This window comes from Streptomyces sp. NPDC020299 (genome assembly GCF_044387825.1).
GTDB lineage: Bacteria > Actinomycetota > Actinomycetes > Streptomycetales > Streptomycetaceae > Streptomyces.
This window is the reverse complement of the sequence record NZ_JBIRWL010000007.1, coordinates 188,797-244,902: the sequence shown is the minus strand read 5'-3', so window position 1 is coordinate 244,902 and position 56,106 is coordinate 188,797. Positions and strand designations below refer to the sequence as shown.

General features: G+C 69.8%; 53 protein-coding genes and 2 tRNA genes (2 of these 55 cut by a window edge). 27 read left to right on the top strand and 28 right to left on the bottom strand.

The window, feature by feature from the left end:
• Positions 1-381, top strand: partial view of a helix-turn-helix transcriptional regulator gene (locus ACH45E_RS20105; protein ID WP_361443276.1) — the final stretch only. The gene continues 909 nt to the left of window position 1, outside the view; the window shows 381 of its 1,290 coding nt (coding positions 910-1,290); its start codon lies off the left edge, out of view; it ends in the stop codon at positions 379-381.
• Here ACH45E_RS20105 and ACH45E_RS20100 read toward each other — a convergent pair.
• Positions 378-629: a hypothetical protein gene (locus ACH45E_RS20100; protein ID WP_361443273.1), complete on the bottom strand. Its 252-nt coding sequence runs from the start codon at positions 627-629 to the stop codon at positions 378-380. The genes ACH45E_RS20105 and ACH45E_RS20100 overlap by 4 nt on opposite strands.
• Positions 630-1,064: 435 nt before the next feature.
• On the opposite strand from ACH45E_RS20100, the gene ACH45E_RS20095 reads away from it, so the two are divergent.
• The 3 genes from ACH45E_RS20095 to ACH45E_RS20085 are packed head-to-tail and all read left to right on the top strand — an operon-like array spanning position 1,065 to position 2,044.
• The gene (locus ACH45E_RS20095) at positions 1,065-1,364 is read left to right on the top strand and encodes a GntR family transcriptional regulator (protein WP_361443270.1); all 300 of its coding nucleotides are present in this window, start codon (positions 1,065-1,067) and stop codon (positions 1,362-1,364) included.
• 57 nt (positions 1,365-1,421) lie between these two features.
• Positions 1,422-1,643, top strand: coding sequence for a type II toxin-antitoxin system VapB family antitoxin (locus tag ACH45E_RS20090; protein WP_361443267.1), 222 nt, complete (start codon positions 1,422-1,424; stop codon positions 1,641-1,643).
• Positions 1,640-2,044: a hypothetical protein gene (locus ACH45E_RS20085; protein WP_361443264.1), complete on the top strand. Its 405-nt coding sequence runs from the start codon at positions 1,640-1,642 to the stop codon at positions 2,042-2,044. Before ACH45E_RS20090 ends, ACH45E_RS20085 begins: the two co-directional genes overlap by 4 nt.
• A gap of 118 nt (positions 2,045-2,162) precedes the next feature.
• Here the strand turns inward: ACH45E_RS20085 and ACH45E_RS20080 are convergent.
• The 7 genes from ACH45E_RS20080 to galU form a co-directional block, all read right to left on the bottom strand.
• A tRNA-Ala gene (locus tag ACH45E_RS20080) sits at positions 2,163-2,236 on the bottom strand.
• 76 nt (positions 2,237-2,312) lie between these two features.
• Positions 2,313-3,551, bottom strand: coding sequence for a gephyrin-like molybdotransferase receptor GlpR (gene glpR, locus ACH45E_RS20075; protein ID WP_361443261.1), 1,239 nt, complete (start codon positions 3,549-3,551; stop codon positions 2,313-2,315).
• 157 nt (positions 3,552-3,708) lie between these two features.
• The gene (locus ACH45E_RS20070; protein WP_361443258.1) at positions 3,709-4,311 is read right to left on the bottom strand and encodes a GNAT family protein; all 603 of its coding nucleotides are present in this window, start codon (positions 4,309-4,311) and stop codon (positions 3,709-3,711) included.
• 20 nt (positions 4,312-4,331) lie between these two features.
• Positions 4,332-4,838, bottom strand: a complete 507-nt coding sequence (locus ACH45E_RS20065; RefSeq protein WP_361443255.1) for a molybdenum cofactor synthesis domain-containing protein — start codon at positions 4,836-4,838, stop codon at positions 4,332-4,334.
• Positions 4,835-5,314: a cyclic pyranopterin monophosphate synthase MoaC gene (gene moaC, locus ACH45E_RS20060; RefSeq protein WP_361443252.1), complete on the bottom strand. Its 480-nt coding sequence runs from the start codon at positions 5,312-5,314 to the stop codon at positions 4,835-4,837. Before moaC ends, ACH45E_RS20065 begins: the two co-directional genes overlap by 4 nt.
• 80 nt (positions 5,315-5,394) lie before the next feature.
• Positions 5,395-6,717 (bottom strand): gephyrin-like molybdotransferase Glp, encoded by a 1,323-nt coding sequence (gene glp / locus ACH45E_RS20055; RefSeq protein ID WP_361443249.1) that lies wholly within the window; start codon positions 6,715-6,717, stop codon positions 5,395-5,397.
• Positions 6,714-7,625 carry a UTP--glucose-1-phosphate uridylyltransferase GalU gene (galU, locus tag ACH45E_RS20050; RefSeq protein ID WP_361443246.1) on the bottom strand — a complete coding sequence of 304 codons (912 nt, stop codon included), beginning with the start codon at positions 7,623-7,625 and terminating at the stop codon, positions 6,714-6,716. The genes glp and galU overlap by 4 nt, the downstream gene beginning before the upstream one ends.
• Positions 7,626-7,759: 134 nt before the next feature.
• Here galU and ACH45E_RS20045 point away from each other — a divergent pair, with 134 nt between their 5' ends.
• Positions 7,760-8,356 (top strand): 5-formyltetrahydrofolate cyclo-ligase, encoded by a 597-nt coding sequence (locus ACH45E_RS20045; protein WP_361443243.1) that lies wholly within the window; start codon positions 7,760-7,762, stop codon positions 8,354-8,356.
• A gap of 70 nt (positions 8,357-8,426) precedes the next feature.
• Here the strand turns inward: ACH45E_RS20045 and ACH45E_RS20040 are convergent, their stop codons facing one another.
• The gene (locus ACH45E_RS20040; protein ID WP_361443240.1) at positions 8,427-11,243 is read right to left on the bottom strand and encodes a penicillin acylase family protein; all 2,817 of its coding nucleotides are present in this window, start codon (positions 11,241-11,243) and stop codon (positions 8,427-8,429) included.
• A gap of 232 nt (positions 11,244-11,475) precedes the next feature.
• Here ACH45E_RS20040 and ACH45E_RS20035 point away from each other — a divergent pair, with 232 nt between their 5' ends.
• The 6 genes from ACH45E_RS20035 (at position 11,476) to mscL (ending at position 17,155) form a co-directional block, all read left to right on the top strand.
• The gene (locus ACH45E_RS20035) at positions 11,476-13,011 is read left to right on the top strand and encodes a potassium/proton antiporter (RefSeq protein WP_361443836.1); all 1,536 of its coding nucleotides are present in this window, start codon (positions 11,476-11,478) and stop codon (positions 13,009-13,011) included.
• 237 nt (positions 13,012-13,248) lie between these two features.
• A complete protein-coding gene (locus tag ACH45E_RS20030) occupies positions 13,249-14,517 on the top strand; it encodes an MFS transporter (protein WP_361443237.1) in 1,269 nt (422 codons plus the stop codon).
• A gap of 67 nt (positions 14,518-14,584) precedes the next feature.
• The gene (locus tag ACH45E_RS20025) at positions 14,585-14,929 is read left to right on the top strand and encodes an FmdB family zinc ribbon protein (protein WP_361443234.1); all 345 of its coding nucleotides are present in this window, start codon (positions 14,585-14,587) and stop codon (positions 14,927-14,929) included.
• A gap of 76 nt (positions 14,930-15,005) precedes the next feature.
• Entirely contained in the window at positions 15,006-15,857 is an 852-nt protein-coding gene (locus tag ACH45E_RS20020) for an S-methyl-5'-thioadenosine phosphorylase (protein WP_361443231.1), read from the top strand.
• A 149-nt stretch (positions 15,858-16,006) separates the two neighbouring features.
• On the top strand, positions 16,007-16,594 hold the full coding sequence (locus ACH45E_RS20015) for a hypothetical protein (RefSeq protein WP_361443833.1): 588 nt from the start codon (positions 16,007-16,009) through the stop codon (positions 16,592-16,594).
• Positions 16,595-16,696: 102 nt separating this feature from the next.
• Positions 16,697-17,155: a large conductance mechanosensitive channel protein MscL gene (mscL, locus tag ACH45E_RS20010; RefSeq protein WP_361443228.1), complete on the top strand. Its 459-nt coding sequence runs from the start codon at positions 16,697-16,699 to the stop codon at positions 17,153-17,155.
• A gap of 33 nt (positions 17,156-17,188) precedes the next feature.
• On the opposite strand, the gene ACH45E_RS20005 is transcribed toward mscL, so the two are convergent.
• Positions 17,189-17,365 carry a hypothetical protein gene (locus tag ACH45E_RS20005; RefSeq protein ID WP_361443225.1) on the bottom strand — a complete coding sequence of 59 codons (177 nt, stop codon included), beginning with the start codon at positions 17,363-17,365 and terminating at the stop codon, positions 17,189-17,191.
• Between the two features lie 53 nt (positions 17,366-17,418).
• Between ACH45E_RS20005 and ACH45E_RS20000 the strand changes: the two genes are divergently transcribed.
• The 3 genes from ACH45E_RS20000 to ACH45E_RS19990 all read left to right on the top strand — a co-directional run bounded on the left by ACH45E_RS20000 (position 17,419) and on the right by ACH45E_RS19990 (position 20,740).
• The gene (locus ACH45E_RS20000; protein WP_361443222.1) at positions 17,419-18,465 is read left to right on the top strand and encodes a P1 family peptidase; all 1,047 of its coding nucleotides are present in this window, start codon (positions 17,419-17,421) and stop codon (positions 18,463-18,465) included.
• A 141-nt stretch (positions 18,466-18,606) separates the two neighbouring features.
• Positions 18,607-19,836 (top strand): Ig-like domain-containing protein, encoded by a 1,230-nt coding sequence (locus tag ACH45E_RS19995; protein ID WP_361443219.1) that lies wholly within the window; start codon positions 18,607-18,609, stop codon positions 19,834-19,836.
• A gap of 157 nt (positions 19,837-19,993) precedes the next feature.
• Positions 19,994-20,740 carry a DUF6227 family protein gene (locus ACH45E_RS19990; protein ID WP_361443216.1) on the top strand — a complete coding sequence of 249 codons (747 nt, stop codon included), beginning with the start codon at positions 19,994-19,996 and terminating at the stop codon, positions 20,738-20,740.
• A 25-nt stretch (positions 20,741-20,765) separates the two neighbouring features.
• Here ACH45E_RS19990 and ACH45E_RS19985 read toward each other — a convergent pair whose 3' ends face one another.
• The 5 genes from ACH45E_RS19985 to ACH45E_RS19965 form a co-directional block, all read right to left on the bottom strand.
• A complete protein-coding gene (locus ACH45E_RS19985) occupies positions 20,766-21,035 on the bottom strand; it encodes a hypothetical protein (RefSeq protein WP_361443213.1) in 270 nt (89 codons plus the stop codon).
• 124 nt (positions 21,036-21,159) lie between these two features.
• Positions 21,160-23,262: a fructose-specific PTS transporter subunit EIIC gene (locus ACH45E_RS19980; protein ID WP_361443210.1), complete on the bottom strand. Its 2,103-nt coding sequence runs from the start codon at positions 23,260-23,262 to the stop codon at positions 21,160-21,162.
• Between the two features lie 295 nt (positions 23,263-23,557).
• A complete protein-coding gene (pfkB, locus tag ACH45E_RS19975) occupies positions 23,558-24,505 on the bottom strand; it encodes a 1-phosphofructokinase (RefSeq protein WP_361443207.1) in 948 nt (315 codons plus the stop codon).
• A complete protein-coding gene (locus ACH45E_RS19970; RefSeq protein ID WP_361443204.1) occupies positions 24,502-25,263 on the bottom strand; it encodes a DeoR/GlpR family DNA-binding transcription regulator in 762 nt (253 codons plus the stop codon). Before ACH45E_RS19970 ends, pfkB begins: the two co-directional genes overlap by 4 nt.
• Before the next feature lie 222 nt (positions 25,264-25,485).
• Positions 25,486-27,036 carry an MFS transporter gene (locus ACH45E_RS19965; RefSeq protein WP_361443201.1) on the bottom strand — a complete coding sequence of 517 codons (1,551 nt, stop codon included), beginning with the start codon at positions 27,034-27,036 and terminating at the stop codon, positions 25,486-25,488.
• A gap of 62 nt (positions 27,037-27,098) precedes the next feature.
• On the opposite strand from ACH45E_RS19965, the gene ACH45E_RS19960 reads away from it, so the two are divergent.
• The gene (locus ACH45E_RS19960) at positions 27,099-28,061 is read left to right on the top strand and encodes a WYL domain-containing protein (protein ID WP_361443198.1); all 963 of its coding nucleotides are present in this window, start codon (positions 27,099-27,101) and stop codon (positions 28,059-28,061) included.
• A gap of 127 nt (positions 28,062-28,188) precedes the next feature.
• On the opposite strand, the gene ACH45E_RS19955 is transcribed toward ACH45E_RS19960, so the two are convergent.
• Complete coding sequence (locus ACH45E_RS19955) at positions 28,189-28,791, bottom strand: TetR family transcriptional regulator (RefSeq protein WP_361443195.1); 603 nt, start codon at positions 28,789-28,791, stop codon at positions 28,189-28,191.
• A 487-nt stretch (positions 28,792-29,278) separates the two neighbouring features.
• Positions 29,279-30,277 carry a sigma-70 family RNA polymerase sigma factor gene (locus ACH45E_RS19950; RefSeq protein WP_361443192.1) on the bottom strand — a complete coding sequence of 333 codons (999 nt, stop codon included), beginning with the start codon at positions 30,275-30,277 and terminating at the stop codon, positions 29,279-29,281.
• 195 nt (positions 30,278-30,472) lie between these two features.
• Between ACH45E_RS19950 and ACH45E_RS19945 the strand changes: the two genes are divergently transcribed.
• Positions 30,473-30,991, top strand: coding sequence for an N-acetyltransferase family protein (locus tag ACH45E_RS19945; protein ID WP_361443189.1), 519 nt, complete (start codon positions 30,473-30,475; stop codon positions 30,989-30,991).
• Between the two features lie 38 nt (positions 30,992-31,029).
• Here ACH45E_RS19945 and ACH45E_RS19940 read toward each other — a convergent pair whose 3' ends face one another.
• Positions 31,030-31,821: a class III extradiol ring-cleavage dioxygenase gene (locus ACH45E_RS19940; protein WP_361443186.1), complete on the bottom strand. Its 792-nt coding sequence runs from the start codon at positions 31,819-31,821 to the stop codon at positions 31,030-31,032.
• Between the two features lie 100 nt (positions 31,822-31,921).
• Here ACH45E_RS19940 and ACH45E_RS19935 point away from each other — a divergent pair, with 100 nt between their 5' ends.
• Complete coding sequence (locus tag ACH45E_RS19935; RefSeq protein WP_361443183.1) at positions 31,922-32,482, top strand: MarR family transcriptional regulator; 561 nt, start codon at positions 31,922-31,924, stop codon at positions 32,480-32,482.
• 21 nt (positions 32,483-32,503) lie between these two features.
• Here the strand turns inward: ACH45E_RS19935 and ACH45E_RS19930 are convergent, their stop codons facing one another.
• Both ACH45E_RS19930 and ACH45E_RS19925 read right to left on the bottom strand, forming a co-directional pair.
• Positions 32,504-34,030, bottom strand: coding sequence for an MFS transporter (locus ACH45E_RS19930; RefSeq protein ID WP_361443180.1), 1,527 nt, complete (start codon positions 34,028-34,030; stop codon positions 32,504-32,506).
• Between the two features lie 181 nt (positions 34,031-34,211).
• Positions 34,212-34,856 (bottom strand): helix-turn-helix domain-containing protein, encoded by a 645-nt coding sequence (locus ACH45E_RS19925; protein ID WP_361443177.1) that lies wholly within the window; start codon positions 34,854-34,856, stop codon positions 34,212-34,214.
• 317 nt (positions 34,857-35,173) lie between these two features.
• On the opposite strand from ACH45E_RS19925, the gene ACH45E_RS19920 reads away from it, so the two are divergent.
• The 3 genes from ACH45E_RS19920 to ACH45E_RS19910 all read left to right on the top strand — a co-directional run bounded on the left by ACH45E_RS19920 (position 35,174) and on the right by ACH45E_RS19910 (position 38,322).
• Positions 35,174-36,481 carry a M6 family metalloprotease domain-containing protein gene (locus tag ACH45E_RS19920; RefSeq protein ID WP_361443175.1) on the top strand — a complete coding sequence of 436 codons (1,308 nt, stop codon included), beginning with the start codon at positions 35,174-35,176 and terminating at the stop codon, positions 36,479-36,481.
• A gap of 98 nt (positions 36,482-36,579) precedes the next feature.
• The gene (locus tag ACH45E_RS19915; RefSeq protein ID WP_361443173.1) at positions 36,580-38,187 is read left to right on the top strand and encodes an IclR family transcriptional regulator C-terminal domain-containing protein; all 1,608 of its coding nucleotides are present in this window, start codon (positions 36,580-36,582) and stop codon (positions 38,185-38,187) included.
• A 62-nt stretch (positions 38,188-38,249) separates the two neighbouring features.
• Positions 38,250-38,322, top strand: a tRNA-Arg gene (locus ACH45E_RS19910).
• A gap of 107 nt (positions 38,323-38,429) precedes the next feature.
• On the opposite strand, the gene ACH45E_RS19905 is transcribed toward ACH45E_RS19910, so the two are convergent.
• From ACH45E_RS19905 to ACH45E_RS19895, 3 genes are all read right to left on the bottom strand, one after another.
• Entirely contained in the window at positions 38,430-39,092 is a 663-nt protein-coding gene (locus tag ACH45E_RS19905) for a tyrosine-type recombinase/integrase (protein ID WP_399041096.1), read from the bottom strand.
• Positions 39,093-39,193: 101 nt separating this feature from the next.
• Entirely contained in the window at positions 39,194-42,568 is a 3,375-nt protein-coding gene (locus ACH45E_RS19900; RefSeq protein ID WP_361443170.1) for a hypothetical protein, read from the bottom strand.
• Entirely contained in the window at positions 42,565-42,942 is a 378-nt protein-coding gene (locus tag ACH45E_RS19895) for a hypothetical protein (RefSeq protein ID WP_361443167.1), read from the bottom strand. The genes ACH45E_RS19900 and ACH45E_RS19895 overlap by 4 nt, the downstream gene beginning before the upstream one ends.
• A gap of 695 nt (positions 42,943-43,637) precedes the next feature.
• On the opposite strand from ACH45E_RS19895, the gene ACH45E_RS19890 reads away from it, so the two are divergent.
• Both ACH45E_RS19890 and ACH45E_RS19885 read left to right on the top strand, forming a co-directional pair.
• On the top strand, positions 43,638-43,946 hold the full coding sequence (locus ACH45E_RS19890) for a hypothetical protein (protein ID WP_361443164.1): 309 nt from the start codon (positions 43,638-43,640) through the stop codon (positions 43,944-43,946).
• 247 nt (positions 43,947-44,193) lie between these two features.
• On the top strand, positions 44,194-44,730 hold the full coding sequence (locus tag ACH45E_RS19885; protein ID WP_361443162.1) for a hypothetical protein: 537 nt from the start codon (positions 44,194-44,196) through the stop codon (positions 44,728-44,730).
• A 562-nt stretch (positions 44,731-45,292) separates the two neighbouring features.
• Here ACH45E_RS19885 and ACH45E_RS19880 read toward each other — a convergent pair.
• Both ACH45E_RS19880 and ACH45E_RS19875 read right to left on the bottom strand, forming a co-directional pair.
• Positions 45,293-45,721 carry a type II toxin-antitoxin system VapC family toxin gene (locus ACH45E_RS19880; protein ID WP_361443159.1) on the bottom strand — a complete coding sequence of 143 codons (429 nt, stop codon included), beginning with the start codon at positions 45,719-45,721 and terminating at the stop codon, positions 45,293-45,295.
• Positions 45,718-45,990, bottom strand: a complete 273-nt coding sequence (locus tag ACH45E_RS19875; protein ID WP_361443156.1) for a hypothetical protein — start codon at positions 45,988-45,990, stop codon at positions 45,718-45,720. Before ACH45E_RS19875 ends, ACH45E_RS19880 begins: the two co-directional genes overlap by 4 nt.
• 372 nt (positions 45,991-46,362) lie before the next feature.
• Here ACH45E_RS19875 and ACH45E_RS19870 point away from each other — a divergent pair, with 372 nt between their 5' ends.
• The 4 genes from ACH45E_RS19870 to ACH45E_RS19855 all read left to right on the top strand — a co-directional run bounded on the left by ACH45E_RS19870 (position 46,363) and on the right by ACH45E_RS19855 (position 48,689).
• On the top strand, positions 46,363-46,629 hold the full coding sequence (locus ACH45E_RS19870; RefSeq protein ID WP_361443153.1) for a hypothetical protein: 267 nt from the start codon (positions 46,363-46,365) through the stop codon (positions 46,627-46,629).
• A complete protein-coding gene (locus ACH45E_RS19865) occupies positions 46,626-47,072 on the top strand; it encodes a hypothetical protein (RefSeq protein WP_361443150.1) in 447 nt (148 codons plus the stop codon). Before ACH45E_RS19870 ends, ACH45E_RS19865 begins: the two co-directional genes overlap by 4 nt.
• A gap of 674 nt (positions 47,073-47,746) precedes the next feature.
• Positions 47,747-48,232 (top strand): hypothetical protein, encoded by a 486-nt coding sequence (locus ACH45E_RS19860; protein WP_361443147.1) that lies wholly within the window; start codon positions 47,747-47,749, stop codon positions 48,230-48,232.
• Positions 48,233-48,281: 49 nt separating this feature from the next.
• Positions 48,282-48,689 (top strand): NUDIX domain-containing protein, encoded by a 408-nt coding sequence (locus tag ACH45E_RS19855; protein ID WP_361443144.1) that lies wholly within the window; start codon positions 48,282-48,284, stop codon positions 48,687-48,689.
• Between the two features lie 450 nt (positions 48,690-49,139).
• Here the strand turns inward: ACH45E_RS19855 and ACH45E_RS19850 are convergent, their stop codons facing one another.
• The 3 genes from ACH45E_RS19850 to ACH45E_RS19840 all read right to left on the bottom strand — a co-directional run bounded on the left by ACH45E_RS19850 (position 49,140) and on the right by ACH45E_RS19840 (position 55,039).
• Complete coding sequence (locus ACH45E_RS19850; RefSeq protein ID WP_361443141.1) at positions 49,140-52,508, bottom strand: AAA family ATPase; 3,369 nt, start codon at positions 52,506-52,508, stop codon at positions 49,140-49,142.
• 128 nt (positions 52,509-52,636) lie between these two features.
• A complete protein-coding gene (locus ACH45E_RS19845; protein ID WP_361443138.1) occupies positions 52,637-54,304 on the bottom strand; it encodes a hypothetical protein in 1,668 nt (555 codons plus the stop codon).
• 135 nt (positions 54,305-54,439) lie between these two features.
• Positions 54,440-55,039: a hypothetical protein gene (locus tag ACH45E_RS19840; protein ID WP_361443135.1), complete on the bottom strand. Its 600-nt coding sequence runs from the start codon at positions 55,037-55,039 to the stop codon at positions 54,440-54,442.
• 279 nt (positions 55,040-55,318) lie between these two features.
• Here ACH45E_RS19840 and ACH45E_RS19835 point away from each other — a divergent pair, with 279 nt between their 5' ends.
• A protein-coding gene (locus ACH45E_RS19835) for an N-6 DNA methylase (RefSeq protein ID WP_361443830.1) crosses the window boundary here: on the top strand, positions 55,319-56,106 show its 5' end (the start). The gene runs 1,432 nt beyond the window's last position; only the first 788 of its 2,220 coding nucleotides appear in the window; it begins with the start codon at positions 55,319-55,321; the stop codon falls past the right edge of the window.

Here is a 56,106-nt window from a genome sequence, read left to right as displayed (position 1 = left end):
GCGTACTCCATGGCCCAGGGCTGCGGCGGTGACCTCACGCCCCGCAGCTTCACAGTGAACCTCGACGCCGACCGCCCCATCGCCCGCCCGAAGGACGGCGCCGACGCCGCCGACACCGAACACACCATCCCGGCCGTGCACTTCCCGTACCGCGTCTCCGCCGAGGACCCCGAAGTGCTGCTGGTCGACGCGACGACCCAGACCTACGACGCCCGCTGGTACCTGGAGCTCGACTGGTCCTCCCAGGGCCGCACCGGCACGATCCGCATCGACGACCACGGCCGCCCCTTCCACACGACCAGCACCAAGGGAATGCCCCGCTACTGGTACGGCTCGAACGACTCCGGCGAACGCCAGTGGGTCCACCCCTACGGCAGCTAGTCCTCGGCGGTGTCCGGGTGGGGCGTCGGCAGTCGTCGGCCGCGGGACTCCGCCACGCGCAGTACGTCGGCGAGGCACTCGGACAGCCGGATCGCGGTGTAGCGCACCTCGACGTTCGGCGACAGCGGATCGCCCAGCAGCCGCCGGGCCTCGACGAGCGTCTCCAGGCCCTCGGCCAGTTGCAGGACCTCCGTGTCGTCGGCCAGTCGCGAGAGGTATCCACCTCGCTGCCATTGGCAAGGAAGCAAGGCTTGCCGTCTGGCGAGAGCCACGGCAGCAGCCGGAGTGCGGGGAGGGAGTGCATCAGGCCGCCGCCTTTTCGTGGGCGGTGAGGTAGGGACGTGCGAGGAGGCTTTCGTTGCCGTCGAGGGGGAGGTGACGGCTGTACGGGGAGCAGTGCAGAGGGAGGCACAGGGTGCCGACGGTAAGGCCCGGGGGGCGGAGATCGCCTGCACGGCGGGACCCGGTGCCGGGACCGAAGAGAAGACTGAGCCATTGGACGAGGCGGCGGATAAGGTCATGCATGTCGACGCTCCTGGTTAGCGTTGGCCGTGCCCCGGGAGGTCTGATCCACCTCGCCGGGGCCTTTGCATGCCCGAAGGACACCGCGATGTATCCCTCTATATACAAGTACAGAGGGATCCATCCGAACGTGCACGTGCTGCCATGCCTACGTTGGACGCATGAGCGATACCGAGGAGACCAATCCAGCCCTCGACCCGATGAGCGCGAAACCGCTCTACGTTCAACTGGCCGACGTCATCACAAGGCAGATCAAGGCAGGGAAGCTGGCTCCGGACCGGCCGATCCCTTCGGAGAACCACCTCGCCGACGAATACGGGGTGGCCCGGCTCACCGCCCGACGAGCCGCGCAGGAGCTCCGCGAACGCGGACTCGTCGTCACCGTGCGCGGTAAGGGCTCCTTCGTCGTGGAGCAGCCGCCGACCGACACACCTGAGAACAGGGACGGGACCACCGACTGACGGTCTTGTCCCGATGTCGTCGCCTGCGGACGTCGAATTGAGATAGAAGAGTCCAGCATGAGCGAGACGACGATCGACCTCGATGACGACGCGCTGGAGGAGGCCCTGCGTGTCACCGGCGGTGGCACCAAGGAGGACTTAATCAACGCCGCCCTCCGCGAATACACCGAACGCCACGAGCGTGCCGCACTCGTGACCAAGTACTTCCGCGCCGCCCAGCAGTGGGACTACAGCGGCTGGCAGCGACACCGCGCCGAGGGCAAGCAGGGCGACGCGTGAAGAACAAGCAGACGCTTGCCCGGCTCCAGGAATCGCCGAGACCGCTCCTGCACCGCAGAGACGGCGAGGATCTGGTCCTCAGCACCGCGGCGCGGGCCGAGCAGGACCAGACCGTGGTGTCGGCAGCCACTCGCATGCTGGCCGCGATGGCATGCCAGGAGCCCGGCAGCATGGAACTGCTCCTCGACATACTGCCGGACGCCTTCCCCTGGGGCCGCTTCCTGCCCGAGCCCGACCTCCACGCCTTCGCCGCCGAACTGGTCGACACCATGCGCGCCGCCGGCTCCATCGGCAACAGCGCCTCCGTCGCCCAACTGCTCATCGCCTGGCAGCACACCGCCGAGGTCCACTCCGACCCCGAACTGCTGGCCGCACTGACCCAGGATCACGGCGAAGGCTAGGCCAAGGGCTGGGAGCCTTGCCCAACAGGCCCCGGGAAACGACAAAGATCCCGACCGATCAAGAAGATCGGCGGGATCTCGTCAACTGCCCCTGAGTGACCTCAAGTACAGCGATGCGTGGACCTGAGGGGATTCGAACCCCTGGCCCCCTCGATGCGAACGAGGTGCGCTACCGGACTGCGCCACAGGCCCTTGCAACGAGTGAAACTTTAGCATCCCCATCGGGGTGCTTGGAAATCCGTTCCCTGACTGGTCAGGGCCGCGGGCTTCACTCGTTGGCCGCGCGGGGGCGGTCGCCTTCCTCGTACTGGTCGAAGAGGGGGGTGCGGCCGCGCTCGCGGGCACGGCGGGCGGAGGCGGCGCGGCGGGCGTCGGTGCGGCCGTCGTCGGCCGGGCGGTCGTCGTCGGCGGCGGACTCCGGGGCGCCCGGCTCGGGCTCGCGCTCGGCGGCGGCCTGCGCCTCGTGTTCCGGGGTCACCGGGCCGGACCGGGCGGAGCTCCAGGTGTCGGGGGCTCCCAGGTCCACGTCGGAGGTGGCCCGGGGTGCGACCGGCGCGGTCACGTACGTCGGGAGCGGCACCGGCACCGGGTCCCAGCTGTCCCCGTGCCCGGGCCGGCGCCGGCGCTCGCGCTGCTGGTCGACCCACTCGGCGTGGTCGGTCTGCTCGACGAGGGCGCGGCGGTCCGCGGCGAGCGCTGACGTCCCGGGGTCGGTCTCCGACTCGGGGCCGTCGTCCGGCTCAGGGACACCCGTGTCCCCGGCCAGGGGCGCGCGCCGGCGGGGCTGCTCGCGCAGCCGCTGGGCGGCGACCTCGGCCCGGCGCCGGTCCATGTGGTAGGCGAAGCGGCGGCGTTCCTGGGTACGCAGGTAGACGATGTACGCGCTGAGCATGACGGCGGGCACAGCGGGAGCCCACAGGAACGCCAGTCCCCCGACGGCGGCGACGATCGCACCGAGGGTGAAGGCCAGGAAGAGCAGCACGGTGGTGCGCCGACGACGCGCGAGCACCTTTGTACGCCGGGCGCGCGCCGCGGCCGACGACTCGCCGGCGGGCGCCCGCCGTGCGGCCGGTACCCGCTTGGACGCGGACGCGGGGCCGGGGGCGGAGGCCGGGGCGGGGATCGACACGGAGGCGGGGGGCGACTTGCGCGCGGGCGCGACCGTCTTGGCGCGCGCCGGTTCCGGACGCTCCGTGGCCTCCGGCTCGGCCTCCACCCGCGCCTGCCGGCGGGACGGAGGTACGGCGAAGGCCCGGACGTCCACCGAGTCGGTGGCGACGCCCGGAGCGTCGGTGGCCTGCTCCCCCTCCTCGGCGGAGCGCGACCGCAGGTCCCTGGCGTACCGACGCTCCATGCCCGCCCGTCCGGACAACAGCCGGATGGCGGTGCTGAAGCGTTCCGTCGGACGGGCCTCGTTCAGCTCGTCCTGCCTACGGAGCCACATCGGCACCAAGTAGGCGGCCCAGGCCCCGACGATGACTGCGTAGATGAGGCCGCTGCTGCTCACTCTCACACCGTAGAGGGGTTTGCACGAGGGCATCCGCCAATTGGGCCGGTGTGTCGCACGATCTGGCTGATATTTCCAGCATTTTTTGCGCTCGATGCGATCAACCGATCAATTTCGAACGCTCATTCGATTAGAAGCCGGCGGATTGCGGCCCTATTCAATTGGACGCGTTCTGCGAGCGTGCGCGCCGCCAGCGGGCCAGCAGGCCGTCCGGTACCTCTTCGGCGGTGAGCGCGAAGACGAGGTGATCGCGCCAGGCTCCGTCGATGTGGAGATAACGCGGCCGCAGGCCCTCCTCACGGAATCCGAGTTTCTCCACGACCCGGCGGCTGGGCCCGTTCTCGGGACGAATGCAGACCTCGATGCGGTGCAGTCCGACGGTGCGGAAACAGTGGTCGACGACGAGCGCCACGGCCGTCGGCATCACCCCGCGCCCGGCCACCGCCCGGTCCACCCAGTAGCCGACGTGCCCCGAGCACATCGAACCCCAGGTGATCCCGGCGACCGTCAACTGGCCCACCAGCTGTCCCTGGTACTCGATGACGAACGGCAGCATCCGGCCCGCGTTCGCCTCCGACCTGAGGTGGCGGACCATCTGCCGGTAGGTCGGCCGGTGGGCGACCGGACCGGTGGGCGTGGGCGGCGGAATGGTCGCCTCCCAGGGGCGCAGCCAGTCCCGGTTGCGCCGGTTCACGTCGCGCCACGCCTTCTGGTCGCGCAGCCTTATCGGCCTCAGGACGATGTCGCCGTCCACCAGCACGGCGGGCCAGGATGGGCTGTTCAGCTCGCACCCCCACTGCCGGCGCCGGGTCTGGGGTGGTCGCCGCCGCGGATCTGGTCGACGGCGTGCGCCAGGAGGGGCTCCAGGACGGCCAGTCCGTCCTTCACCCCGCCCGTGGAACCCGGCAGATTGACGATCAGCGTGCCGCCCGCGACTCCCGCGAGACCCCGCGAGAGCGCCGCGGTGGGCACCTTGTCCCGGCCGAACGCCCGGATGGCCTCCGCGATGCCCGGCACCTCGTACTCGATCACCCTGCGGGTCGCCTCGGGCGTGCGGTCGGTGGGCGAGACGCCGGTGCCGCCGGTGGTCACGACGACCTCGTACCCGGCGTCGACGGCGGCGCGCAGAGCGGCCTCCACGGGGTCGCCGTCCGGGACGACCTGCGGCCCTTCCACGGCGAACCCGAAGCTCCTGAGGCCGTCCGCGACCAGCGGGCCGCCCCTGTCCTCGTAGACCCCGGCGGCGGCCCGGTTGGAGGCCGTGACCACGAGAGCCCGGTAGGTCATGCCCGGCTCCAGTCGCCCGACTTGCCGCCCGTCTTCTCCTCCACCCGTACGTCCGTGATGACCGCTCCCTTGTCGACCGCCTTAACCATGTCGATCACGGTGAGCGCGGCGACCGACACCGCGGTGAGGGCCTCCATCTCGACACCCGTACGGTCCGTCGTCTTCACGGTGGCCTGGATCTCGACGGCGTCGTCCGCGACCGACAAGTCCAGTTTCACACCCGACACCGACAACGGATGGCACAGCGGAATCAGATCCGGGGTGCGCTTGGCCCCCATGATCCCCGCGATGCGTGCGGTGGCGAGGGCGTCGCCCTTGGGGACCCCCTCGCCACGCAACAACTCGACCACGCGCGCGGAGACGAGGACGCGGCCGCTGGCACGGGCGGTGCGGGCGGTCACGTCCTTGTCCGACACGTCCACCATGCGGGCCGCGCCCGCGTCGTCGATGTGCGTCAGTCGGTCCTGCGTACTCATAACTGTGCGGTGCTCCCGGTCCCGGCCTGTTGTGCGCGACGGCCTGTTGTGCGCGACACGGTACCGCCATCCGGCGCCGCTCAGCCGAGCAGGACCACCTCGACCTCGGTGCCGGGCTCGACGCTCACCACGTCCTCGGGGACGACGATCAGCGCGTCGGCCTGCGCCAGGGCCGCGACCAGGTGCGATCCGGAGCCGCCCACGGGCGTCACCTCGCCGTCGGCGTACGCCCCGCGCAGGAACTGGCGGCGCCCCTTGGGCGAGCTCAGCGTCTCGTCCGACTTCAGGACCGCCCTGGTCGTGGGCCGGTGCACATCCGCCAGCCCCATCAGCGTGCGGATGGCGGGCCGCACGAACAGCTCGAAGGAGACGTACGACGACACCGGGTTGCCCGGCAGGGCCAGCAGCGGTGTGTGGTCGGGGCCGATGGAACCGAAGCCCTGGGGCTTGCCGGGCTGCATGGCGAGCTTGCGGAAGTCCACCCCGCTGCCCGGTTCCTCCGCGTCACCGACGTGCGACAGCGCCTCCTTGACCACGTCGTACGCCCCGACGCTCACCCCGCCCGTGGTGACCAGCAGGTCGGCGCGGATGAGCTGGTCCTCGATGGTGGTCCGCAGGGTCTCGGCGTCGTCGACCACGGCACCCACCCGGTAGGCGATGGCGCCCGCGTCCCGGGCGGCCGCGGTGAGGGCGAAGCTGTTGGAGTCGAAGATCTGGCCGCTGCCCAGTTCCTCGCCGGGCTGGACGAGTTCGCTGCCGGTGGACATCACCACCACGCGCGGGCGCGGGCGCACCCGGACCGTGCCGCGGCCGATCGCGGCGAGCAGCGCGAGCTGCGGCGGGCCGAGGACGGTGCCGGCGTCCAGGGCGCGGTCCCCGGCCTGCACGTCGCTGCCCGCGGCCCGCACGTGCGCGCGTGCCTCCGCGGGGCGGTACACGCGCACCTGGCCGGTGGCGCCCTCGGGGGCCAGACTGCTCGCGCGCATCCCGCCGACCGGGCCCTCGCCGAGCCCGCCGTCGGTCCACTCCACGGGGACGACGGTCTCGGCGCCCGGCGGCAGCGGCGCGCCGGTCATGATGCGGGCGGCCTGTCCCGGACCGACGGGGGTGAGATGGGCCGCGCCCGCCGCGACGTCCCCGACGACGTCCAGGACGGCCGGGAACTCCTCGCTCGCGCCCGCCACGTCCGCGACCCGCACCGCGTACCCGTCCATGGAGCTGTTGTCGAACGGCGGCAGCGAGACCGGCACCGTGACGTCGTCGACCAGGACACAGCCCTGGGCGTCGAGCAGTTGCAGCTCGATGGGGTCGAGGGGGCGGACGGTGGCGAGGATGTCCTCCAGGTGCTCCTCGACCGACCACAGGTGGTCCGGGCCGGCGGGGCTGGTCGCGGCGCTGCTCAACTCTGCTGCATCTCCTCGGCTACGTAACTGCGAAGCCAGGTCCGGAACTCCGGGCCCAGGTCTTCACGTTCGCACGCGAGCCTGACAATGGCACGCAGATAGTCGCCGCGGTCGCCGGTGTCATAGCGGCGGCCCTTGAAGACGACGCCGTGCACCGGGCCGCCGGCCTTCTCGTCATCGGCCATCTGCTGGAGGGCGTCGGTCAGCTGGATCTCGCCGCCGCGGCCCGGCTCGGTCTTGCGCAGGATCTCGAAGACGTGCGGGTCGAGGACGTACCGGCCGATGACCGCGTAGTTCGAGGGGGCGTCCGCCGTGTCCGGCTTCTCCACCAGGCCGGTCACCTTCACGACGTCACCGTCGTCGGTGGCCTCGACGGCCGCGCACCCGTAGAGGTGGATCTGCTCGGGCGCGACCTCCATCAGCGCGATCACGCTGCCGCCGTGCACCTCCTGGACCTCGATCATGCGCTGCAGGAGCGGGTCGCGCGGGTCGATCAGGTCGTCGCCGAGCAGGACGGCGAAGGGCTCGTGCCCGACGTGCGGGGCGGCGCACAGGACCGCGTGGCCGAGGCCCTTGGGGTCGCCCTGGCGCACGTAGTGCATCGTGGCGAGGTCGCTGGACTCCTGGACCTTGGCGAGCCGGCCGGCGTCGCCCTTCTTCTGCAGAGCCGATTCCAGCTCGTAGTTCCGGTCGAAGTGGTCCTCCAGGGGACGCTTGTTGCGTCCGGTGATCATGAGGACGTCGTCGAGCCCCGCCGACACGGCCTCCTCGACCACGTACTGGATCGCGGGCTTGTCCACGACCGGCAGCATCTCCTTGGGAGTGGCTTTGGTGGCCGGCAGGAACCGGGTGCCGAGGCCTGCTGCGGGAATGACAGCCTTGCTGATCCTGGGGTGCGACTGAGTCATGCCCGCAACCTTATCCGGTGCCTTTGTGGGCAAACTGTGGCTCCGGTTTGGTTGTCTCTCATTTGAGCCTATTGAGGAAAGTGCGGGTACGGCCGGTGGACCGGACAGGACGCGAGGGCGAGCCTGACAAGCGAATGTTGCGGCGGGAGTTCCTCACGGTGAGGGGCAGGTTGACGCCCGATGACGTGCGGGAGGCGGCGACCGCGCTGGCCGGGCGCGCCCTGGAGCTGCCGGAGCTGGCACACGCGCGCGTGGTGGCCGCGTACGTCTCCGTGGGGAGTGAGCCCGGCACGCTCGCGCTGCTCGACGCGTTGCGCGCGCGGGGCGTACGCGTGCTGCTGCCCGTGCTCCTGCCGGACAACGACCTGGACTGGGGCGTGTACGCCGGTGAGGGCTCTCTCGCGCGCGTGCAACACGGCGGGAAGATGGCGCTGTTGGAGCCCTCCGGTCAGCGGCTCGGCCCGGACGCCGTGACGGCCGCCGACGCCGTCCTGCTGCCCGGCCTCGCGGTGGACACGCGCGGGATGCGGCTGGGGCGCGGCGGAGGCTCGTACGACCGGGTGCTGGCCCGGCTGGAGCGCGCGGGCGCGGATCCCGCGCTGGTGGTGCTGCTGTACGACGCGGAGGTGGTCGAGCGCGTCCCCGAGGAGCCGCACGACCGGCCGGTGCACGCGGTGGTGACGCCGTCGGGCGTACGGCGCTTCCGGGATACCCAGCGGGGAGCCGAATGAGAAATGGCCCTCCACGCGTGCGTGGAGGGCCATTTCACGTACTCACGGATTCAGCCTCACGGCTTCAGTCTCACGGCTTCAGTACGAGGGTGTCGCTGGTGCTGCCGTCGACCGCCTTGCTGGAGAACGACCAGGGCAGCAGCTCGCCCTTGGCCCACTTGCCGGTCTGGTCGGTGTAGTGGGCGCTGAAGGCGTGTCCTGAGGCACCGCTGAGGTTGATCCACTTCGACTTGTCGAGGTCGTCGAGGTTGACCACCATCCGCATCGACGGCACCCAGACCACGCCGTAGCCGCCGGCCGCGTTCCAGCCGGTCGCGTTGACCGTCGCCTCGCCGCCGCTGAGCTTCCAGGGGCCGCGGTTGAGGATGTACTTCAGGAAGCCGGGGCCGTCGGTGCCCAAGGTCTGGTTCTTCAGGAACAGGCGGTGCAGCCGGCCCCAGCTCCAGGTGTCGATGTCCTTGCCGAGCTTGGCGGTCAGCTCCCAGCGGGCGTCGATCATGGCGCGCTTGAACAGCTCGTCGCGGTTGTCGGCCTTGTTGCGGTCGCCCACTCCGGCCGGTGTCTTCCACCAGTCGCTGTTCGGCTTGTCCATGAGGGTGCGCACGACCTCGAACCAGCGGTCGCCGCCGTCCGGCTGCGCCTGGTCGGCGTCGCGCTCGCCGCACTCGCGCACCTTGGCGTCGTCGTCCACCGGGCCGGTGGAGTCCATCTTGTCCACCCACAGGCACTGGCCCTTGACCCGCAGTTCCTTGGGCATCTTGTTGCCGAAGGCCAGCTTGAGGATGTTGCGCCAGACCGCGTTGAAGTAGGCGGCCGCCGCCGAGTCGGCGTCCTGGGTGTAGTCCCAGCCCTCCAGGAGCTTCTGGGCGTCGCGGACGTCCTTGTCCTTGAGGTTGATCTTCAGCAGCTTGGGCACCAGCAGCTTGGCGATCTCACTGCTGTTGTCCAGCTGCATCTGGCGCATGTCGTCGGTCGAGATCTTGCCGCCGCCCTTGATCTTCGACTCGATCAGGTCGGCGATCCGCTGGCTGCGGGTGCCATAGCCCCAGTCCGTGGTGAGCGTGTAGGGGTACTTGTCGTCGACGACGGCCTGGTTGGCGGTGACGATGTAGCCGCGCTTGGGGTCGAACTCGTAGGGCAGCTCGTCCTGCTTGATGTAGCCGGTCCACTTGTACTTGGAGTTCCAGCCCGGCGCCGGGATGGAGCCGTCGTCGCCCTTCGCGCGCGTGGGGATCTTGCCGGGCAGGGTGTAGCCGATGTGGTTCTTGGTGTCGGCGTAGACCAGGTTCTGCGAGGGCACGTCGAACAACGCGGCAGCCGAACGGAAGTCGTTCCAGTTCGCGGCCTTGTCCATGGCGAAGACGGCGTCCATGGAGGTGCCCGGCTGCAGGGCGGTCCACTTCAGGGCGATGCCGTAGCCGTCGCCGCGGTCGGGGGCCGCCGTGTCGACGGTGGCCTTTCTGCCGACGTTGACGAGTTCGTCGTCGCGGTCGGAGAGCAGGGGCATCCCGTCGTTGGTCTGCCGGACGACGATCTTCTTGGACGAGCCGCCGGCGACCTTGATGGTCTCCTCACGGCTCGTGAAGGGCCGGACCTTGCCGTCGTACAGGTAGCCCTCGCCGCTGAGCTTCTCCAGATAGAGGTCGGTGACGTCGACGCCGGAGTTGGTCATACCCCATGCGATGTCGGCGTTGTGGCCGATTATCACGCCCGGCATGCCCGCGAAGGTGTAGCCGGTGACGTCGTACTGGCACTTGCTGGAGACCGCGCGGCAGTGCAGGCCCATCTGGTACCAGACGGAGGGCAGCGAGGCCGACAGGTGCGGGTCGTTGGCCAGCAGCGGCTTGCCGCTGATGGTGTGCTTCCCGGCGACCACCCAGGAGTTGGAGCCGATGCCCTGACCGTTCACGCCGACGGCCGCGGGAACGTTGTCGAGGACCTTGTAGAGGCCCCCCAGCTGGCTGGTGACGCCCGAACCGGAGGTCCCGGCGTTGCCCGCCGTGCCGCCCGTGCCCGTCGTGCCGCCCGTGCCCGTCGCGCTGCCCGTACCGCCCGTGCCCGTCGTACCGCTCGCGCCCGTGGTGCCCGACGTACCGCTACCCTGCTCGAACGTCTTGGTCAGCGCGTTGTACTGACCCTCCTGGACGATCGCCTTGTTGCGGCTGTACGGGTAGTCCGGGTACAGGTCCGCGATCTGCTGGGGGCCGAGGCGGCTGGTCATCAGGGCGCGGTCGATCTCGTCCTGCATGTTGCCGCGCAGGTCCCAGGCCATCGCCTTCAGCCAGGAGACCGAGTCGACCGGGGTCCACTTCGCCGGCGCGTAGTCGTTGGTGAAGCCCAGGGCCGCGTACTCCAGGGAGATGTCCTTGCTGTCCTTGCCCTGGAGATAGGCGTTGACTCCCTTGGCGTACGCCTGGAGGTACTTCTTCGTCTCCGGCGACAGCTTGGTGTCGTACTCCTTCTGGGCCACGCGGTCCCAGCCCAGGGTGCGCAGGAACTCGTCGTTCTTGACCTGGCCCTTGCCGAACATCTCCGACAGCCGCCCGGAGGTCATGTGGCGGCGCACGTCCATCTCGTAGAACCGGTCCTGCGCCTGGACGAAGCCCTGCGCCATGAAGAGGTCCTCGTCCGACGAGGCATAGATCTGCGGGATGCCGTTACCGTCCCGCTTCACGTCGACCGGCCCGGACAGGCCGTCGAGCGTGATGGATCCCTTGGTCTGCGGGAAGGAGGCGCGCACGGTACTGATGGACCAGTAGGCCCCGTAGGCGATGCCTCCGATGATGGCCAGCACCAGTACGAGCACGACAAGACGGGCTTTGCGCCCCTTCTTCCTGCCGGACTTGCCGGGCTTGTCACCCGTTGAGGCGGTGGTATTGGGGGGCATCGCTGTCCTTGCTGTCCTAACGCGAGCGGCAGGCGGTACTGGAGTGCTGGAGCAACCATAGGCGCAGGGCTCGGTGCCCCTTGACGCGGTGTCGGGTCCAGACGCGGACGGACGTTCGATCTTGCCTTGTGGTTCGTCAAGAAATCGTCAAGAGTTAGGTAAGGTAATGAAGTAACCGCAGAAGTCGACCGGAACACTTGCCCGGGAACCCGCCTTCCGGATCATCGGGACCCTGCCTTCCGGAACAAAAGGGGAGGAACCGCCGCTGTCCGTCCACCACCTCGACCAGCTCCTGCTCGTCTGCTCCGTCGTCCTGCTCGTCGCCGTCGCGGCGGTCCGGATCTCCTCGCGCAGCGGGCTCCCCAGCCTGCTCGTGTATCTGGGGATAGGCGTCCTCATGGGCCAGGACGGCATCGGGAACGTCCACTTCGACAACGCCGAACTGACCCAGGTCATCGGTTACGCGGCCCTGGTCGTGATCCTGGCCGAGGGCGGTCTCGGCACCAAGTGGAAGGAGATCCGGCCGGTCCTGCCGGCCGCCTCCACCCTGGCGCTGGCCGGGGTCGCGGTGAGCGTCGGCGTGACCGCCGTGGGCGCGCACTACCTGGTCGGACTGGGGTGGCGGCAGGCGCTCATCATCGGGGCGGTGGTGTCCTCCACGGACGCGGCGGCGGTCTTCTCGGTGCTGCGCAGGATCCCCCTGCCCGCGCGCGTGACGGGCACCCTGGAGGCGGAGTCCGGCTTCAACGACGCCCCGGTGGTCATCCTGGTCGTCGCCTTCTCCACGGCCGGCCCGGTCGAGCACTGGTACGTGCTCGTGGGCGAGATACTCCTGGAGCTGGCCATCGGCGCCGCCGTCGGCCTCGCGGTGGGCTGGCTGGGCGCCTGGGGCCTCAGGCACGTGGCGCTGCCCGCCTCCGGCCTCTACCCGATCGCCGTGATGGCGATCGCGGTCACGGCGTACGCCGTCGGCGCCCTGGCCCACGGCAGCGGCTTCCTCGCCGTCTATCTCGCCTCCATGCTCCTGGGCAACGCCCGGCTCCCGCACTGGCCCGCCACGCGCGGCTTCGCCGAAGGGCTCGGCTGGATCGCCCAGATCGGCATGTTCGTGCTGCTCGGCCTGCTCGTCACCCCGCACGAACTGGGCGACGACATCTGGCCCGCGCTCGTCATCGGCCTGGCGCTGACCATGGTGGCGCGCCCGCTGAGCGTGGTGCTCAGCCTGGCGCCGTTCCGGGTGCCCTGGCCGGAGCAGGCCCTGATGTCCTGGGCCGGGCTGCGCGGCGCGGTGCCCATCATCCTGGCGACGATCCCCATGGTGAACGGCGTCGACACGAGCCACCGCATCTTCAACATCGTCTTCGTACTGGTAGTCGTCTACACCCTCGTCCAGGGGCCGACACTGCCCTGGCTGGCCCGCGCGCTACGGCTCGGCGACGGCTCGGAGGCCGCCGACCTGGGCATCGAGTCGGCACCCCTGGAGCGGCTGCGCGGCCACCTGCTGTCGGTGGAGGTCCCCGAGGGCTCACGGATGCACGGCGTCGAGGTGAACGAGCTGCGGCTGCCGGCCGGGGCCGCCGTGACCCTCGTCGTCCGCGAGGGGAAATCGTTCGTTCCGCTGCCGACCACGGTGCTGCGGCACGGGGACGAACTCCTCGTGGTCGCCACCGACCCGGTCCGGGACGCAGCGGAACGACGCCTGCGCGCGGTCGGGAGGGGCGGCAAGCTGGCCGGATGGCTGGGTACGAATGGGACAAACCCCAGGTGAACACCGGTCGTCGTGCTCTGCTTCACAGCCGTACCCGGCTTGATCCCTGTAAGATGAAGGCTGTAGAACCCTGATCGAACCAACTCTGCCTGACGCAGAGCTGGCGCGACCGTATGGCGGCCGGGCGCTCCCGCAGTGGATGCCGGTATCTACCGCAGTTCCGCGCAAGAGGACAGCTCTCGGCGCCCCCTGACCGTATGAGGGGTCGCGCTACCAGGCGGCAGAAAGGCACGGGCCGTGGAGTCCACGGTCACCACCGAGCGCCCCGGATACGGACAGCTGCTGCGCACCCGCGGCGCCTGGACGTTCCTGCTCCCCGGCTTCGCGGCGCGCCAGCCGTTCGCGATGCTCACCCTCTCCATCGTGCTGCTCGTGCAGCACACCACCGGCTCCTACGGCGCGGCAGGCGCCGCCGCGGCCGTCACCGGCGTCTCCATGGCACTGTTCGCGCCCTACAGCGGCCGCCTCGCCGACCGCTACGGCCAGCGCGCGGTACTGGTTCCCGGTGTCCTCGTGCACACCCTGTCGGGCCTGGCCCTGACGGCGCTCGCGCTGGCCCACGCACCGCTGTGGGCACTGTTCGCGGCGGCCGTGCCGACCGGCGCCTCGGTGCCGCAGATCGGCCCGATGGTGCGCGCCCGCTGGGGCGTGCGGCTCAAGGGCTCGCCCCTGATGACCACGGCGGCGGCCTTCGAGTCCGTCACGGACGAGCTGACCTTCGTCTTCGGCCCGCTGCTGGCGACGGCCCTGTGCACCGCCCTGGACCCGGCGGCGGGTCTGGTCGCCGAGGCTTCGCTGACGCTGGTCGGCGGCCTGCTGTTCGCCGCGCGGAAGAGCACCCAGCCTCCCGTGGGCGCCGACGCCGGGCACGCGCGCGTGAAGCACGCCTCCGCGCTGCGCGTCCCGGGCGTGCGCGTGCTGGCGGTGACCTTCCTCGGCATCGGATCGGTGTTCGGCGGCATGCAGGTCGGACTGGCCGCGTTCACCGAGTCGATCGGCGAGCCCGGCCTGAACGGCGTCCTGTACGGCACCTTCGCCGCGGGCAACATGCTCTCCGGCCTCGTCTGCGGCGCCATCGCCTGGAAGACCGCCCCGCAGCGGCGTCTCGTCCTCGGCTACGCGGCTCTCGCGCTGACCGCGTCCGCCCTCTGGACGGCGCACTCCGTGCTCCTCCTCGCCGGGCTCGGCCTGCTGGTCGGCATGAGCATCGCGCCCTCCCTGATCACCGGCTACACCCTGGTCGAGGACCTGGTCCCGGCGGGAGCCCGCACCGAGGCCTTCACCTGGCTGACCGGCGCGGTCGCGCTCGGCCAGGCGGCCGCCGTCACCGTCGCCGGCCAGCTGGAGGACCGCCTCTGGGACGGCGCCGGTTTCCTGGTCCCGGCGGCCGGTACCCTGCTGGCCCTGGCGACCCTGCTGGCCCTGCGGTCGCTGCTCGCCGCCCGGCCCCGGACCCGCACCGTCGCACGTGGCGTCGGTCACCGCTTGCCGATGACGGTGGACTGATCCCCCGGAATACGTCACTATGGATCGTCGTTAGCACTCATCGAGTGAGAGTGCCAGGAGGAAGACAGTGCCCACCTACCAGTACCAGTGCACCGAGTGCGGCGAGGGCCTCGAGGCGGTGCAGAAGTTCACCGACGACGCCCTGACCGAGTGCCCCAACTGCGGTGGCCGCCTGAAGAAGGTGTTCTCGGCGGTCGGCATTGTCTTCAAGGGATCCGGCTTCTACCGCAACGACAGCCGCGGCTCGTCGTCGAGCAGCAGCCCGGCCTCGAAGTCGTCGGGCTCGTCCTCGTCGAGCACCCCGAGCTCTTCGGACTCTTCTAGCTCCTCGTCGTCGGCATCGTCCTCGTCGAGCGACTCGGGCTCCTCGGGCTCTTCGTCGTCGAGCTCCGCCAGCAGCTCCGCCGCCTGACCATTTCCTTACGGGACCCTGCCGTCGTACGACGGCGGGGTCTTCGGCGTCTCCAGGGGCGGCTAGTGTGCTGCTCATGGCGAACTCAGAGACCGGTGTAAACGCGGAGATCGGTGTAATCGGCGGCTCCGGCTTCTACTCGTTCCTCGAGGACGTGACCGAGATCCAGGTGGACACCCCGTACGGGGCGCCCAGCGACTCGCTCTTCCTCGGCGAGGTCGCCGGCCGGCGGGTCGCCTTCCTGCCCCGCCACGGCCGCGGGCACCATCTGCCGCCGCACCGCATCAACTACCGTGCCAACCTCTGGGCGTTGCGGTCCGTCGGCGTCCGCCAGGTCCTCGGCCCCTGTGCGGTGGGCGGTCTGCGTCCCGAGTACGGGCCCGGCACACTGCTGGTCCCGGATCAGCTGGTGGACCGTACGAAGTCCCGGGCGAACTCCTACTTCGACGGGCTGCCGCTGCCGGACGGCACCATCCCGAACGTCGTGCACGTGTCGCTCGCCGACCCCTACTGCCCCACCGGGCGGGCCGCCGCGCTGAAGGCGGCGCGCGGGCGGGACTGGGAGCCCGTGGACGGCGGCACGCTGGTCGTGGTCGAGGGCCCGCGCTTCTCGACCCGTGCGGAATCGTTGTGGCACCAGGCGCAGGGCTGGTCGGTGGTCGGCATGACCGGCCATCCCGAGGCCGCGCTCGCCCGGGAGCTCGAGCTCTGCTACACCTCGCTGAACCTGGTCACCGACCTCGACGCGGGCGCCGAGACCGGCGAGGGCGTCTCGCACGAGGAGGTGCTGCGGGTGTTCTCGGCGAACGTGGAGCGGCTGCGCGGCGTGCTGTTCGACGCGGTGGCGGCCCTGCCGGAGACCGGGGGGCGGGACTGCCTGTGCGTGGAGGCGCTGGGCGGGATGGATCCGGGGTTCGTGCTGCCGTAATCTCCCCGCGGAAGCGCGCGTTCGGGTGGGCGGGTTATCCACAACCCGCCGGTCGTCCACCGGCCCCGGCGAGCTTCGGCGCGAGGCGTCATCGTGGGATCGCAAGCCGATTCCTCGTCTCCTCGCCGCAGGTGGTGGTCCTCGTGCACATGCGTCCCTCGCCCTCCCTTCCCTCGCCTTCCTTCACCCCGCGCCCCTCGCCGTCCTTCACCCCGCGCCCGCCGGGCACCGACGCCCCCGCCACATGCGAGGTGCCGCACTTCGCGCCCGTGCGGGTGCGCGGCGGGCGGTATCAACTACAGCGGCTGGTGCGGCACCGCAGGCGGGCCCTGGCGGTCGGTCTCGCCGTGACCGCAGCGGCGCTCGTGGCGGCGGGACCGCGCACCGCGCCTGAGCCGGAACGCGGAGGGCGGGCACGCGGGCATCCGGCGGCGGGCCCGGTACGACGGCACCCCGCGGCCGAGTTGGTGACGGCGCCGGTCCGGATCGCCGACGCGGCCACCGTGCGGCTGCTCCGGCCCGGCGACCGGGTCGACGTCATCGCGGCCGAGGACCCGGCCGCCGGCGGCGATGCCCGGGTGGTCGCGCGCGGGGCGCGGGTGACGAAGGTGCCGCCCGCCCTGGACGGCACCGTCGAGAGCGGCGGGGCGCTGGTGGTGCTGGCGGTGCCGCGTCCCACGGCGGCGCGGCTGGTCGGCGCGAGCGCGACGGCACGGCTGGCGGTGACGCTGTGCTGAGCGTCTCACCGGGGTCACCTCGGTGGACAGGGGTACCTCGTCGTGCCGTAGGTTGCGGAGCGTTTTGTTCCACACCCTGTGCACGCGAAGAGAGGCCCCGAGGTGAGCGAGAAGAAGGAACCGAGCGTCTGGCAGGGCTTCAAGGCCTTCCTGATGCGCGGCAACGTCGTCGATCTGGCGGTCGCGGTGGTCATCGGCGCCGCCTTCACGAACATCGTCAACTCGGTGGTGAAGGGGATCATCAACCCGCTGGTCGGCGCGGTCGGTACGCAGAACCTGGACAACTACAGCTCGTGCCTGAGCGAGTCGTGCAAAGGCACCCACGGCATCCGGCTGATGTGGGGATCCGTCCTGGGCGCCACGCTCACCTTCGTGATCACCGGCGCGGTGGTGTACTTCCTGATGGTGCTGCCGATGTCCCGGTACCTGGCCCGGATAGAGGCCCGCAGGAAGGCGCGGGAGGGCACGAAGGAGGTCGTGCCGGTGACCGAGCTGGAGGTGCTCGAACAGATCCGCGACCTGCTGGCGGCCGAGCGCGTCTCGGGTCCCGGCGAGCGATAGCGAGGTGCCCGGCTCCGCGGTGGCGGGGCGGGCTCAGATGTGGTGGGGCGGCTTCTCGTCGAGGAAGCGCTTGAGGTCGCCGCCACTGTCCGAATCGGTCCGCTCGCCCCATCCGCGGTCGGTGTCGTCCGAGGACTGCTGGTCCAGCGGGTCGTCGAAGAACAGCCTGGGCTTCGGCTCGCGGGGCTCGGGGGCGGGGGCGGTACTCATGCCCTCAAGGGTACGGGCCGCCCCGGGCGCCCCGGCCCGGGCAGACTGCCCGCATGACAGTTGACGCATTGACGGACGTCATGGGACTCCGGGTGGGACACGCGACCCGGGCCGGCGACGGCCGGCTCACCGGTACGACGGTCGTGCTCGCGCCCGAGGGCGGGGCGGTCGCCGCGGTGGACGTACGCGGTGGCGGCCCCGGCACCAAGGAGACCGACGCGCTCGATCCCCGGAACGTGGTGCGGAAGGTCGAGGCGGTCGTGCTGACCGGCGGCAGCGCGTACGGGCTGGACGCGGCATCGGGGGTGATGGCCTGGCTGGAGGAGCAGCGGCGCGGGGTGCGGGTCGGCGCGGATCCCGCGCACGTCGTGCCCGTGGTGCCCGCCGCCTGTGTCTTCGACCTGGGCCGGGGCGGGGACTTCCGGGCCCGGCCGGACGCGGCCACCGGGCGGGCGGCGGTCGAGGCGGCCGCGGCGAGCCCACCCGGGGCGCCGGTCCCTCAGGGGTGTGTGGGCGCCGGTACGGGTGCCGTGGTGGGCGCGCTGAAGGGCGGGGTCGGCACCGCGGGCACGGTGCTGGACACGGGGGTCACGGTGGCCGCGCTGGTGGTGGTCAACGCCGCCGGGTCGGCGGTGGATTTGGAAACGGGGGTGCTGTACGGGGAGTTGCCCGGGGGCCGGGTGGTGTACCCGGAGGCGCGGGTCCACGAGGCCGCGCGCCGGCGCATCGCCGAGTCCGCGGCGCGCAACGCGCTTCCGCCGCTCAACACCACGCTCGCGGTGGTCGCCACCGACGCGGACCTGTCGAAGGCGCAGGCACAGAAACTGGCCGGCACCGCCCATGACGGCATCGCCCGTGCCGTCCGGCCGGTCCATCTGCTCAACGACGGTGACACGGTGTTCGCCCTGGCCACGGGCGGCCGCCCGCTCGGCGATCCCGATGTCGACCCGCTCGCGCTGAACGCCGTCCTCGCGGCCGGCGCCGACCTGGTGACCCGCGCGATCGTCCGAGCCGTACGCGCCGCCGAGCCGGTGGACGGACCGGGCGGGGCGTGGCCGTCGTACGAGGAGCTGTACGGGGCCCGCAGCGGCCGGCCGTAGATCCCCGGGCTGCTTCGATTGTCCTGGTTCTGTCACGTGGTGACCTTGAACGCGAACGGAGGGAACCCCAACCGAGCCCGGCTGCCTCTTCGTTCACGCACTGGAGCGGATCAAGCACATCACACGAACCTGGAGCAGCCCGTGACAACGCCGGACATTGCAGCGCGGCGCGCACTGGTGGCCTGTGCCGCCCTCATGGTCGGCGCCCTCACCCTCACCGCGTGCGGCGGCGACGCCAGCGCCGACAACAACGACGGCAAGGGCGGCAAGAGCGGCAGCACCTCCACGAAGACGTCCACCGCGAAGATCGCCATCTCGGCGAAGGACGGCTCGACCAGCGCGTCGATCAACGCCACCGGCGTGAAGGTCAGCGACGGCAAGCTGACCGACGTGAAGATGACCGTGGCGGGGTCGGGGCAGGCCGTGGCGGGCGCGATATCCGGTGACGGCAGGAGCTGGCAGCCCAAGGCGCAGCTGGAGCGCGGGACCAAGTACCAGATATCGGCGACCGCGAAGGACGGGAACGGGCGCACGGCCGCCGCCAACTCCATCTTCACCACGGTCACGACTTCGAACAGCTTCATCGGGACCTACACCCCGGACAACGGCAGCACGGTGGGCGTCGGGATGCCGGTGTCCTTCACCTTCGACAAGGCCATCACCGACAAGAAGGCCGTCCAGTCGCACATCACCGTCTCCTCCAGCAGCGGGCAGCAGGTGGTGGGGCACTGGTTCGGGGCGCAGCGGCTCGACTTCCGGCCCCAGGACTACTGGAAGGCCGGTTCCAAGGTCACGATGAAGATCGACCTGGACGGCGTCCAGGGCACGAGCGGCGTGTACGGCGTGCAGAAGAAGACGGTGACCTTCACCGTCGGGCGTTCGCAGGTCTCGACCGTCGATGCCAACACGGAGACCATGACCGTGGTCCGTGACGGCAAGACCCTGAAGTCGGTCCCGATCTCGGCGGGCAGCCCGGAGCACACCACGTACAACGGGCAGATGGTGATCTCCGAGAAGTTCACGCAGACCCGTATGAACGGCTCGACGGTCGGCTTCGGCGGCGAGTACGACATCCCGGACGTGCCGCACGCGATGCGCCTGACCCAGTCCGGCACCTTCGTCCACGGCAACTACTGGTACAACAAGGGCAACCCGCCCTTCGGGCGCGAGGGCACCAGCCACGGCTGTGTGGGGCTCGCGGACGTGCAGGGCGCCCAGGGCGACACCAGCGCCAAGTGGTTCTTCGACAACTCCCTCATCGGTGACGTCGTGGTGGTCAAGAACTCCCCGGACAAGACGGTCGCCCCGGACAACGGGCTCAACGGCTGGAACATGTCCTGGAGCGAGTGGACCGCGGGAAGCGGCGCCTGACCGGCGGTTTCTGACGGAAGACCGGGCCGTGCGGGAACATTCCGCGCGGCCCGCGCGTTTTCCCGGCACACGTTTTCTCGGTTCCCGGACATGATGTCCGACCGAGGGGCTACGGTATGCACCCACAAGGTGACATGCAGCAACGCCGGGAGAAGCCTTGAGCGTTCCGTACGAGACGGCAGCGTACGAACCAGCCGAGTCGCCCGAGTCTCCGGAGGAGCACCTCGAGCGGCTCCTCGGCCGTGCCCTGAACTCCTTCGAGCTGCCCGACGAGTGTCTGCGGCAGCTGGACTGCCCGCTGGCGCACGACGGCTCGCTGCACTCCGCCCACCACAGCGCGGGGCTGCACCGGGAGACGTACCGGCACACCTGGCTGCTCGCCGACGGTTCGGCGGTCACGCTGTGGGAGCTGGTGCACAACACCGCGCCCGGCAGCGAGCCGCAGCACGAGGTGTATGTGGACGAGGAGGAGCTGCGCGCCGCAACGGCCCGGTTGCCGCTGCCGGCGGACACGCCGGACTTCGAACTGCCGGTGCTGACCCAGCTGTCGCCGCTCCCCGAGCCCCGGCATGTGTACGCCTCGGACGACTCGGCGGACCACGCGCGCCGGCTGCTGCGCCGCGCGGAGAACCAGGACCGGCCGGACGATCGGACGGCGGCGCTGCTGGCGACGGCGTTCGCGCACCAGATCACGCAGGCCTTCGGCCGCCCGGGCCGGGCGGGCCGGGGCGCGTTGAGCTTCTCGCTCTACGAGCACGCCTTCCTGCTGCACGACGGCAGGGAGCTCTCCCTCTGGGAGGTCGAGCACACGGCCACGCCCGACGGCCGCCATATGTGCGAGGTGTACGTGTCGGAGGACGCGGCCCGCGACGCGATGGAGCGCCGGGCGGCCCAGCAGGCCTGAGCCGGGCCCGCCGGAGTCCTTCGGCTCAGGGCCGGTCCAACCGCCGTACCAGACCCGCGAAGGCGTCCCTCTCCGCCGGGGTCAGCTCCACGGTCTCCAGTTCGGGGGCCGCCTGCCGCTGGTCCGGGAGGCCGGGAAGGTCCGGGAGAAGGTGCGGCGGCCGGTGGGCGCGCCGTGCGGCGGCCTGGTAGCGGCGGCGGCGCAGGATGCCCGTCACGACGGTCACCCAGGCGGCGGTCACCAGGGCGAGGAGGATCACCGCCACCGGCTGGAGGATCGAGGCGTGCGCAGGCATAAGCCCCAGTACACACCACGGTCCGGGACTCTGGTCCCGGACCGTGACGTATCTCGCAGGTGCCGTGAACAACTCACAGCGCCCTAATAGGACAAGGGCCGCACAGGACAGGAGTGGCGGCCCGTCAGGCGGCGACCGGCTGCTTCCGCTCCGCCGTCGCGGCGGCCGCGCCCGCCGCCGCCCCGTTGCCCGCGGCCTCGGGGGCCTGCTTGCGCATGCCCTTGAGGACGACGACCGCCGCCGTGCTCACGCACACGCCGGCCGCGATGGCGATCAGGTAGAGGAACGCGTTGCCGATCAGCGGGACCACGAAGATGCCGCCGTGCGGGGCGCGCAGAGTGGCGCCGAAGACCATCGACAGGGCGCCGGTGACCGCGCCGCCGGCCATCGCGGACGGGATGACGCGCAGCGGGTCCGCCGCGGCGAACGGGATCGCGCCCTCCGTGATGAAGGAGGCGCCCAGCACCCAGGCGGCCTTGCCGTTCTCGCGCTCGGTCTGTGTGAAGAGCTTGCCGCGCACGGTCGTGGCCAGGGCCATCGCCAGCGGCGGGACCATTCCGGCCGCCATGACGGCCGCCATGATCTTCATCGCGGAGTCACTGGGGTTGGAGACCGCGATACCGGCGGTGGCGAAGGTGTACGCGACCTTGTTGACGGGGCCGCCGAGGTCGAAGCACATCATCAGGCCGAGCAGGGCGCCGAGCAGCAGCGCGTTGGCGCCGGAGAGGCCGCCCAGCCAGTCGGTCATGCCCTTCTGCGCGGACGCGATGGGCTTGCCGACGACCACGAACATCAGGAACCCGACGATCGCCGAGGAGATCAGCGGGATCACCACCACCGGCATGATGCCGCGCAGCACCGCCGGGATGTTGATCTTCTGGATCGCCATCACCACGCCACCGGCGAGCAGACCGGCCACCAGACCGCCGAGGAAGCCCGCGTTGATCGTGGAGGCGATCATGCCGCCCACGAAGCCGGGGACCAGGCCGGGCCGGTCCGCCATGCCGTACGCGATGTAGCCGGCCAGGACCGGGACGAGGAAGCCGAAGGCCACCGCGCCGATCTGGAACATCAGGGCCGCCCAGCTGTGCGACTGGGTCCACACGAAGTGGTCCATGACCGAGGGCGCCGACTTGATCTGGTAGCCGCCGATCGCGAAGCCCAGGGCGATCAGCAGACCGCCCGCGGCGACGAACGGCACCATGTAACTGACGCCGGACATCAGCCACTTGCGCAGCTTGGTGCCGTAGCCCTCGTTGGCGTCGCCGGCCCGGTCGACCGGCGTACCGGCTGCCGCGCCCGCCGTGACCTCGCCGCGCTCCGCCTTGCCGCGGACCTCGGAGATCAGCTCGCCGGGCCGGTTGATGCCCGCCTTCACGCCGACGTCGACGGTCGGCTTCCCGGCGAAGCGGTCCTTCTCGCGCACCGGCACGTCGTGGGCGAAGATCACGCCGTCCGCCTCGGCGATCACCGCCGGGTCGAGCCGGGTGAAACCGGCCGAGCCCTGCGTCTCGACGACGACCTCGACGCCCGCCTCACGCCCGGCGGTCTCCAGCGACTCGGCCGCCATGTAGGTGTGGGCGATGCCGGTCGGACAGGAGGTGACGGCGACGACACGGAACGGCCGCGCCGCCTCGGCCGGGGCCGTGCTGCCCGCTGCGGCGTCGGCGGAGGCCGCCGCCGACGCCGCAGCGGAGTCTTCGGAACCGGAACCAGTCGCTCCGGCGGTGCCGGCCGCCTTGTCCGTCGCCCCTTCCGTCGCCCCTTCCGTCGCCTCTTCCGCCGCCTTGTCGCCCCGGATCAGCGCGGCGGCCGCGGTGGCGTCGCCGGCCGAGCGCAGCGCGGAGGTGAACTCGGCGTTCATCAGCTGCCGGGCCAGCGAGGACAGGATCGTCAGATGGGCGTCGTCGGCACCGGCCGGCGCCGCGATCAGGAAGATCAGGTCGGCGGGGCCGTCGGGCGCGCCGAAGTCGATCCCGGCCGCGCTGCGCCCGAAGGCGAGGGTCGGCTCGGTGACGTGCTCGCTGCGGCAGTGCGGGATGCCGATGCCGCCGTCGAGGCCGGTCGGCATCTGCGCCTCGCGGGCGGCCACGTCCGCGAGGAAGCCCTCGAGGTCGGTCACCCGGCCCAGGGTCACCATGCGCTCGGCGAGGGCGCGCGCCGCCGCTTCCTTGGTGTCGGCGGACAGGTCGAGGTCGACCAGGTCCGCGGTGATCATCTCGCTCATCGCGGGCTCCTTCGCACGCGTATCGCCCGGGGGGTGGGGTGGGCGGGGGTGGGGACGGGGGTGCTGTGAGGGGAGGAGGTTCCGGGTGCGGAGGCGGGACCGGGGAAGCCCCGCCTCCGCGGGCCGGCAGAGCGGCTCAGGGTGCCCTGCCGACCGGCGGTCGCGGCGAGTAACGGGAGACCTCGCCGCTTCATGGGGAACCGTTTCAGCGTGGTCGTCGCGTTCAGCGGGGACGACGTCGCGTCCGGCGCGGCCGTCGCATCCAGTACGGCCGTCATGGCAGTCGTACACACGTTCATGACACCGGCTCCGTCAGCTCACGGTCCACCGGGACCTCCCTCGTGACCGTCACCGCCGCCGGATCCAGGTCGGCCGGGGTCGGCATCACGCTGCCGGGCAGCTGGACGGCAGCCGCGCCGTGCGCGACGGCGGAGGCGAGCGCCTCGGGGCCGCTGCCACCGGCGATCAGGAATCCGGCGAGCGAGGAGTCGCCGGCGCCCACGTTGCTGCGTACCGCGTCTACCCGCGCGCTGCCGAACCAGGCACCCGTGCCGTCCACCAGCAGCTGACCGTCGGCGCCCAGGCTCGCGAGCACGGCCCGCGCTCCCTTCTCACGCAGTTCCTCGGCCGCCTTCACCGCGTCGCCCACGGTCGCCAGGGGGCGCCCGACGGCCTCCGCCAGTTCCTCGGCGTTCGGCTTCACCACGTCCGGGCGTTCCCGCAGGGCCTCGAGAAGCGCGGGCCCGGAGGTGTCCAGGGCGATGCGCTTGCCCGCGGCGTGCGCCCGCGCGACCAGGTCGGCGTACCAGGCGGGGGCGAGACCGCGCGGCAGGCTGCCGCAGCACGCGATCCAGTCGGCGTCACCGGACTGCGCGCGGACCGTGTCCAGCAGCAGTTCCTGCTCCTGGGCGGACAGCTCCGGACCAGGCGCGTTGATCTTCGTCAGGACCCCGTCCGCCTCGGCGAGCGCGATGTTGGAGCGGGTGGCCCCGGCGACCGGGACCGGAGCGACCTCGATGCCCTGCGCGTCCAGCAGATCCGCCACGAGCGCGCCCGGCGCGCCGCCCAGGGGCAGCACCGCGACCGTGCGCTGCCCGGCGGCCGCGACGGCCCGCGAGACGTTGACGCCCTTGCCGCCGGGGTCCATGCGTTCACCGGTGGCACGGATGACCTCGCCGCGGTCCAGCGAGGGCACCTCGTACGTACGGTCGAGGGACGGGTTCGGGGTGACGGTGAGGATCATGCGCGCACTACTTCCGTGCCGCCACGCTCGATGGCGACGGCGTCTTCGGGGCTCAGCCCGCTGTCGGTGATCAGCAGGTCCACATCGCTCAGGTCGCCGAAGCGGGCGAAGTGCTCCTGGCCGTGCTTGGTGGCGTCGGCGAGCAGCACCACCCGGCGGGCGGCCGCGACGGCCGCCCGCTTCACCGCGGCCTCGGCGAGGTCGGGGGTGGTCAGACCGTGCTCGGTGGAGAAGCCGTTGGCCGCGATGAACAGGACGTCGGCGCGGATCTCGCCGTACGCGCGCAGCGCCCAGGCGTCCACGGCGGCGCGCGTACGGTGCCGTACGCGCCCCCCGACCAGGTGGAGCTGGATGCCCGGGTGGTCGGCGAGGCGGGCTGCGATCGGCAGCGAGTGCGTGACGACGGTGAGCCGCGCCTCCAGGGGGATGGCTCCGGCCAGGCCGGCGACCGTCGTGCCGGCGTCGAGGATCAGCGTGCCCTCGGTCGGCAGTTCGGCGAGGGCCGCCTTGGCGATGCGTTCCTTCTCGTCGGCGGCCGTGCCCTCGCGTTCGGCGAGGTCCGGCTCGAAGTCGAGACGTCCGGCCGGGATGGCACCGCCGTGCACCCGGCGGACCAGGCCGGCGCGGTCGAGTGCCTTCAGGTCGCGGCGGATCGTCTCCGCCGTCACCTGGAACTCCTCGGCGAGAGAGAGCACGTCCACCCGGCCGCCGTCACGGGCGAGCCGGAGGATCTCCTGCTGCCGTTCCGGTGCGTACATGTCCGTTCGCCTCCGACTCATGCCCGAACGTGTGGTTTCAGGGGTGAGGCTACGCCCGGATTTCCGGAAAGTAAACAGGTTCGGACCTGATTCGGGCATGAACGGACTTTCGGTCCTCCCGGACGGTGGCACCCGGGCGGGTACGCGAAAGGGCCCGGCGCCTGCGCGGACCGCGCGGACGCCGGGCCCTTTCCTCGGGAGGACTTGGAGGACTTAGAGGACTCAGGAGACGAGCTCCCGCTCCTTCTCCTCCACCGGGAGCGGAGACTCCTCGCCCTCCCCGCCCTCCACGTGCTGCGCCGGCCGCTTGGGCAGGGCGAACATCAGCAGGAAGATCACGCCCATCACCGCGGCCACCCAGCCCAGCGCGTGCTGGAAGGCGTCCACGAACTCGGGGCCCACCTGCGGCGGGGTCAGGTCGTCGCCGATCGAGCCGAAGAAGACCACCGACACCAGCCCCAGCCCGAGCGCGTTGCCCATCTGCTGCACGGTGTTGATCAGCCCGGACGCCGACCCCGCGTGCTCGCGCGGCACCTCGGAGAGCACCGCGTCCGTCAGCGGCGCCACGATCAGACCCATGCCGACACCCATGACCACCAGCGGGAGCGCCATCTGCCAGGAGGCGATGCCCTGGCCGTACCGGTGGGCCTCCCCGATGTAGATCAGGACGCCGAGGGCCATCAGCAGCGCGCCGGCCTGGAGCACCTTGCGGCCGAAGCGCGGCACCAGCTTCTGCACGGACAGCCCGGCCGCCGTGGAGACCGCGATCGAGAAGGGCACCCCGGTCAGCCCGGCCCGCAGCGGGCTCCAGCCCAGACCGACCTGCATGTACAGCGTCCAGACCAGGAAGAACACACCGAGCCCGACCCCGAACACAGTCTGCACCGCGATGCCCGCCGCGAAGCTCTTCACCTTGAACAGCGACAGTTCGATCAGCGGCGAGCCGTCCCGCGCGCCCTTGCGCCGCTCGTACGCCACCAGCGCCGCGAAGACCCCGACCGCACCGGCCATCGACACATACCCCCACAGCGGCCAGCCCAGCTCACGGCCCCGGGTGAGCGGATACAGCAGCATGAGCAGCCCCAGCGTCACCAGCGCGACGCCGACGAGGTCCAGCTTCAGCGCCCTGGGGGCCTTCGACTCGGTGATGAAGCGGCGGCCGAGGAGGAAGGCGACGACGCCGACCGGCAGGTTGATCAGGAAGATGGGCCGCCATTCGAGACCGAACAGGTTCCACTCCGTCAGCAGCGCACCCAGCAGCGGGCCGGAGACCGCACCCAGACCGACGATCGCGCCGAAGAGCCCGAAGACCTTGCCCCGCTCGTGCGCCGGGAAGGTGGCGTGCACGATCGACAGCACCTGCGGCACCATCATCGCCGCCATCGCGCCCTGCAGGATGCGGGAGGCGACCAGCATCTCCGGGTTCGCCGCGAACCCGCACAGCGCCGACGCGAGCGTGAAGCCGCCGATGCCGACGAGGAACAGCCGCTTGCGGCCGTGGATGTCACCGAGCCGCCCGCCGGTGATCAGACCCGCGGCGAAGGCCAGGGCGTAACCGGCGGTGATCCACTGGATCTGGCTGAAGGACGCGCCGGCGTCCCGCTGGATGGAGGGGATCGCGATGTTGACGATCGTGACGTCGACCAGGTCCATGAAGGCGGCGGTCATCACGATCGCGAGAGCGAACCAGCGGCGGCGGTCACCCACCGCCTGCCGGGCGGTGCTGGCGGTGCTTTCGGTGCCGGCGGTACTAACGGTCTCGGTGGAGGTCATGGATCGAATGTAGAGGCCGAGTAGGTCAGATCGTGTCCTACTTCTGCGGCATTCTGGGACGCATGACGACGGACACCCCGGCCCGGCTGCTCCAGCTCCTCTCCCTCCTCCAGACGCCCCGTGAGTGGCCCGGCGGCGAGCTCGCCGACCGGCTCGGGGTGTCCCGCCGTACCGTGCGACGGGACGTCGACCGGCTGCGCGAGCTGGGCTATCCGGTGCAGGCGACCATGGGTGCCGACGGCGGCTACCGGCTGGTCGCGGGCAAGGCGATGCCGCCCCTGGTGCTGGACGACGAGGAGGCGGTGGCCATCGCGGTGGGACTGCGGGCCGGTGCCGGGCACGCGGTCGCGGGCGTGGACGAGGCCTCCGTACGGGCGCTGGCGAAACTGGAACAGGTGCTGCCGGCCCGGCTGCGCCACCGCGTCTCCACCCTTCAGGCCGCGACCACCCCGCTGACCAGCGGGGACGGGGCGAGCATCGCGCCCGAGACACTGACCGTGATGGCGTCGACGGTGGCCGGGCGGGAGCGGTTGCGGTTCGCGTACCGGGCCAAGGACGGGAGCGAGTCGCGGCGGCTGACCGAGCCGTACCGGCTGGTGTCGACCGGGCGGCGGTGGTACCTCGTGGCGTACGACCTCGACCGGGAGGACTGGCGCACGTTCCGCGTCGACCGGGTGAGCGAGCCGTTCGCGACCGGGGCGCGGTTCGCTCCGCGGGAGTTGCCGACGGGGAGTGCGGCGGAGTACCTGCGGCAGTCGATCCAGCGGCGGCAGGACTCGTACGCGTACGAGGTCGTGTTCACGGAGTCCGCCGACTTCGTCGCGTCCCGGGTGCCGACGTGGGCGGGGCGGCCGGAGCCGCTGGATGCCGGGGGCTGCGTGCTGCGGGGCACGTCCGGCGACCCCGTGGAGTGGCTGGCGGTGCGGCTGGCGATGGTGGGGTGCGATTTCGAGGTCCGCGAGCCTGCGGAACTCGTGCGGTGCGTACGGGAGTTGGGCGGGCGGTTGAGCCGGGCGGGGGGTTGAGCCGGGCGGGGGGTGGGTGAGGGGTTGCCCGCGTGGCCCGAGCCGCCGTAGCTGCGGGCAGTCGTGCCGCTGGGGCGGCACGGGTGGGCGCAGCGGCTTCCCGCCAACGCCCGCCGGACCCCGCCGGCTACGGCGCCGACGACCCCGCCTCCCAAGGAAACCCCCGCAACGCCGCAAGATTCCCCAGCGCGAGCGCGGCCGGGCCCTCCGGGCCGGACGGAGGGTTCGAGGTGCAGGCCCACGCCTCGACCGCCACGCGCACCGCCGCCCCCGCCACCGCCGCGGCGAACCGCAGGTCGGGCGAACCGGCGTCGGCAACGTTGTCGGCACCGGCCCGCCGGGCGGCCAGAATCTCCGCCAGCGCCGCTTCCGAATCGCGGCACACCTCCGCCCACACCCTCCGCAGCGCCGGGTTCGTGCCGGCGAGCCGGATCAGGGTGCGCACCCACTCCCAGGACGCGGTCGAGACTGCCTGGCCGGGGGTGAGGGTCTGGCGGACGGCGTGTTCCAGGGCCTCGGGGACGGACAAGGCCGCGGGGGCCTCGCGGACCGCCTCAGTCCAGTGCCGGGCGCCCGCCGCGTAGAGGGGGGCGACCGCCTCCTCCTTCGTGGCGAAGTAGCGGTAGAAGGTGCGCGGAGCGCATCCGGCGGCCTGGGCGATGTCCTCCGCGCGGGTGGCTTTCAGGCCCCGGCTGACGAACAGACCGGCCGCCGCCCGTGCGATCTCCATCCGGGTCTCGGCCTTGCGCCGCTCCGTCAGCGATCCGGAGACCGGAGAGGGGCCAAGAGGACCAGAAGGACCAGAAGGACCAGCAGAATCAGCAGAATCAGCAGGACCGGTGGGAACAGTGGGACTCACGGCGGCAGGTTATGCCCATGTGGCAGAATCTGCCATCCGGCGGGCCACCCCGGGGTTCAGGTACGGGGTGTCCCGCCGCTCAGCCGTATCCGCGCACGCGATCCGCGCACCCGCGCACACGGAGGAGCCGAGCTCCGGCACCCGGGGGGACAGGCGCCGAAGCCCGGCTCGGGGAAGGTCCCGGCGCCGGGGGGGGATGTGCGTCGGGACGTGGCTCAGGCCTGGGCCCTGAGGTGTTGTTCCCAGGGCCCCGAGACTTGAAGCGGCGCTACAGCGCCATGTTTGCGCGGTCTTCCGCCACCCGGCGTACGCGGTCGCCGAGCGGTCGGCAGGCCGCCGAACGCCGGCCGACCGGCGGTTACGCCGCCGCGTCGAAGCCGGTGCTGCGGGCCAGCTTCTTCAGCTCCAGCAGCGCGTGCTTCTCGATCTGGCGGATGCGTTCGCGGGTCAGGCCGTGCTCCTTGCCGACCTCCGTCAGGGTGCGCTCCCGGCCGTCCTCGATGCCGTACCGCATCTTGATGATGGAGGCCGTGCGCTGGTCGAGGCGGCCGATCAGGTCGTCCAGCTCCTCGCTGCGCAGCAGCGTCAGCACCGACTGCTCCGGCGACACGGCCGAGGTGTCCTCGAGCAGATCGCCGAACTGGGTCTCACCCTCGTCGTCCACCGACATGTTCAGCGACACCGGGTCACGGGCCCAGTCGAGCACGTCGATGACGCGCTCCGGCGTGGAGCCGAGCTCGGCCGCGATCTCCGTGGGCTCCGGCTCGCGCCCGTTCTCCCGGTTGAACTCGCGCTGCACGCGCCGTATGCGGCCCAGCTCCTCCACGAGGTGGACGGGCAGCCTGATGGTGCGGGACTGGTCGGCTATCGAGCGGGTGATCGCCTGCCGGATCCACCACGTGGCGTACGTCGAGAACTTGAAGCCCTTGCGGTAGTCGAACTTCTCGACCGCGCGCACCAGGCCCGCGTTGCCCTCCTGGATCAGGTCGAGCAGGGGCAGACCGCTGCGGGGGTAGCGGCGGGCGACGGCGACGACCAGGCGCAGGTTGGAGCGGATGAACACGTCCTTGGCGCGCTCCCCCTCGGCGACCAGGGCCTCGAGCTCCTCGCGGGTGGCGCCCGACTTGGACTCCTCGTACCCGTCGAGGATCTGCCGTGCGAACACGCCCGCCTCTATGGTCTGGGACAGGTCGACTTCCTTGGCGGCGTCGAGCAGTGGGGTCCGCGCGATCTCGTCGAGGTACATGCCGACCAGGTCGCGATCGGCGATCTCGCCGCCATGGGCGCGAACACTGCTTGCCGCGTCGACCGTCTCGCCGGTGGCGGACTTACGACGGGCGACGGCACGGGTTGCCATGCGTGCTCCCTTGCGATGGTGGGTCAGCGGGTGGTCCAGTCGGACACTCGGCACTCCGCGAGATGAACGGTTGGGACTCTTCTCGAGTGCCCGGCATCCGATGGAAACAACGACTGGAATCAGGACAGAATTCCCAACCGACCCCTCCTTTTTTCTGATCATGCAGTACCCTGTCGGGCCACACGGGGAGGTGCGATGCCGTCACAGCGCGTAGAGGTGCAGGTCAGACCGGGAGTCGAGGGGGACCTCGCGGCCCTCACGGACATCTACAACCACTATGTACGTGAGACGCCCATCACATTCGACACCGCGGTCTTCACGCCGGAGGAGCGACGCCCTTGGCTGCTCTCCCACCCGGTAGACGGCCCGTACCGTCTGATGGTTGCCGTGGCCACGGACTCACAGGAGATTCTGGGCTACGCCACATCCAGCCCTTACCGGGCGAAGCCCGCGTACGGCACGTCCGTGGAGACGACCGTCTACGTCGCCCCGCACACCGGCCGCCGCGGCATCGGCACCCTGCTGTACAAGGCCCTCTTCGAGGCCCTGTCCGGGGAGGACCTGCACCGCGCCTACGCGGGCATCGCCCAGCCCAACGAGGCGTCCACGCGGCTGCACGAACGCTTCGGCTTCCGGTACGTCGGCACGTACCGGGAGGTCGGCCGCAAGTTCGGCCAGTACTGGGACGTCGCCTGGTACGAGAAGGAGCTCTAGCCCCCCAGCCCCCTCCAGCCCTGCTCCAGCCCGCCCGCTCAGCCGAACTGCACCGACCGCTTGGCCATCCCCATCCAGAACCCGTCGATCACGGACCTCTGCGCGTCCAGCTCACCACCGGCCTCCGCCGCGCCCATGGTGACGAAGAGCGGGGCGAAGTGCTCGGTGCGCGGGTGGGCGTAGCGGCCCGCGGGGGCCTTGTCGAGGAAGTCCAGCAGGGCGTCCCAGTCGCGGGTCTCCAGCGCGCGCCGGCCCCAGTCGTCGAACTCGGAGGACCAGCTGGGCACGCCGTTGCCCGCGTACCGCAGCGCGGCCAGGTTGTGGGTGAAGAAGCCGGAGCCGACGATCAGCACGCCCTCGTCGCGCAGCGGGGCGAGCCTGCGGCCGATCTCCATCAGCCGCACCGGGTCGAGGGTCGGCATGGAGACCTGGAGGACCGGGATGTCGGCGGCGGGGAACATCTCCACCAGCGGGACGTACGCGCCGTGGTCGAGGCCGCGGTCCGGGATGTCCTGCACGGGCGTGCCGGGGGCGCGCAGCAGCTTGCGTACCGACTCGGCGAGCTCCGGTGCGCCGGGGGCCTCGTACCGCACCCGGTAGTAGTGCTCGGGGAAGCCCCAGAAGTCGTAGACGAGCGGGACGGTCGTCGTCGCGCCGAGTGCGAGCGGGGCCTCCTCCCAGTGGGCGGAGACCATGAGGATCGCCTTGGGGCGGGGCAGGCCGGCGGACCAGGCGGCGAGCTGACCTGGCCAGACCGGGTCGTCGGCGAGGGGCGGGGCGCCGTGGCTCAGATAGAGGGTGGGCATGCGCTCCTGGGTGGCGGCGGACATGACGGCGGCTCCCTGATTGCTTTAAGTCTCAAGCTCTACGTCTCACAGGCTACGCCTAACTTGTTTAAGATTCAAGGAGAAGCCCCGTACAGTGGGATACATGACTACGGCACCCGATTCCGCCGCCGAAGAGCACCGCCGGCTCACCGCCGGAGAGCACCGCCGACTCACCGCCGAGGAGCACCGCTGGCTCACCGCCGAGGAGCAGCGCGTCTGGCGCTCCTACCTGCACGCCTCCACGCTCCTTGAGGACCACCTCGACCGTCAGCTGCAGCGCGACGCGGGCATGCCGCACGTCTACTACGGCCTGCTGGTCGGGCTCGCCGAGGCCCCGCGCCGCCGGCTCCGGATGACCGAGCTGGCCATGAAGGCCAAGATCACCCGCTCCCGTCTCTCGCACGCCATCGCGCGCCTGGAGAAGAACGGCTGGGTACGCCGCGAGGACTGCCCCTCCGACAAGCGCGGCCAGTTCGCGGTACTGACCGACGAGGGCCACGAGGTACTGCGGCGCACCGCGCCCGGCCATGTGGCCGCCGTACGCCAGGCGCTGTTCGAGCGGCTGACCCCCGAGCAGCAGAAGACCCTCGGCGAGATCATGGAGATCGTCGCCGAGGGTCTTCAGCCGAACGAAGCGGGTGCCGACCTGCCCTGGCTCCGCTGAGGGAGCCACGGCCAGGGGGCGCTAGTGGGCGACCACCGGGACGGCCACCTCGTCCTCGACGCCCTCACCCGAGGCGACCGGACCGGCGCCCTGGTGACCGGCGTTGACGAGGGAGACCACGATGGCCGCGGCGAGCACCAGCATGCCGACGGCGAACCAGATCGCGTTGGTGTAGCCGTGCACCATGCCCTGCATCTGGACCAGCTGCTGCTGCGGCCTGGAGGTGGCCGTGGCGATGTGGTCCTTGATGTACGAGGTCGTCGCGGAGGCGGCGATCGTGTTCAGCAGGGCGGTGCCGATCGCGCCGCCCACCTGCTGCGAGGTGTTCACCATCGCGGAGGCGACCCCGGCGTCCCGGGGCTCGACACCCAGGGTGGCCAGGGACATGGCCGGCATGAACGCCGTACCCATGCCGAGGCCCAGCAGCAGCATCGCCGGCAGGACGGTCGAGGCGTACGACGAGCCGATCTCCAGCCGCGTCAGCAGCAGCATGCCGGAGGCGGCGACCAGGAAGCCGGGCCCCATCAGCATCCGGGCCGGAACGCGGGTCATCAGGCGCGTGCCGATCTGGGTCGAGCCGACCATCATGCCCGCGATCATCGGAAGGAAGGCGAAGCCGGTCTTGATCGGCGAGTAGCCCTTGATGACCTGGAGGTAGTAGGTCAGGAAGAGGAACGTGCCGAACATCGCGATGATGGCGATGCCGAGGGAGAGGTAGATGCCGCCGCGGTTGCGGTCGGTGACCACGCGCAGGGGCAGCAGCGGGCTCCTGACCTTGGCCTCGGTGAGGACGAAGGCGATCAGCAGGACGGCCGACGTGACGAACAGGGCGACGGTCGTCACGTCGCCCCAGCCGTCGGACTCGGCGCGGGTGAAACCGTAGACGAGCGAGACCAGGCCGAGGGTGGACAGGAGCACACCCGGAATGTCGAGCGGGTTGCGGTTGCGGCCGCCCTCGGGCTCACGGATGACGAAGTAAGCGCCCAGTGCGGCGATGACGGCGAACGGGATGTTGACGAAGAACGTCCAGCGCCAGTCCAGGTACTCGGTCAGCACGCCGCCGAGGATGAAGCCGACGGCGCCACCGCCACCGGCGATCGCACCGTAGATGCCGAACGCCTTGGCGCGCTCCTTGGCGTCCGTGAACATCACGGCGAGCAGCGAGAGCGCGGCCGGGGCGAGCAGCGCGCCGAAGGCACCCTGGAGGGCGCGGGCGCCGAACATCATCGCGCCGGTGGTCGCCGCACCGCCGAGCGCGGAGGCGGCGGCGAAGCCGGTCAGGCCTACGACGAAGGCCCGCTTGCGGCCCCACAGGTCGGCGATCCGACCGCCGAAGAGGAGCAGACCGCCGAAAGCGAGGGCGTACGCCGTCACGACCCACTGGCGGTTGCCGTCGGAGATGCCCAGGTCCTGCTGGGCGGAGGGCAGAGCGATGTTCACGATGGTCGCGTCGAGGACGACCATCAGCTGGGCGAGCGCGATGAAGACGAGCGCTTTCCAGCGGTTGGCGTCGGCGGCGCCGACGGTGGCCGGTGCTGTTTTGGACATGGAGGTACCCACTTCGGGACTTCGTGACGGAGAAATCGGTAAAAGGCGTGAGGGTGCCGACGGCGCGCCGAGGTGAGCGGCGGCCGGAGGCTCGTGTTCTGAGAGATGGAGAGTGTCGTCGGATGGACCGGTGTGGGGCCCGGAACTAATCGGTCAGCTCGGTCGGCTTGGTCAGCTCGGGTCAGGTCTGCCGGAAGTCCTCCATGGTCGCGGCCGTGCCCGGCAGCACGGAGCGGGCCGGGGCCCGCAGTCCGTCCAGGAACAGCTGCAGCTGGCGGTGGACGAAGCGGTCGATGCTGGGGCAGCCCGCGCCGGCCGGCGGCCGGCTGAGCTGGGACACGGCGAGCAGCAGGTCACCGGCGCCGACGTCGGGGCGGAGCTGGCCGGCCGCCTTGGCCCGGTCCATGACCTCCTCGACGATCTGCTCGCCCCTTTGGCGGGCCGCTTCGAGGTCGGGATGGTTCTGGTCGAACGCGGTGGAGACCATCGGGCACAGCGCGCTGATCCGCTCGTCGGCGGCGGTGTGCGTGAAGCGCGCCAGTGCCTCGAAGGCGTCCCCGGTCTCCGCGAGCGCCTCCTCGGCCGCCCGCGCCATACGGTCGATGACGAAGCAGACGACCTCGCGGACGAGGGCGTCCCGGTCCGGGAAGTTGCGGTACACCGTGGCGTTGCCGACACCGGCCCGGCGGGCGATCTCGTCGAGCGGCACGTCGGGGCCGTACTCGACGAACATCTCCCGGGCGGCGGCGACGATCCGCTCCCGGTTGCGCAGGGCGTCGGCGCGGGGCCTGGGCGTGCTGCGTCGCACGGGGGTCGCGGTGGGCACGGCGTACTCCTGAGTTCATTCGGATGGGCGATCCGGGGATCGAGTCCCCGTTTCGCTCGGACACATGGCTAAACGGGGAAACGGTCCCCGGTTATTTCGCAACCCCAGAGAAATTCCCCGTGACCTGGGTCACACCCCTATCCGGCAGCACACATCCGGTATCCGACGGCGCACATCCGGCGGCATCCATGCCCCTACCCGCGGGAAACCCACGATCGGACTCCCCCAGCGCGCGCCCCCCCGCCCCATCGACACAGGGTGACCACAAGGGTGCAGTCGGCGACCGGCGGCTGCCGTGGAGCGGAAGGTTCCCCTGCATGCAGCCGCAGTCGTCCAGCGGCCGGCGTGCGCCGGGCGCACACCGGATACGCCCGCGCCGTGTGGCCGCCCTCGCGTCCGTGACCGCACTGACCCTCGCGGTCAGCACCACGGCAGGCACGGGGCACCTCACGGCGGGTTCCACCACCGCCGGCGCGGGCCCGTTCGCCCTGGCCCGCTCGCCCGCCCTCGCCCCCTGCATGATCAGCGGCGGCTACGACATCCAGATGACCGAGGGCATCCCCACCCCCGCCGGCTACTCCCACTCCACCGGCACCGTCCACGCCTTGACCCTGATGGTCGACTTCTCCGACGCGCCCGGCCAGGGCAGCGCCCTCGACCGCTTCCACGAGTTCTTCCCCAAGACCCAGGAATGGTTCCGCGCCGCCTCCTACGGCCGGCTCGACTACCGCCCCGAGACCCCGGTCACCGACTGGCTGCGCATGCCGAAGCCGTTCAAGGACTACGGCATAGAGCGCGGCGCCCCCTTCGACCCCGGCTACCGCCGACTGGTCCAGGACATCGTGGCCGCCGCCGACCCGACCGTGGACTTCCGCTCGTACGACCTGCTGAACATCCTGGTCACCCCGAACGCGGGCCCCTCCGCCCTGGACACGGTCCTGTCGGTGACGTTCGCCGGGAACGCGGAGGCACCGGTCGCCGACGGCATACCGGTCGCCAACGCCTCCTTCGTCTACTCCCGCCAGGACGACGGCTCCGGCTCCTACCCCCTCACCGGCTATCGCGTGCTCCCGCACGAGAACGGCCACGTCTTCGGCCTGCCCGACCTCTACACCCAGGAAGGCGCCGGCACGGTCGGCCACTGGGACATCATGAGCGAGGACTGGGGCGCCGGCAACGACCTGCTCGGCTGGCACAAGTGGAAGCTGGGCTGGCTGGACGCGGCACAGATCAGCTGCGCGGCCGGCCGCGGCACCGCCGAGTACGAACTGACCCCGCTGTACCGGGCCGGCGGCCGCAAACTCGTCGTCATCCCGGTCGACGGCCACACCGACTACGCCCTGGAAGTACGCACCCGCGGCGGCAACGACGAGACCGTCTGCCACCCCGGCGTCCTCATCTACAAGGTCGACGCGAACGTCGACACCGGCGAGGGGCCCATCAAGGTGTACGACGCCCACGCCCACTCCGGCGGCTGCACCAGCAGCCCCAACGTCCACACCGAACTCTCGGACGCGACGTTCGGCCCCGGGCAGACCTTCAAGGACCCGCAGCGGGGGATCACCGTGGAGGTGACCGGAAAGGACGCGGACGGCGACTACCGGGTACGGATGACGCGGAGCTAGCACCCGCCGCGGGCCGGGCGCCCCGGGCATACGGTAGGCGTGCCGAGACCGCCGTACCCCACCCGCCCTACGCCACGCCGTACGGAGAACCGCAGCCGATGCCCGCGACGAAGACCCCACTGGACACCGACGCCCCAGGGGGAGCCGCCGTGCCGCCGGCCGAGGCGGTGACGCCGCTGATCCGCGGGATCGCCGTACTGCGGCAGCTCACCGAGGCGGGCGGCACCCTGAGCCCGAGCGCGCTGGAACGCGCCACCGGCCTCGCCCGTTCCACGGTGGACCGGATCACGGCGACCCTCGCACGCATGGGGTACGTCCGTCTCGACGGCCGGGACGTCGTCCTGGCGCCTCCCGTCATGGAACTGGGCAACGCCTACCTCGCCGCCCTCCGCCTGCCCGCCCTGCTGGACGCCCGCGCCGACCAACTGGCCGACGAACTAGACGAGTCGGTGTCTCTGGCGGTCGCCGACCGCGACGGCATCCGCTTCATCCACCAGGCCACCCGCCGCCGCGCGATGTCCCTCAGCTTCCGCATAGGCGACCTCCTCCCCACCGAACGCACCGCCCCCGGCCCGCTGTTCGCCACCGACTGGACGGAGCCGGACTGGACCCACTGGCGGGCACGCCGCGCGGCGGACCCGGAGGACAGGAGCTTCCCGGCGGTACCAAGGAGAAGCCGCCAGGCCGCGACGGAGGACGACGATGCCTTCCTACGACGCTCCACCCTCGCCGGAACCGACGGCTACGCCCTGGACGACCAACTGATCGAACCGGGCCTGGTGGCCGTCTCCGTACCGGTACGGGACCCGGCGACGGGCCGAGTCATGTGCGCGGCGAACGTGGTGAGCCACACCAGCCGCCACACGGCCGCCGACCTCCGCGACACACTCCTCCCCAGCCTGCGCGAGGCGGTGACGGCAATGGAAACGGACCTGCGCGAGGCCCCGCCGGCACTGCCCGGCCCACCCCCCTCCGACCTGGCCACCTGGACGACAGCCTCGAAGCACGAGCTGGGCCGCGACTTCATCGAATCCCTGGCCCGCGGCCTCACGGTCCTGACAGCCTTCGGCGAAGGCCGCGCCTCCCTGACCCTGACAGAGGTGGCCAAGGCAACGGGCCTGGCCCGCGCGACGGCCCGCCGAGCCCTGATCACCTACACCCACCTGGGCCTGGTGACGCCAACCCCGGACACCCGCACCTTCACCCTCACCCCCCGCCTGCTGTCCCTGGGCTTCCCACCCCTCTCCCGCACGACCCTCCCCCACCTGGCGGCACCTCACCTGCGCGCGCTGGCGGACAGGGTGGAGGAGTCGACGGCCCTGGCGGTACTGACGGATTCGCCGGCCCCAACGATCCAACTGACGGCGAGAGCCACGACCCCCCGAGTCCTCTCCCCCGACATCACAGTGGGCACCCGCCTCCCGGCCCGCTCGACCTCCCTGGGCCGCGCCCTCCTCTCCGAGCTCACCCCCCAGGGCTACGCCCTGGCCGACGAGGAACTCGAATCAGGCCTCCGCTCCATCGCGGTCCCCATCCACGACCGCACGGGCCACGTCATCGCCGCCCTCAACCTCTCCACCCACGCGGCCCGCCGCACCCTCGCCGCCTGCGTGACCGACCTCCTCCCCGCCCTGACCACCACAGCCACCCACATCGAATCCGACCTCCACACCGCATCCCGCTTCACCCCCATCCCCCTGACCTGACCCCCCACCCCCACCCCCGAGATCCGGTACGCTGACGCCTGTGGCCCACACAGCCACGATCCGCCTTCGTAGCTCAGGGGATAGAGCACCGCTCTCCTAAAGCGGGTGTCGCAGGTTCGAATCCTGCCGGGGGCACAGTGCAAAGGGCCAGCTCAGGAGGGGTTTCCTCCCAGGCTGGCCCTTCGTCGTGTTCGGGGTCGTGCCACATGCGTGCCACTACGGCTGTGTGGAGGCCGGATCCTCTAGTCCGAGACGGCCTCTCCCCCACCCTCACGGATCATCGCTCCGAGCCGATCAGCGATGGCCCGATCACGGTCGCTGGTCATGTGCTGGTAGATCAGCGCGGCGCGCGAGCTGCTGTGGCCCATGCGGATCATCAGCTCACGGGTGCTGGCACCGGCAGTCGAGGCCAGCGTGTTGCCGGTGTGGCGGAGATCGTGAAAGTGGAGTTCCGACGTGACCCCCGCGGCCTTCCTGGCCGACACCCAGTCGTCACGGAAGTTGCTCCGCCGGAGCTGGCCGCCCCGTGGGCCGACGAAGACGTGTCCGTCGCGGCCGGGAGCGGCGAACTGCTCCAGGTGGCGCGTCACGTCGTCGAGCAGCTCGGCGGGGAACGAGATGGCACGTACCCCGGCAGCGGACTTCGGAGCCTTGTCGAAGAGCCGACCGTCCTGCAACTCGGCCTGAGACCGGCGGATGCTGACGGTCATGTCCTTCAGGTCGATGTCCCGGCGCCTGAGGGCGGCGAGTTCGCCGAACCGCAGAGTCGTGAACGCGGCCAGGAGAATGAGCAGCCGGTAGCGGAACTGATCCGGCGCAACCCGTGCCGGATCAAGGGCGCAGCGCCACCCCAAAGCCGCTCCGCCGCCCTCTGTAAGGAGCCAAGCCAAGCGAACCCCGGGCATAGCCTTAACAGCACACGTAGGGTGCACAAAGTTCGCCGCGTGGTGGGACGTTCGCCCCAACCATGTCGCGGCGGCCGCGAGAACGTGAGTTGCGGCCGATCTCAGGGAATCGTCAGCCCAAGGGCTGCCAGGGGAATTGGCTGGATAGGCTGCCGCGCACGACGCCAGATCGTCGGCGCGTTTGTCATCCATGGCTCACCGATCTGGACGAGCAACTCTTCCCGGACCCAGGCCCGGGTCTCTTCGGACCAGAACGGGGCGTTGTCCATCAGATCAAACAGGCCCCACACTGATTCCTCCGCCGCAGCGGCGCGGGCGATGTCACGACGGCTGGGCGACTCTCCACGGGCCCGCAATAGAGCAACCAGCGGCCAATCAGCATGCCCTGGGGTCGCGGGGTCGATCCAGTAGGCATTCAACGCCTCCCATGAGCCGGGAGACGCGCTATGCATGGCTATCTTCCGGCAAAACTCGCGGAAGGTCACTTCAGGCAAGACTCGATAGGCCCGCTCAACGATGTCGTGAGCCGACGGGCGCTGCTCCCTGTCGTAGCCGGTGGACCACCGAGAGTGGACGACTCGTGCTGCCAGATTACTGAATGTCTCGTTGCTGGGACATTCCGAAAGCGCGTGACACACGGTCGGGAGGGTGAAGGTCATGTCATCAGAGGCCGGCACCGCGTTAATAATCTCGCGGATCTGAGCAGGCTCAAAGGTGTCGACGTCATACTGCAGTCCGTAGTCGCACATTGGTACCAGAACATTCCCAGCGATGTGGGCGTGGTAGCCGGGGTTCGCATCTTGTTTATCGTGCCATATGTGATAGACGTCGCGAGCAAGTGAGGAAATCCGCACATCGCGTTGTGCCGGTGTGCTCCAGTGTACCGAGCCAAAGGGGAAGCCGCTCATCGCTACGTGACGCCCTAGCGCGCCATGAACCAGGTATGTCTCGATATCGTGGAGCCGCACTCCCTTCTCCCTCCAGCGATCCTCCGCTATGTACCAGTCGTCGACAGCAACCGACGTCGGTGGCGAGGTGTCGGATAGCAACTCCTGAAAGGGCCACGGCCCGCTCTTGGCCATGTTGTCCCCTTCCTTGAGGCCCGAGAGGGCTTGGAGCAGTGTTTCGACTACGTTCGAGGCTGGGTCCTTCAGCACCTGACCCACCCGGGCCCAGGCTGACCAGCGGGGGTGGCATCCAGCCGGAGGGTTGGAGAGTCCGGCGATACGGGATTGCAGCCCTCGCAGGGTGCTAGGGCCCATAAGGTGCCAGACTCCTTCGAGATCTACATCGAGCCTGAGCTGCGCAGTAGCTCCGTGCAACACCTCCCAGGCGGATTTGGCCCAGCCTGCAGGCAGGTCGACTTCCCTGGCCCCAGACGAACCGTGCACCATATTCGGATCAGCCTGCCGTAGAAGACCAGAAAGCTCTTCCGGCGTAACGACCTGAGGAACTGCGATATCCCACAGCAGCCGAGGCAGCGCATCAGGGCCAGCCTGATACGCATATTCCCGACCAGCTTTAGCGGCCATTGCGTTTCCGTGCTCGGCTAGTTTATTCAGGAAGCGCCAGGCGGCATGTCTGTCACGGCCGACATCCGAGGGCGAATAGAGCGTGCCGATCAGATCAGCAATGCGCCCGTCATCGAAATCAGATGATGCCACTGCAGCCAATGTATCGCCACGGTTGTGGAGATTTTCGATGACTCGCGAAGAAGGAATGAGATGTCGACGGTAACGATTGTCAAGGTCGGGAACATCCATTAGTAGGTCGACGGCCAGTTCCGCGCCCCGCAGTAGCAAGGCGTCAGCGCCCACGAATTCTTTCCGGTCGAGTTCAGCGAGCACCGTCACGACGGAGTCGCGCAGATCCCGCTCAGCCAGACTGTCCGCCTCGAAGGCTGCTGCGGCCATGAAGCGTGCCACGTTACGCCACGGTTCCGAGGCGGCGACTGCACGAAATCGCTCACGTATGAGGCACTCGTCGGACGTCTGGGCGAGATGAGCCGCAGCCAGGAACTCGGTGAAGGATTTAATCTGAAAACCGACCTCGTCCGCGTCGACTCCAACGATAAGGACCAACCTCTCCCGGGTGAACCTGATCAGTTGTCGAACTACGTCGAGTTCCGTGTCGTCGTCCGCCAATTTCACCTCGCGCACGAGAGATCGGGCTATCTCAGCGAACTCACCGACAGCGATGCCTCGCTGCTCGGATCCATCTCCGGCTGTCGCCAAAACATGGAAGGCAGCGCGGCGGTGCAGTTCGTCCACCAAGTGTCGATGCTTCTCTAGAAAGGCACCAAGTTCCCCGCCCCGTCCCTGTTCCCGAACGTAGACGTGGTCATAGTAACGGCTGAACAGAAGGTGACGGCTGGTGGGGGGTGGCCCGGACTCGGCTAGCAACGCGATCAGCAAGGCCACATGCAGGGGCGTGTTAAGCAAATCCAGAACGGCGCTGCCATTCAGAGCCGTGCGGAAGAGGCTCAACAACCGCTGCCCCTCATCTTCTACTCCGGCCAATATGACTGCATGCCGTTCGGCTGCCTCTGGCGTGAGCTGTGCCAGTGACCACGCCACGAACTGGTGAGAACGCAGTTCGTCTTTGTACGCTTGGGGACGCGAGGTAAAGACTACCGCCGTGTTAGCGCGAGCCACCTGCATCTCGTCGGCGAAGTCCATCACGTGTTCCATGACCGCGTGGCGATATCGGGGCGGCACCTCGTCGTAACCGTCCAGTACCAGGAGAGTCGGGCGGCCTTCGACCAGCGCGCGGATGGTATCGGTTGACACCGGGATATTGAGGACCCGTTCGTGGCGTTCAGCGAGAAAATGCCACAGCGAGCTACGGGCTTCGGATGCTTGGCGAAGGTACGCGGCCAAGACATCAGCCTCAATCCACAGCGGGAGGCGTGCGCCGGAGGGGGGAGATAGTTCCAGTCGACTGAGGAGCCGATCGACGCGTTCCAATTCCGCCGCAGTGCGCGGCGAGAGCATCTCGGGGTCGCAGTTCCGCAGGATGGCACATCGGTGCACCTGGGCCAGCATCTGCACAGCCGTCGTCTTGCCCTGTCCAGGGCCGCCGATGAGAACCGTGCGGGACGCTCCATCGAGGGAGAGTTGCTGTTGAAGGAAGGCGAACGCTTCGTCGGGCGGCCCGTCGAACAGGCGGTGGCCACCCTGGTCCTGTCGTGAGTCAGGGATGAGCCTGACGTCGAGGTCGACGAAGATGTCGGCGAGACTCTGCTGTTCCCGCAGCGCGGGATCAAGCAGCCGGACACGCGAACCGCTTCTAAGTTCCTTCTGTAGAAAGGTCAGCAGATGGCGGTATGTGTACTCGGTCCCGGACCCGCTTGGCGCGGTGCCGACGTTGATCGTTACATCGCCGTAAAACTCCGATCCTGGAGCATTAAGGCCGGATGAGCTACTGACCTGGTTGCCGAATCCACTGCCCACGCCTGATCGGCCCGGCACGTTCACTGCGTAGAACTCTCCGTCCCCTCACCAAAGTTCATCGTGATGGGTGCGGTGAATGTGCCACCGGGGGCATTCAGGCCCTGTGAGTCACGAACCGTGTTAACGACAGGCGCCAGCGATCCGTACTGGCGGGTAAAATCCTCCAGTTCTGCCCTGAACTCGACGTCGTCTTCAGCCAGCTGTCGCAACGCGCCAGACAGCCGGGAGATGGCACCTGCGTCGGCGCTGTCACGCACTTCCAGGGTGGCCGTAATGTCCGGATCGTGCGCGAAACGGGCGCGCAGCCGATCCCAGAGCGCGGCGACAGCGCTCTGCCCAAGCTGCCCACTCATTCCACCCAGCGCCGCCATTGCCAGTGCGTCGAAAGCGATATTCATGTACAGGCCCCCTGAGTCGTCTGCGCGTGCCGGCTTCTGGCGCAAACACGCAGTTTAATCGTGGGACTTGACGTATTGGGTCCACTCGACAGAACTGCAGGGCTCCTTCAGGCCTTGTCCCGCTCGACGGGAGGCGTCCAAGGTCACAGGCGACCAGACTGCGAAGATTTGTGTCATTAGTGGTATTTTCACCAATATTTTACACCTTACTGTTGGGCGCGGCAGCACGAATGGTCGCGCTGCCGCGCCGGATGAGAGGCGTCGCACGACCCGGTCGGCGGGGCTTGCCCTGATCGACGACATGGCAGCGTGGCTGAGGCCGGTCGGGGTGCAGCGAGGCACACGCGTGCGTGGTCGGTCGGCGCGCCCGCCGTCGTGGCCGACTGTCGTCGGCTGAGGTTCGGGCGGCCCACATCGAAGGCGTCCGCAGTTGGCCAACCGGCCGGACCGTAATGTTCAACTCTGGGCCGTCTCCGGGCCGTCCGAGGTCCCTCAAGGCCACTCGATAGCAACCAGCAACGACAGACGTCCCGCACCTGTCAACAGTGAAACCCCAGATCAGGGCCCCCGGCCGAACGGGTTTCCCCCAGTGGTAGCCGTCACGGCAAGATGGGGTGTTTCTTTCCGCCGGATTGGTTCGAACGCTTATGCCGACCAGGTTCCGGCATGGACCCCGTCTTCAGTAAGGTCCCGCCATGGAGCAGCACGTAGAGCTCATCAACGGCCAGTGGATTCGTACTCAGCAGATCCTCTATGGCAGTGATGCCGAGCTCGCCGCAGCGGGCATCGGCGCGCGCGACACGATCGCTATGGACTTCTACCGCGTCCCGAACATGGATCGTGCTCCGTCCTGCGACGTGCAGGGATGCAACGAACTCCCGGAGTACCGGGTAACCAAGCGCCTGGGACTGTTTAAGCGACCTAAGCAATACTTCGGCTGCCCTGAGCACCTCGATACATGTCGCGCGGCCATGGCTTTCGGGCATAGTGGCGACCCCGCCTAGCAGCGCCCACCGAGCTGTGGGTGAATGTCTAACTGCGTGACAACGCCGACAAACAACGGCGAACAACCGCGGACGCCTACGGACCATCAGCGCAGGTGCGCGGCACCCCAGCCCAAGGCAGCACCCCCGCCCAAGTTGCTTCGGGACGAAGGAGTCATCCTCAAAGGTCCGGCCCTGGTTCACAAGACCTGCCCGACGTTGAGTAGCGTTCCTGCCCCATCGGTTGCGGACAGGGGAAGGCGGCGCAGTGGGCATCTGGGACGTGAAAAAGGATCACGAGCGCACGCAGTGGACGTTCGTTCCGAATGTCAGTGCAGGACCGATCCGTTTCGGGATGACTCCCGATGAGGTGAGTGAAGCTCTCACAAGCACCGCCACTATCAGCCGCCAGGCATACGAGACATGGCCAGTCTCTGACAAGCCTTTGGTCGTTGAAGCCCAGTTCACCGAGCTGGGCGTCACTGCCTACTACGAGCGTGAAGGGCAGACATTGGCCGGAGTAGCCGTCGACGCCCTTGCCGGCCCACAGGTCACGCTGGACGGCACACCGCTTGTGGCGCAGATACCGTCTGAAGCCGAGACGTGGCTTGTGAAGCACACGGAAGCACACGAGTTGGATTTGCTGTTCACGCACGCGGCAGACCCGGGCTCGGCGGACCTTGGACTCATCATGCGTGCCCAACGGGCAGGGGACGTCGTCCTCACCCGACCTGTCTTCCTCATCCGCGAGTGGGCAGAGAACAGCTGGGACTGCATCCCTGGATCCGAGTGGTCAACGTTCTGACAGGGACAACCCGCCGCACCACAAGCGCACCAGATCAGGCGGGGAACAGCGGGGAACCACGGGGAAAGCCACACAGCCGAAGGAGGCTGCAACCCTGCCGTTCCTCCAGGTCAGTGCCCAAACCACCCGCGGATGATCGCAGCTTCCCAAGCTGAGGGCTCAGGCCGTCGTCACGGGCCGACCGTGGCCGCTTGCTCTAGTCGACGACACACCCCGATAGCGTGGCTGAGGCCGGTGGGGGTGCAGCGAGGCGCACGCGTGCCTGGTCGGCTGGCGCACCCGCCGTCGTGGCTGACTGTCGTCGGCTGAGGTTCGTGCCACTGCCGTGCCAGATCCAAGGGTCAGCCACGGTCAACGGGGGTGTCTCGCGGTCGAGTTCTCGGTGGCCCGACCAGGTATCGAAGCTCCAGTTCAGCGCCCCCACTCCCCCGCCTCTCTCCTAAAGCGGGTGTCGCAGGTTCGAATCCTGCCGGGGGCACAGCAAAACACCAGGGGCCCTCCGTCCAGCGGACGGAGGGCCCCTGCGGTTGCAGCACTCATACGGCACCGACGCCGCGGCCACCTACAGTTGCTGCTCCCACGGATTGACCACCAGAGCACCGGTTCGGGCCACGTGCTTGATGTTGCGTGTGGCCACCGTCCAGCCGTTGGCCAGGGCGGTGGCGGCGATCAGGGCGTCCGGTGGGTCGATGCTGGTGCCGGCGGCCTTGAGCGTCTTGTGGATGGTGAGGTAGGCAGCGGCTTCCTGTTCGCCGATCGGTGCGATGCGGTCACGGAATTCGTGCCGAACCGCAGCGAGGGCTTGTGCGTAGCGGGCTTGCCTTACGGGATCCGGGGCGGCGGCAACGCCTGCCTCGATCTCAGCTACGGTGATGACGCTCAGGAAGCGGTTGGGGCGGGCCGTGGACCGGAACCAGGCCATGGCGCGCGGGTCGGGCTTCGCCCGGGTCGTGAGCTCGGCAACGACATTGGTGTCGAACAGGTAGATCACTCGGCGTCCGTTTGCGCATCGTAGGAGCGGGCGCCGAACTCCAGCCCCTCGAAGGGCCGGGAGAGCAGGAATTCCTCGAAGCCGTCGTTACCCAACGTCACCCAGCGGTGCAACATCTCGGGCAGAGCTTCGATCTCCGTGTCGGCGAGCTCCGCGTCGAAGTGCCGACGCTGGTCCTCCGGCAGGGACTCCCGGATGTCACGGATGGTCCGCAGCGGATGCGACGACGGGCGCGGCGGGTTAGGGTCCCCGCTCGGAGCTGTGGTCATCGGCATCCCCTCCGCGTGCATCGGGCTGCGTGCTGCTGCTGGTCCCAGGCTACGGGTTTCCGCCTCCCCGCTCACAACCTTGGGACGAGAGTGGGGCATGCGTCATGTCTGGACGCCGAGGGCGTACACCAGCACCCTTTTCCGGCCCTCGCATCAGCCGACGGCCGCAGCCCGAGCGGGCTCGGATCGAACTCCTAAAGCGGGTGTCGCAGGTTCGAATCCTGCCGGGGGCACAATGCGTTACGCCGCTGGCCTGGGGTTTCCTCCCCCAGGAGGCGTACTGGTCGGCCTCGGATTCCCCGTCCGGGGCCGTTTTGCGTCTACATCATCCGGCACGGGCTCCGAGTCGGCCGGACGTGGCATACTTGAAGTATGGCAACTCGGAAGATCACCATCACCGTGCCGGAAGAGCTAGTGGAATCGATCAAGGAGCGCGTCGACGCACGCGGGGTGTCCGGCTACATCGCGGCCGCTGCCGCTCATCAGGACGCCATGGATCGGCTGCGCGAGCTGGCCGGGCGACTCGAAGAAGAGCACGGCGCCGTGACGGACGAGGAGCAGCAAGCAGCGTTGGACCGCATCGCCGCCATTGACGGCTGGCATGACGAGCAGCGTTCGCATTCGAACGAGGCCGCGTGAGCCGCACCGCCCAGGCGAAGCTGCACCACCCGCGACAGCGCGTCTTCGTGTTCGACTCCGAGGCTCTCTCCAAGGCAGTTCAGGGCGATCGGGAGATGACTGCGTTGATCAAGACAACTCCGCGGCTCGACATCCCGATCGTCACCTCAGCGCTCACGACCTTGGAAGCATGGGACCCTCGCGAAGCATCGAGGCAGGCACTGTGGAACTGGACGTTGTCCCGGATCCGCGTCGTGCACACAGACGACCAGGTGATCGCCCTGGCACGCGACATGCTGAAGACAGCGGGCCTGCATGGGCACAAGTACGCCATCGACGCGGTTCTGGCGGCTGTGGCCGGACGGGAAGCCGCGCAGGGAGCTGAGGCAACCGTCTTCACCTCCGACACCGACGACATGAATCAACTCCTCGCGGGACACTCCGTGCGAGTCGAGAAGGTCTGACGAAACACCGCCCGCGTCTGACTCCGGCGACTCGTCGGCTCCCCGACCGCCCGCCGGCCGTACACCGACGGGCGCCCTCCATTACGAGTGGTCACGCCGGAGCTGCTGCGAACGTGTGGTACGTCTCGATCTGCAGGTTCGGCGGCAGCGTGCCTATGCCCGAGGTAGATGTAGATAACGAGCTCCTTGTTGAAGGCAACGAGAAGGGTGCCGCCTCCGATTCCTGGAGCTGCGGCCAGGCAGTGAGCCCGGTGGACCGCCAACGTGTTCGTGCCGCTGCCCGTCGTACCGAGAGCGACGCAGTGACCACGTTCGTTCAGGAAGACGCGTCCATGGTCATCTTGCGTCGATGAGGCAGCGCCCTACCCAACAGGCTGGTACACGCCACGCCCGTTGGGAGGTGGTCCGTCCGGCAACAAGGCCCCGACAGGCACCATGCGCTCGAGCGGGCAGCCTGACCCCAATACCCTATTCAATCGGTGTGCAGCGATCGAATCCCTGAGAGAGCCACTAGAACGATGCCACAGGGGGCTTGTGGACTCACGAACGCTCCTGATCCTCACGACTCCGCAATCTGCGCACTCCAGGTGCGCAATTGTTCGCGGAGTCGCGCGCTTCTAGGCTCACTGTCCAACAGCCGTTTCTCATGGCGCAGTTGAAGGGGGCCCGCACTCATGTCGTATCCGCCGACCGGTGACGATCCGCTGCTCCGGCGAGCACAGATCGCCGCGCTCGCAGGCGTAAGCCGACCGACCGTAACAGCCTGGGAAAGACAGGAGACCGACTTCCCCTCGCCGCGGCGCTCCAACGGACAGGACTACTTCCGACGGTCGGAGATCATGGAGTGGCTGGACCGGAGGCCTGTGCCGCCCGAGCGACTCGTCGCAGGAGAGCCCGTCGGCACCAGCTACGGGAACCGTGCCCGGCAGGGGGAACGAGCCGGTAAGCCTCCAGCCGACGCGGCGAAGCGCCGTCTCGGCGCCGGTTCGTCGTACCGCATGCCGACCGGCGCTGTCGATGAACCCCGCCCCGAGAACCGACAGATCGCAAACGATCTGATGGGCAGCCTCATCGACCGGGTGCGGGGGGCGGCCAGTGTGCTCGACTATCTGAACCTGCTGGCTTGCTTCGGGACGAAGCGGTCCCAGCAGCGTGGCTGAGGCTGGATGGTGCTGACGCAGGCAATGTCCTCCGATACGGTCCCGAGCCATGGCGAATGGCAGCGATGTGCCGGAGAAGGTGGCGTGGATCCTGGTTCGGGACGACCGGGTGTTGGTAACGCGTAGTCACGGCAGAGATCGTTTCTACTTCCCGGGCGGTCATCGTGAGCCCGGCGAGTCCGACGGGGAGACCCTGGTGCGGGAGATCGACGAGGAACTGCAGGCGGCGATCGACCCCGGCTCCATGGTGCACTTCGGCACTTTCGAGATCGGCGAGGGCCATCCTGATCACGGCCCTTTCCGGATGATCTGTTACACCGCCGATCACCGCGGTGAGCTGACCCCGTCGAGGGAGATTGCCGAGAAGGCGTGGTTCCGCTACGCCGATCGGGACCGAGTCTCGGCCGTCGACGAGCTGGCTTTCGACGCGCTTCACAAGGCTGGGCGGCTTCCCTGATCCCGTGACCGCTGTACAGCAGGGAAGTACAGCAACCACCACGACCGCAGGCGACCGCCAACGACAACGGTCGATGGCTGACTCACCAGCCCATCAGGCCTCAATGGCCCTCCAGCCGAAGGTTCAGCACGGCGAGGTCGTGCCAGGAGCGTGCCAGGTCGTCGATCAGTCCGGTGCCAAAGCCGCTCCAGCACAGGTCAGCGCAGCAATTGTCCCAGGGGCACCACGCCTGAACAGGCACCGTGCATCAGCAGGGCCCCTCGGAAGTGATCTCCGAGGGGGTTTTGGCTCTGCATGGGAACGAATGGGAACGCTCCGTCAGGCAGCTTCCTACGCTGCAACGCTGGGCGGCTCCTCCCGGCTTCGCATGGCCACCGCTGGCACACCCCCGTCCGCATCGGCGCCCTCGAGCCCGGCAGCCCGGGACAATCGCGCTCCTGGCGTTAGGGGTTACGCCTGGCCGGTGCTGAGGGCGGTTTCCGCGTCCTGGCCGCCCCAGCTGTCGGGGGTGCGCCACAGGACGTGCACTCCGAAGACGCCGTACAAGGTGTCGGCGGACCAGTCCTCTGCGGGCGGTTCGGAGAGCACCAGATAGAGCCGGTCGGCAGGAGTGGGCAGGGTGTGGTTGATCTCCAGGAGGCGGGTGGCTCCCGCGCGGAGGTCGGCGTAGGTGGAGCGGCCGGCACCAAGAACTTCGTAGAGGAAGTGGCCGTCTTCCGCGACGCGGCTGACATCGATGACCGGGGAGTCGGTCGGCTGCAGGTCCGCCCAGAGCAGGGCCGCCTTGAGAGCGTGGCGCACCGCCTCGTGCTTCTTGCACGTGCGGTCGGCGGCCGCCGCTGTCTCCAGCGAGTGCAGAAGCCCCTTCGCGGGCGCCGGCGTGGTGGGCATGTCTTCGGCTGAGGTCACGGGATCGGCTTCCTTGTGCTCGGACATTTGTTCAGTGGAGGCGGGTGCATCGTCGGTTTCGGGTTCGCCCACGGCGGCCAGGCGGTGCTCGAGTGTCTCCCGGGCTTGGTCCAGTGCCTGGGCCCAGCCGGCGCGTGCCAGGTCCTCCTGGAGTCGGTTCACGTCCAGGTCGTCGTCCTTGAGCATGCGGTTGGTATGCGCCGCGAGGTCGCGCAGGAGGCTGAGGCGGTGCTTGTCCGGGGACCCGAGCACGCGGCGTACGTCCACCCAGTCCGCCTGGTCGCGGCGGAGGACGCGGTTGGCCATGCCCTTGAGCTCGGACAGACGATCACGGGCGTTCTCCGGAATGGTTCCGTCACCGTTGGTCAGGTCGCCGAGGACGCCGAGCGCCGCCACGTAGCGTTCCGCCATTCTGGGCGAGATGGGCTGGCGGCCACGCTGGTCCCTGGTGAGCAGGCAGTGGTTCGTCTCGTGGGCGAACACCCAGCAGTCCAGTGCCTCGCCGGGCCGTGGCGGTACCGAGCCGTGGCGGACGGTCAGGAGCAGAGGCACATCGGTCGCGGGAGACAGGGCCTTGACCCGGTAGCGTCCGCCGGGGGTCCGGCCGGTCACGCGGACTCGGATGTCCGTACCGATCTCGGGGACGTCGCCGTGTGCCATGCCTGCTTCGCCTTCGGTGGGAGCTGTTTCGGTGCTGCTGCCGCCGGAGTTCGTGAGGACTTCCGGGAGCGGGGAGGTGTGCAGGACGGTCAGGCTCTGGGTGCTGCGGGTGAGCGCGACGTACAGCTGGCGCAGGCCGGCCGGGCCGCGGTCGGCGATGGTGGCGGGTTCGACGACGAGGACGTGGTCGTACTCCATGCCCTTGGCCTGCGCGGCAGCCAGCACTGACACCGCCTCGCGTCCCTGCTCGGTGATGCCGTCGGCCAGGTCCAGGTGGCGGCTGATCTCGTCGAGCCAGCCGGAGTCGTCGGGCACGATGACCGCCACGGAACGCAGGGTCTGTCCGTCGCTGGTGCCGATGAGGCGGGTGGCTTGGGCCACGGTGTCGTCGAGGAGTTTCCACGGGTCGGTCGCGACTGTCCGTACGGCATCCTCGCCCGCCGCGCGCACGGCCTGCGGGTACGGCAGTGCGGGGGCGATGGTACGAGCCAGGGGGGCGACGAACTCCATGATCTCGGCCGGCACGCGGTAGCTGGTGGTCAGCTCGGCCACGCGCCAGTCGCCGTGGTCGGACAGGAGGGTGCCGAGGCGGTCCCAGTCGGTGTGTGCGTGGGGCCCGGTGGCCTGGGCGAGGTCGCCGAGGATGGTCATGGAGCCGTGTGCCGCGGAGCGCCGGCGCAGCGAGCGGGCCTGCATGGGTGTCAGGTCCTGTGCCTCGTCGACGACGATGTGCCCGTACCGTTGCGGCGTCTCCCCGGTGATGAGGTACCGCAGTTCTTCGAGGCAGACGTGGTCGTCGATCGTCCAGGGGTCGGCGTCGGCCTTGTCGGCCCGGGGGCGGTGCACAGCGGCCTGCTCCGCGGCGTCGAGAATGCCTTCGGAGCAGTTACGCAGGAGATCCTCCGAGTCGTAGAGGGTGCGGAGGGCTTCCCTGGCGCCCGGCGACGGCCAGACCCGTTCGATCAGGCGCTCGACCTGACGGTTGCGTTCCAGGTCGCGGCGGATCGTGTCGTCGCGGCTGCGGCGCGGGGCGACGGCGACGAGTTCCCGCAGCAAACGGTCGACGAACAGGCCGCGGAAGCGGTCGCGGCGCTCACGGTAGGAGCCATCGCCCTGGCGCACGTCCTCCAGCAGGGCGAGCACCTCGGAGCGCGGGACACGCAGGGTCGTGCTGCCGACGGTGACGGTGAGCTCCGGCTTGGCCCCCTCGTAGGAGGGAGTGGTGGTGAACTCGTCGACGGCCTCGGGACGGCACTCGCTCTCGACGCGCCGCCGCAGGACGGCCGCCATACGCTCATCGGACTTCACCAGCCGCGCCTGGAGCGTGTCGGTGCCGAGGATCTCGCCGTCCCAAAGTCGGGTCACCTGCACGGCGTTGACGTTCCGGGTGCCGAGCGTGGGCAGCACCTGGCTCACGTAGTCCAGGAACCGCTGGTGGGGGCCGACGACGAGGACGTCCTGGGCCTTGAAGTGCCCGTTGTTGACGAGCCAGGTCACGCGGTGCAGGCCGACCGCCGACTTGCCGGTACCCGGGCCGCCCTGCACGACGAGGATGTCGGAGGGCGAACCGGTGACCAGAGCCATCTGGTCACGGCGGATCGTCTCGACGATGTCCCGCATGCTGCTGCTGCGAGAGCGCTGGAGCTCGCGCAGGAGGAAGTCGTCGGGCTGCTGGGGTCTTTGGCGATGGAGGCGGGCGATGTCTCCCGGGGTGAGAACGGACGGCCGTGCCTTTTCCGGCTGCTGTACGTCGGTGACGGAATCCGCCGCCGCGGACTCCGGATCGGCGTCGTCCGCGGCCGGCCGCGGGGCGGAGATGTCGTCGGCATAGCCTTCGACGACGCGCTGCGTGCAGTGCAGCCGCCGCCGCAGGAGCACCTCTCCCGGAGCTCCCGGCAGCGCGTCGAGCCACTTCTTCGCGAGCGCGTTGGTCCACTCCACGACGACGGTGTCTCGGGTCTGGACGTCGGAAACGGCACGCCGGCCGACGTACCAGGTATCGGGCTCACCACCAGGGCCGTCCTGCACGTCTACGCGACTGATGACCAGCGATGCGTTGCCGAGGCCTCCGTACGCCGCGGCTCGCTCCTCGGCCAAGAGACGGTTGGCGACGCTGTCCTTGCCGCTCGCGGAGGCCGAGGCGACCGACCCCCCGGTCAGTTCGGCCAGCCGCGCGGCGTAGCAGTCGTAGGCGCGGTCCACCGCCTTCTGCTCGATGGCGATGATCTCGTCGCGCGTGGTGGTGCCCATGTGTGTCCCCTCCCTTGCAGTGCCCCGAAGGGTGCTGCGCCGGGCATGCGCCCGTACACCGGTGAAATAACATGCAGAGGCCATCTGGTGACAAGTGGTCAGACGGCCCGAGGTGGGATCGGTCGGGTTCAGGCAGCGGCCATGCCCGGCTGCTGGTCTGAGCTGAGAGAGCGCAGGATCCGCGCCTCCTCGTTGCGGGCGGCGGAGGCGGAGATGCGGCCGGTGGCGCGCCGGAGGGCGAGGCGGGCGACGGCGTCGGCGGTTTCGTTGAGGTCATGTCCGATGTGGCCCTTGAGCCAGCGGACCTGGAAGCGGTCGCGATGGGGCAACAGGCGGCCCAGGAGTTCCCTGCCCTCGGGGAAGACGACGGTGCGGTGGACGGTTGCCGGATCGGCGCTCGTCAGGGCCAGGTTCACCGCCGCGACGGCCTCAGTGCTGTCACACAGGACGACTACGGGGACGTGCGGGTGGCGGCCCAGGAGGCTGACGGCAGCCTGGCAGATACCGATGATCTCGGCCTCGCCGCTGCACGAGGCCATCGAGTCGCCGTGTCCGGTCGTTCCGTCCTCGGCGGCCCAGCCGTAGCCGCACAGTGCGGATTCGTCGCCGACCGCGGCGTCTGCGACGGCCACCGCGGTGCGGCTGGGGAAGTCGTCGAGGATGGCGTAACGCTCCTTGTAGCCGGGGGTCAGAGCCTCCGCCGTACCGCCGCCGTCGCCGCCGCCGTCGCCACCATCGTCCTGCGACGTGTCGGCGGACGCGTTGTGGGTGAGGAGGGCGGCGAGGGTGCGGTGGCACCGCGGGCAGCCGTCGGCCCGTGCGTCGCAGTCCGCCTGGTGCTCGGTGGCCAGCCGACAGGCCCGCTGCCACAACTCGGGCTCGTCGGCGGTGAAGCGAAGGGAAGCCGCGGCGCGGCACTGCGCGATGAGCTCCGCGAAGGGCCCGGTGGCCGCATGGTCCCGGATCCGGTCATGGAGATCGGCGATCCGGTGCCTGGCCTCGCGGGCCCGGGCCGCGAGGATCGCGGCGTCCTGGTAGGCGTCGTCGAGCGCGTCGAGCTGGACACGGCGGGCGGTGAGAGGGCGGGCGAGCACCTGGCGTTCGGCCTGGGCGATGGCGTAGCGGCCCCAGGCCAGCGCGGTACGGGCATGCCGGGCCCATCGTTCGACCACCGCGTCGTGCGCGAGGTGCGGATTTTCCTCCTCCCGGGCGTCACGCAGAAGAACCTGGACGAAGGCGTCGTCGTGACACTCCAGCAGTTCGCTGACGGCTGCGGGCAGTTCGGCTGTCACCCGGCCCCGTCGCCAAGCCCAAACGGCGAGATCGTTGTCCGGCTCCCGCACATCGGCGGCCGTCGATCCGCGGTCGAGGAGTTCCTCCCGCAGGGCCCGGCCGTACGCCTCCGGGTCCGCGGCGCGCGCCACGCGCAGCTCGAGCGGTTCCAGCGGCTCCAGCGGGGGCCTGCGACGATCGGCGGCGCGACGCGCGCGCTGCTCCTTGCACACGGCATCCGCCTCGGTCCGTGCGCGCCGCACCCTGCGTGCGTGCTCGCGCAGGCGGCGCAGCCGGTGGGGTGCGGGCAGTCCTGAGAGCTCGGTGCGCCTGATGTCCCCACGGGCGAGGACATCGGCGTGGGCCAGAGCGATGGCGATGAGCCCGGCCAGCGAAGGGTGGGCCAGGGCCGCGGCGGTCTCCGGGGAAGCCATGCCGTTCATGCGTGCGAGGACGGCGTCCTGCAGCGCGCTGAAGTCTTCGGTGTAGTGCTGGACCAGCTCGGTGTGCGTGGCGATCGTCACGGTGACCTTCCAAGTCACGAGCGGGGTAACCGGTAAGGGCGGTGGGGGTGTTGCGCCCAGCCGGACGGGTGGGCGGACGGGGCCCCGCCGCCGAGTGCCTCGGCGCGGGCTCCGGTTACGGCTACGGCTACGGCGTCAGTACTTGCCGTTGCTCAGGATGTCGCCGTCGGCGTTGTAGACGGTGACAAGGCCGTTCTCGCTGGCCTTGCCCCGACCGGCCTGGAAGTCGGCGAAGGCCGAGGCGAGCAGCTTGGCGTTGCCGGCGTCCGCGCTGATCAGGTCTCCGGTGTAGTCCGTGTAGATGTCGGCCGTGTCCAGGACGTCGTTGTTCTTGTCGGCGCCCTGGACCTTGGTGACGTGCGTCGCCGCCTCCCGCGTCTTCGCGGACTCGTGCTTCTTCACATACGCCTTGAAGGCGTCGACGGTGGACGGCTGGGGCGCTGCGGCCTTGGAGGAGCCGGTGGTCCTGGAGGAGTGACCGCCCGCGGAGGAGCCGGTGGACGTGGCGGAGGACGTGGCGCCGGCCGGGGAGTCGTCCGAGCCCGACCCCGCCACGGACGCGATACCGCTGACCACGATCACGGCCAGGACGCCGAGGCAGCCCAGCTTGACCTTGGACCGCTTCTTCGGCGGCACGGGAGGCTGCGGGTAGCCCGGCTGCTGCGGGAATCCGGCCTGCACCGGGGATCCGGGCTGGTCCGCGTAGCCCGGCTGCTGCGGGGGCTGGGTGGTCATCTGGGTTCCTCCCGTTGCGATGCGCGACGTGCGATGCGTGATGGCCGTGAGTGGACAGATCCGGTGCGCGGCGCGGGTCTCAACGAAGCACCCGTAGCTGCCGTTTCCACTCGGAAGCAGAACCAGATAAGCACAATACTGAAAGCATCGTCAAACACCTTCCCAGGCTTGACGCACGCTGTACTGTGTTAACCGCTCCCTATCCCGACTGGCCCGAGAGGTGCGGAACCCCACGCCATGCCCCAGCAGCCACCAGCCCACTCGGCGCCCTCCGCGCATGTGACGGCCGCCGAGATCTCCCGCATCGCCGGGGTCACGCGCGCCACCGTCAGCAACTGGCGCCGCCGCCACGACGACTTCCCGGCCCCCAGCGCGGGCACGGAGACCAGCCCGCTCTATGACCTGCCGGCCGTGCAGGCATGGCTGCGGGCACGCGGGCACACCTCCACCGCCTCGCCGGCCGAGGAGCTGCGTACGGCGCTGCGGCTGACGGGACCCGGCTCGGGAGTGACCGCGCGACTGTTCCCGCTGGTGGCCGCCGCTTCCCGCCGCACGCCGGACGAACTGGCCGAACTCGCCGCCCTGTCCGACGACCAGCTGGTCGCCCGAGCGGAGAAGTCGGCGGGCGAGCTCCCGGTCGCCGTGCCCGAGGCCGAGCCGTTCCGCTACGGTCCGGACGACGCGGGCGTACTCCGCGCCCTGCTGGCTTGCGTCCGGGAGGCAGGGGCACAGGCCGCCGTCGACGTCCTCGCCGAACGCGAGCTGGACGAGGGCGCCGCCAGCGGTGTCTACCAGACCCCGGAGGGCCTGGCCCTGCTCATGGCCCGGCTCGTGCCCGCCGGCGCGTCCCGCGTCCTCGACCCCGCCTGCGGCAGCGGCACGCTCCTCGCCGCCGCCGCCCGGCAGGGAGCGCGGGAGCTGTACGGGCAGGACTCGCTCCCCGTCCAGGGCCGGCGCACCGCGGTCCGGCTGCTGCTCGCCGCGCCCGAGGCCGAGACGGCGATCCATGTCGGCGACAGCCTGCGCGCCGACGCCTTCCCCGACGTCACCGTGGACGCCGTCCTGTG

Coding starts and splice junctions, on each gene's coding strand:
- ACH45E_RS20095 (WP_361443270.1), top strand. CDS start 1,065: ATGAGCGATACCGAGGAGACCAATCCAGCCCTCGACCCGATGAGCGCG.
- ACH45E_RS20090 (WP_361443267.1), top strand. CDS start 1,422: ATGAGCGAGACGACGATCGACCTCGATGACGACGCGCTGGAGGAGGCC.
- ACH45E_RS20065 (WP_361443255.1), bottom strand. CDS start 4,838: ATGACCTACCGGGCTCTCGTGGTCACGGCCTCCAACCGGGCCGCCGCC.
- moaC (WP_361443252.1), bottom strand. CDS start 5,314: ATGAGTACGCAGGACCGACTGACGCACATCGACGACGCGGGCGCGGCC.
- galU (WP_361443246.1), bottom strand. CDS start 7,625: ATGACTCAGTCGCACCCCAGGATCAGCAAGGCTGTCATTCCCGCAGCA.
- ACH45E_RS20045 (WP_361443243.1), top strand. CDS start 7,760: ATGTTGCGGCGGGAGTTCCTCACGGTGAGGGGCAGGTTGACGCCCGAT.
- ACH45E_RS20040 (WP_361443240.1), bottom strand. CDS start 11,243: ATGCCCCCCAATACCACCGCCTCAACGGGTGACAAGCCCGGCAAGTCC.
- ACH45E_RS20020 (WP_361443231.1), top strand. CDS start 15,006: ATGGCGAACTCAGAGACCGGTGTAAACGCGGAGATCGGTGTAATCGGC.
- ACH45E_RS20015 (WP_361443833.1), top strand. CDS start 16,007: ATGCGTCCCTCGCCCTCCCTTCCCTCGCCTTCCTTCACCCCGCGCCCC.
- ACH45E_RS20005 (WP_361443225.1), bottom strand. CDS start 17,365: ATGAGTACCGCCCCCGCCCCCGAGCCCCGCGAGCCGAAGCCCAGGCTG.
- ACH45E_RS20000 (WP_361443222.1), top strand. CDS start 17,419: ATGACAGTTGACGCATTGACGGACGTCATGGGACTCCGGGTGGGACAC.
- ACH45E_RS19985 (WP_361443213.1), bottom strand. CDS start 21,035: ATGCCTGCGCACGCCTCGATCCTCCAGCCGGTGGCGGTGATCCTCCTC.
- ACH45E_RS19980 (WP_361443210.1), bottom strand. CDS start 23,262: ATGAGCGAGATGATCACCGCGGACCTGGTCGACCTCGACCTGTCCGCC.
- pfkB (WP_361443207.1), bottom strand. CDS start 24,505: ATGATCCTCACCGTCACCCCGAACCCGTCCCTCGACCGTACGTACGAG.
- ACH45E_RS19970 (WP_361443204.1), bottom strand. CDS start 25,263: ATGTACGCACCGGAACGGCAGCAGGAGATCCTCCGGCTCGCCCGTGAC.
- ACH45E_RS19965 (WP_361443201.1), bottom strand. CDS start 27,036: ATGACCTCCACCGAGACCGTTAGTACCGCCGGCACCGAAAGCACCGCC.
- ACH45E_RS19960 (WP_361443198.1), top strand. CDS start 27,099: ATGACGACGGACACCCCGGCCCGGCTGCTCCAGCTCCTCTCCCTCCTC.
- ACH45E_RS19955 (WP_361443195.1), bottom strand. CDS start 28,791: ATGGAGATCGCACGGGCGGCGGCCGGTCTGTTCGTCAGCCGGGGCCTG.
- ACH45E_RS19950 (WP_361443192.1), bottom strand. CDS start 30,277: ATGGCAACCCGTGCCGTCGCCCGTCGTAAGTCCGCCACCGGCGAGACG.
- ACH45E_RS19945 (WP_361443189.1), top strand. CDS start 30,473: ATGCCGTCACAGCGCGTAGAGGTGCAGGTCAGACCGGGAGTCGAGGGG.
- ACH45E_RS19940 (WP_361443186.1), bottom strand. CDS start 31,821: ATGTCCGCCGCCACCCAGGAGCGCATGCCCACCCTCTATCTGAGCCAC.
- ACH45E_RS19935 (WP_361443183.1), top strand. CDS start 31,922: ATGACTACGGCACCCGATTCCGCCGCCGAAGAGCACCGCCGGCTCACC.
- ACH45E_RS19930 (WP_361443180.1), bottom strand. CDS start 34,030: ATGTCCAAAACAGCACCGGCCACCGTCGGCGCCGCCGACGCCAACCGC.
- ACH45E_RS19920 (WP_361443175.1), top strand. CDS start 35,174: ATGCAGCCGCAGTCGTCCAGCGGCCGGCGTGCGCCGGGCGCACACCGG.
- ACH45E_RS19915 (WP_361443173.1), top strand. CDS start 36,580: ATGCCCGCGACGAAGACCCCACTGGACACCGACGCCCCAGGGGGAGCC.
- ACH45E_RS19905 (WP_399041096.1), bottom strand. CDS start 39,092: ATGCCCGGGGTTCGCTTGGCTTGGCTCCTTACAGAGGGCGGCGGAGCG.
- ACH45E_RS19895 (WP_361443167.1), bottom strand. CDS start 42,942: ATGAATATCGCTTTCGACGCACTGGCAATGGCGGCGCTGGGTGGAATG.
- ACH45E_RS19890 (WP_361443164.1), top strand. CDS start 43,638: ATGGAGCAGCACGTAGAGCTCATCAACGGCCAGTGGATTCGTACTCAG.
- ACH45E_RS19875 (WP_361443156.1), bottom strand. CDS start 45,990: ATGACCACAGCTCCGAGCGGGGACCCTAACCCGCCGCGCCCGTCGTCG.
- ACH45E_RS19870 (WP_361443153.1), top strand. CDS start 46,363: ATGGCAACTCGGAAGATCACCATCACCGTGCCGGAAGAGCTAGTGGAA.
- ACH45E_RS19860 (WP_361443147.1), top strand. CDS start 47,747: ATGTCGTATCCGCCGACCGGTGACGATCCGCTGCTCCGGCGAGCACAG.
- ACH45E_RS19855 (WP_361443144.1), top strand. CDS start 48,282: ATGGCGAATGGCAGCGATGTGCCGGAGAAGGTGGCGTGGATCCTGGTT.
- ACH45E_RS19850 (WP_361443141.1), bottom strand. CDS start 52,508: ATGGGCACCACCACGCGCGACGAGATCATCGCCATCGAGCAGAAGGCG.
- ACH45E_RS19840 (WP_361443135.1), bottom strand. CDS start 55,039: ATGACCACCCAGCCCCCGCAGCAGCCGGGCTACGCGGACCAGCCCGGA.